We start from the raw sequence: 57,671 nt of genomic DNA, 5'->3' as shown, positions 1-57,671 counted from the left end.
GGTGCGAGTGCGAATCCACCCAACCGGGCAGGACGGCGCGGCCCTGGGCGTCGATCTTTTCGTCAGCCGCGGGGGCGTCCTTACTGGACCCCAACCACGCGATGCGCTCTCCTTCGATCACCATCGCCGCATCCTTGAGGACCCGATGCTCCAGGTCCTGGGTCATCAATTCGCCGATGTTGGTGATGAGGGTGGTGGTTGGATTGGTTGCGCTCATGACCCTATTGTTCAGCGCCGAATGGACCAACGTGCGGCCGCGAGCTGCTCCGCTGTCCGGGATTCCGGACTGTCGGGCGTGACGTCGCCGAGGATGAGTGCTGCGGCCAGCTCCGCGATGGCGGAGGATGTCTGGAAACCGTAGCCACCTTGTCCGGCGAGCCAGAAGAAGCCGGATGCTTCGGCGTCGAACCCCACCACAGGGATTCCGTCCGCGGCTTCTGTCCTGAGGCCCGTCCATGCGCGGTCCACAGAACGGATGCCCAGCGATGTTACAGCGTTGAGCTTGCCGATCAACGCCTCCACGTCACCGGGGTAGGGTTTCGCGTCCTCCGCGCCGCTGGGCACGGTTTCCGACGGCGATATCAGCACTTGGTTGCCCTCGGCGCGGAAGTAGAACGAATCGTCAGCTGCACAAACCATGGGTGTTTCCGGCGTCAACGGGTTCTGGACGTTTACGATCGCGGCGGTCCGCCGATAGGGTTGCAGGCCCAGCTTCTCCACGCCGCTGATGACAGCCAGTTCATCGGCCCACGCACCTGCCGCATTAACCACGACGCCGGACTGAAAGCCTTCGGTGCCCGCCCCCACTTGCCAGCCGCTCCCCAGACGCTGGGCCGAGTGAACTTTGGCCCCGGTGATAATGTCCACGCCCGCAGCTTCTGCGGTCCGGCGGTGATCGTCCAGCAACAACGGGGCGTTGCAGCCGAAGGAACCGTTGTCCAACCCTGCGGCTGTGAACGAATCCGGGTTGAGGGCCGGGCACAGCTGCATGGCTTCTTCGTGGGTGATGGTGTGCATGTTGCCGCTAGCCTCTGCACGCACGGTTTCCTCGTCGCCCACCAGCATGAAGCCGCGCGGAGTGAGAATTGGTTCTGCTGCCTCCGCGTCCCGTTCTGCCAGCATTTCGAGTGTGCGGATGGTCAGGTCCTGAACCACTGCCGGACCATAACTGGGGATCAGCTGCCGGGCCGAGCGCGAGGAAGTGTGGAAGGCCAGGGTTTGCTCCGCCTCTACAAGGGCCACAGTGCACTTGCCTGCCAGGGCTGCTGCCAAGGACAGTCCCCCGATGCCGCCGCCAACGATTACCACGTCATAATTCGAAGCCATAGCTCCATCCTGTCAGACCGTAGCCGGGCGCGGACATCTTGGCCCACGGCAATCCCGCCAACCCCACGCTCTTTCACATCCCGGCCCCTAAAACCCCACGCTCTCTCACATCCCGGCCCCTAAAACCCCACGCTCTCTCACTTGCCACAAGGAAGTGAGAGAGCGTCCGGCCCAGACCCTCGGGACGTGAGAGAGCGATCGGCTGGAACCCGCGGGACGTGAGAGAGGGTTCTAGGCGACCGCGGCGCGACTCTTGACGAACGCCTGAACGCAGGCTTCGACGTCGTCCGCGCTGTGCGCCGCGGAGAGCTGCACGCGGATCCGGGCCACGCCCTTGGGAACCACCGGGAAGCTGAAGGCAGTGACGAAGACGCCGTTGTTGAGCATCTCGTCAGCGACCCTGGCAGCTACAACGGCATCGCCGAACATGACGGGGATGATGGCGTGCTCGCCGTCGAGGAGCTCGAAGCCTTCCTCGCTCATGCGGCGCCGGAACAGCGCTGCGTTCTCGAACAAACGGGTCCGCAGCTCGCCGGATTCCTGCACGAGCTCGATCGCCTTGATGGTGGCCGCAACAATGGCCGGGGCAAGCGAGTTGGAGAACAGGTAGGGGCGGGCCTTCTGGCGAAGCATCGCCACGATCTCTCTGCGCCCGGAGACGTAACCACCCGAGGCGCCGCCGAGGGCCTTGCCGAAGGTGCCGGTGTAGATGTCCACGCGTTCAGAAACACCGGCGTGCTCCGGAGTGCCGGCGCCGGTGGGGCCCATGAAGCCGACGGCGTGGGAGTCGTCCACCATGACCAAGGCGTCGTGCTTCTCCGCGAGGTCGCAGATGGCTTCGAGCGGTGCGAGGTAGCCGTCCATGGAAAAGACACCATCGGTGACGATGATTTTCCGGCGGGACCCCTCAGCCTCAACCAGCTTGGCTTCAAGATCTGCCATGTCCTGGTTGGCGTAGCGGAAGCGCTTGGCCTTGCTGAGGCGTATGCCGTCGATGATGGAGGCGTGGTTCAGGGAGTCGGAGATGATGGCGTCTTCAGGGCCAAAGAGCGACTCAAACACGCCGCCGTTGGCATCGAAGCAGCTGGAGAACAGGATAGTGTCCTCGGTGCCCAGGAACTTGGAGACGCGGGTTTCGAGTTCCAGGTGCAGGTCCTGGGTTCCGCAGATGAACCGAACGGACGCCATACCAAAACCGCGCTCATCCATGGCGGACTTGGCTGCGGCGATGATCTCCGGGTGGTCGGCCAGGCCCAGGTAGTTGTTTGCGCAGAAGTTCAGGACCTTGTTGGCCGGCTGGCCAAGCTGGCCGGCTGCGATGTGGCTGGCCTGCGGGGAATCGATGTGGCGTTCGGTCTTGAAGAGGCCGGCGCTCCGGATCTCGTCGAGTTCGCCCTGGAGTTGGTCTTTGATGGCTGAATACATGGTGCTCCTCAGTACGTCTGAAAGTCGGGGGATCTCTTAGAGTTCAGTCCAGTCAAGGACCACTTTGCCGCCCGTACCGTTGCGGGCAATTTCGAAGCCCTTTTCCCAGTCCTTGGCGGACAGCTTGTCCGTCACGACGGCGGAAATGCTGCGGTGCAGCACGGGGTTGGAGGACAGCATGGCGCTCATGGCGTACCAGGTTTCGAACATCTCGCGACCGTAGATGCCCTTGAGCGTCAGCATGTGCGTGACTACCTTGCCCCAGTCGATGTCGATGGACTGGCTGGGAAGGCCCAGCATGGCGATCCGGCCACCGTGGTTCATGTTGTCGATCATCTCAGGCAGCGCGGTGGGGTGTCCCGACATTTCCAGACCGATGTCGAAACCTTCGCGCATGCCCAGTTCCTGCTGTGCTTCACGGACCCGCATCTTGGACACGTCCACGGCGAGGTCAACGCCCATCTGGCGCGCGAGCTCCAGGCGCGGAGCTGAGACGTCCGTGATGGCGATCTTTCGTGCACCTGCGTGGCGGGCGACAGCGATTGCCATCAGGCCGATAGGTCCGGCGCCCGTGATGAGCACATCCTCGCCGACCAGCGGGAAGCTGAGGGCAGTATGGACTGCGTTGCCGAAGGGATCGAAGATGGCGCCAAGTTCCGGGGTGACAGATTCGTCCTGGTGGACCCAGGCGTTGGTCTCCGGGATGACGACGTATTCGGCAAACGCACCATCGCGCTGCACGCCAACGGATACCGTGTGGATGCACATCTGACGGCGACCGGCACGGCAGTTGCGGCAGATTCCGCACACTACGTGACCTTCGCCGGAGACTCTGTCCCCAACTTTGACGTCGCGGACGTCCTCGCCGATTTCCACTACTTCGCCATAGAACTCGTGGCCGGCAATGAGGGGCGCTTCGATGATGCCCTGGGCCCAGGCGTCCCAGCTTTGAATGTGGAGGTCCGTGCCGCAGATGCCGGTGGTCATCACACGGATCTTGACGTCGCCGGAGCCCGCTTCAGGCTCGGGACGTTCGACCAGTTCGAACCCTTCGTGGGGTCCGGATTTGTAGAGAGCCTTCATGGGATTCCTCACTGCCAGGGCCGCTTCGCTGCTGCTGCATCCATTAGAGCGCCGCCGACGATTTAGCACAACTAGATTCTTCTCAATCAACGATTTAGGATTTGCTAATGGAAATCCATCAGCTGCAGATGCTCCGGGAACTCGGCGACCTGGGCAGCGTGAAGGCCGTTGCTGAAACACTCATGGTCACGCCGTCGGCCGTTTCCCAACAGCTCGCCCTGCTCCAGAAGTCCGTGGACGTGCCGTTGACGCGCAAAGAAGGCCGGGCGCTAGTTCTCACCGATGCGGGCCGCGTCCTCGCGGAGGCGGGTGCCGCCGTCGTGAACGCCATGGCAGATGCGCGGGCCGCTATTGGCGCTTATCACGATGCTCCTGACGCGCCAGTAAGCGTGAGTGCATTCCACAGCGCGGGTCAAGCGCTGTTCGCCCCGTTAGCGGCGCATTTGGCATCCGGGACGGCGTCCGACGGCGGGAAGTCGCCACGGCTTCGACTCTCCGATGAGGACGTGGCCCAGGAGGATTTCCCGGGGTTGGCTGCCCGATATGACCTGGTGTTGGCACACAGGATGGACAACAGCCCGTCCTGGCCGGAGGACAAGGTCGCAGTGATACCCCTGGCCGACGAGCCGCTGGATATCGCCCTCCCCGCGGATCACCCCTTGGCGGCCCGAAGCGAACTGAAACCGTCCGACGTCGTGGATGAACCCTGGGTGACCAGCCGCGACGGCTACTCCCCCGCAGACGTGCTGGCCGCCGTCGTCGCCGTGAGTGGGCGACCAGCCGAGGTACTGCACCGCATCAACGACTATTCCACCGTGGCGGCGCTGGTCTCGGCCGGCGGCGCGATCGGGCTGCTGCCTCGCTTCACCGCCCGCCGTGTTTTGGACGCCGGCGTGGTTTTGCGTCCGTTGTCCGGGGTGAACTCGGTCCGGAAAATCGACATCCTGGCCCGTCCGGAGACACTCAAACGGAAATCGGTCATGACGGTTTGCGAGTCACTTCAAACCGTCATGACCGAGCTTGTTGAGCTATCCCGCGCCGGCTTACCCAAGTAAGTCGCAGCAGAGCGCATTTTGACGGCTCAAAACGCGCTTAACTGCGACTCAGTTGGGTCAGTCGCGAACCAAGGCGGGCTGACCGGCGTCGAAGTACTCCACCAGTTCAACCGGGAGCTCCGGTACCTCACGTGCGGAGCCGTCGCCGCGCAGTGATTCAGCGGCAAGAATGCCCGCCACCACGGCTTGGCGAGCGGCAATCGGGCTGGTCCGGGTCCGGCCGCCCTCCGACGCGAAGCGGAGGAACTCCTCGATCAGGCGCGGGTCGGCGCCGCCGTGGCCGCCTTCGCAGTCCTCAATGGTGATGACCTCATCCGGCGCCGCGTAGCCCGAGGACCTGCTGGTCCACACGTTGATGGTCTCTCCGGGCCCATCGCCCAGGTTTTCGATCCGGCCCTTGGTACCGATGACGGTGTAGTTGCGCCAGTAGTCGGGCGTGAAATGGCACTGCTGGTATGAGGCGAGCACGCCGTTATCCAACACCATGTTCATCATGGAGATGTCCTCCACATCGATCACCTCCGCCAGGTCCTTCTGCTCGGTGGGCGGCCAGTTGTCCATGGAGAACCAATCCCCCATGCGCTTGCCGGCGTTGTTGCTCCGGTTCGCGACGTCGCCATAAACCGCAAGATCGCCGACGGCGGCAACGCGCTTGGTATATCCGCCCGCCAACCAGTGGATCACGTCGATGTCGTGGGCACCTTTTTGGAGCAGGAGCGAGGTGACGTTGGCGCGCTGGGAGTGCCAGTCCTTGAAGTAGTAGTCACCGCCGTGTCCTACGAAGTGTCGGCACCAGACAGCCTTGATCTCGCCGATCCTGCCCTCTTCAATGAGCTGGCGCATCTGTACCACAACCGGCATGTGGCGCATATTGTGGCCTACATAGAGGCGCGTGCCGGTTTGGTAGGCCGTGGTAAGGATCAAGTCCGCAGCCTCAACCGTGATGTCCAGCGGCTTCTCGCAGAAGGTGGGAATACCCGCCTGGAGAGTACGGACTGCGACGGCGGCGTGCTGGTTGTCGGGGGTCAGAACCAGGACTGCATCCAGGCCACTGGCCAGCAGTTCCTCGAGATCATCCGTGATCCGGGCGGTGGGGATGCGTTCGGCGGCGTCAGCCCGGCCGCGCTCACTCAGGTCACAGACAACGGTGACCGCCGAGCCCTGGCCCGGCTTGTGGGCGTGCTTCCACAGCCCTGACCGCAGGCCGAAACCCACAATGCCGACCTTCAAATCCTTTTCCATGGTGTGCAATTTCCTTCTGCTGTTCTTAGTAAAGCCTGGTTGCGGCACTGCGGTGCGGCGCCGATTCGCGCACGAACAAATGCCAGGGGAAGTCAAGGACGGCGGGTGCAGTCGGCTTGTCCGGGCTGGACTGGCCGGTTGCCCGCCGGAGGAGCAACCGCGCAAGTTTGTCGAAGAAATCCACGGGACCCACCGTGCTCAGGGAAGGCGACATGCGCTCGCCCTCCACGGTGTTACCCACGCCGATGATGTCCACGTCGGTGCCAACAGCGAGGCCGAGACGCTGGGCCGCATTGATGGCGCTGACTGCTGCATAATCCGTGGTGGCGTAGATGGCTGTGGGACGGTCCGGCATGCTGAGCAGCCGGGTTGCCGTGGCGTACGCCCCTGCGCTGGTGCCCTCGAACAAGCCCACATAATCCTCGCGTTCCGTGACGCCGGCATGCTCCAGCGCCTCGGAATACGCCCGGTACCGGGCGCCGCCGGACGTTCCGGCCGCCGTAGCGGGAGTCAGGCAAGCAATCCGGCGGTGGCCGTGGAGCAGGTGCTCCACGGCCATGCGGCACCCTGGCCCGGCAATGGAACGGATGACATCGAAGCCTTCCGCGTCCAGGTTCTCGTCAAAAACCACCAGGGTGGTTCCGTGCTCGGCGAGCTTCCGCAAGGCGTCCCGTTGCTCGTCACGGACAGCGTCCACAAACACGGCGTCGGCATTATGTGTACCGAGCACCTTCACCCAGTCCGCGTCACCCAGGATCATCGGCGTGATGCCCAACGGACCTGCCACCTTCTGCACGGACTCAATGACGGACAGGGACCAAGGATCGGACAGCATGGTCAGCGAGAGGATCACAGTGTTTGTCCGGCCTGTGCGGATGGCCCGGGCCGCCTGATTGGGGCGGTAGCCAAGCCGCTCCGCAGCGGCCTTGACCTTTTCCGCCGTCGGATCCGACACCCCTGGTCCCCCATCGCCACGGCGACCTGACAGGACATAGGAAACCGTGGCCGTAGAAACGCCCGCTAGTTCGGCCACCATGCGAATGGTGGGTCGGACTCCGGTGTTACTCGCTTTTGCCATGGTTCCCCCTGCTGGTGCTTGCCTTGTACGTTTGCGTTGCGTGGTTGTTGGTTTGAGGCTAGCTCCTGAAGACCGGCACGTTGGGGTCCAACGCGGCCTGGTACTCATCGCGCATCTTGTCGCCGCCCTCGCTCTTCCAGCGTTTGACCGCATCCTTGAGTTCGTCGATCTTGGCGCGGCCGGTGATGATGTCCACCACCTTGTCGCGCAACTGCTTGGTGATTTTTGCGCCCACCTTGGCGTTGGTGTCCGAGTAGGAACCGTTGGTGGGGTTGCGCCAGGCCAGTTCCAGGAGTTTCTCTTCCTGCTGGCTGACGTAGCGGGTGTCGTCGTCGAAGCCCGGGTTGAAGATGACGTTCTCCGGGCTGGACATGATGTTCAACGCCGAGACCAAACCAGGGGCGTTGGTGGTTCCGGTCTCGGTACGGGCCGGGTTGCCGGAGGCATCGATGGTGTAGTCCTGGCCGAGTTCACCGAAGTTCTTCTGCATGTATTCCACAGTGCCGAACGGGGCCGACAAGTAATTGATAAGCGCGAGCAATTCCCGGATTTTGCCCTCTTCGGCCTTCTTGAACGGCGTGAAGCCCACGGTTCCATAGCCCATGTCGTAGACGGGCTTGACCTTGCCGTCTGCGCTGAACGGAACCAGGATGTCGAACTGGGTGTCCTTGCTCAGCGCGCGGTAGCTGCGGATGTCGTGGGGACCGGAGACCACCTGGGCGGCAACACTACCGTTGGCCACACGCGAGCGGATATCCGTGGCCTTGGAGTCCGGGTAGAAGACGCCGGCTGCGAACATCTTGGCCGTGAACTCTACGCCGGCCATGTACTCGTCGGTTTCGTAGAGGTGGGTGAGGCTGCGGTCCTTGTTGACGGCCCAGCTGTTGGGGGCACCGAACCACTCTGTCACCATATGAAGGGCATTGATGTACGCCGGCTCCAAGGCATACTGCTGATCACCGGGCCGGGTCAGCTCCTTGGCCTTGTCCAGGAATTCGTCGGCGCTGGCTGCTTCGAAGCCACCCACCTTCGCCCACATATCGTGGTTTCCGAGATACACCTGCCCGAACGGGGTACTGGGGATGGGGGCTCCCCAGATCTTTCCGTTGACGACGGCGGTCTTCCAGGAATCGGGCTTAAGTGCGGCCAGGTTGGGGTACTCCAGGACGGCGTCACCGGAGAGGTACGGCGTCAGGTCCTGGAATTTGGCTTCCAACATTGGCCCGACATTGGGGATGCCCTGGTTCGGCGGAACCCACATCATGTCCGGAAGGTCGTTGCTTGCCAGGACCGTGGCGAACTTGGCGGGGTAGCCATCCCCGATGTCCTCAGCGATTTGGAGTTCAAGGTCGCCGCCGAGCTTGGCGTTGAGCCGCTGCCAGAAAGGGTTGTCCTTCAGTCCCGGGCTCATGGTGTCGAAGGTTTCGGTCAGGCCCGTCACCTTGCCCTTGAGCGGCGGCGTCTTCACAGACTGCACAGCGGTGGGCAGCTTGAAGTAGCCGGCCTGGAGGCCCTTGGCATTGCCTGCGATGTCCGGGGTGACGCCAGTGAATTCCTTGTACGTGGGCAATTTGACCGAAGCGGAGGCAGCGGCGCCTCCGTTACTTGCGGCTCCGCCGCCGCCGCAGGCGGACAAGCCGGCTGCGGTCACGGCCAGGCCTGCGAGGCCAAGGAAACCGCGGCGGCTGAATCCAGCCTGAGAGGTAGTGCTCGTCATGGCATAACCCTTTCTGGTTACTTGCTTAATTTCTGCGGATTTGGGTGTTTGGCTGTTGGCTGGCTTTGGCTATCCCTTGACGGCGCCGGTGATAACGCCCTTGGCAAAGTGCTTCTGGAGGAAGGGGTACACCATCAGGATGGGGACCAGCGCCACCACCACAACGGCCATCTGGATGGACTGGGGCGGGGGCGTGGTGGTGATTCCAAGCTGATCGGCCGCACCGCTCCCCTGGACAACAAAGTTGCGGAGCAGCAGTTGAATGGGCCATTTGCTGTGGTCGTTGATGTAAAGGAGGGCGTTGAAGAACGAGTTCCAGAAGCCCACCGCGTAGAACAGCCCGACGACGGCGATCACGGCTTTGGATAACGGCATCACGATGCGCCACAGGATTTGCCAGTCGTTGGCGCCGTCGATCCTGGCGCTTTCAATCAGCTCCCCGGGGATGTTCATGAAGAACGAGCGCATCACCACAAAGTTGAAGGCTCCAAAGATGCCAGGGAGGATCAGGGACCACAAAGAGTCCAGAAGACCGAGCTGGCGGATCATGAGGAACGACGGGATGAGACCCGGAGCAAAAAGGAGCGTGAACAGGACTGCGAGGACCACTGGCCGGCCAAACAGCACCGTGCGGCTGGTGGCGTAAGCCATGGTGATGGTGACGAACAACGCCAGGATGGTGCCTACGGCGGTGACCAGCACGCTAACACCTAGTGACTGCAGGACCATGGGGCCCTTGAAGATGGTTACGTAGGCCTCCAAGGTGGGACGTTCGGGCCAGAGGACGAACCCGCCGGCTTCGATCAGCTGCTCCGTGTCAGCCAAGGACGTGGATACCACCAACAGGATGGGTGTCAGGATGGACAGGCTAAAGACGATCAAGACCACGGCTTTGACCGTTTGGTACAGCGCGGAAGGCTTTTCCTTCCACACCGGGCGCTTGGGGTTGTAGCTCAGTTCCCGGGGTTTCTTGGTGAAAAGTGTTGTTGCCATGGGGTTCTCCTTGTGCGGCAGGCGCGCGGGTCAGCGTGGCTTTCAGCGCACTTGTTTTGCGAAGATGCCGTCTTCGCCGAAGCGATGGGCAAGTTTGTTGGCGCCGTAGATCAACAAGGCGCTGACTACGCCCTTGGCAAGGCCTGCTGCCGCGCCAGAGCTCCAGCCTCCTCCCACTACGCCCGTGTAGTAGGTGAAGGTATCCAGCACTTCCGCAGCTCCGGCTCCCACCGCGTCGCGTTGCAGGATGAACTGCTCGAAGCCGACTGAGAGGATGTCGCCGATGCGCAGAATCAGAAGCAGGACGATCACAGGACGCAGCCCGGGGAGGGTGATGTGCCACATCCTGCGCCAGCGCCCGGCCCCGTCTGCCGCGGCGGCTTCGTAGAGAGAGGCATCGATGCTGGCAAGGGCGGCCAGGAAGATGATCATGGCCCAGCCGGCATCCTTCCAGATCATCTGGACCACCACCATGACCGGGAAGGTCTCGGGATTGGTCATGAAGGGAATCGGATCCATTCCCCAGTCCCGGAGGAGGTTGTTGACGAATCCTGCGCCACCCAACATTTGTTGGAAGAACGCGATCACCAGAACCCAGGACAAGAAGTGTGGCAGGTAGGCGATGCTCTGGAAGATCCGCCGGACACGCGTGCTGATGAGTGAATCCACGATCAATGCCAGCACCAGTGGTACCGGGAAGAGGAAGACCAACTGCCAGGCGGCCAGGTACAGCGTGTTCCAGAAGGCGTGAACAAAATCCGGGTTACCGAACAGGTCCACAAAATTCTGCCAGCCAACCCACAAGCTGTCCCCGATGCCCAGATACGGCTGGTAGTCCTGGAATGCGATGACGTTGCCCAGGATGGGGATGTAGAAGAAGAGAAGCAGGAAGACCACACCGGGCAGCATCATGAGCAGCATCTGCTTGTCGCGTCGCAGGCGTGAACGGAAACTCTGCTGTGGGACCTGGCTTCTCTTCCGCTTCTTCGAACCGGATCCGGGGGCGTTGCTGCCAGGCGGCCCGGGGACTCGGCGAGCTTCGGGCAATGCCGGAGCCTGTTTCGTCGTCGAGTTCATACTGTCTCCTCAAGTGCTGAGCCCAAGCCACCAATGTGATTCAAGCCACGCTCGTTAACCGTTTAACAAACCATAAGTGACCAGCATCTCTTTTTGCAAGATCATGATCGAAACTGATCCCAGAAATCACTTTTCATCACGAAGGCGGCACAGAGAGGTGCCATGGAGTGCGCGTATTGCTTAAGGCCCGGGTCGGTTTGGACCACAAATGTGATGAGGGCTGGGTCTAGAGGTGCCCTTGCGCCCGTTCCCGCCACCCGCCCCCGAAATTACCTGCGCGCACGGCAGAAACGGGAGCGACACCGGCACACAGCGGTACTCCCAGCTACTTCGGGCCGTGCCCGCGCTTATGCCCGTGGCCCTTGACGCCCGCTGGCAGCTCGCCGGACACCACCTTCGTAGCCGTCACCGTTTCGCCGTTCTTGGTGCCACTCACCTTCACTGTGTCCCCTGCCTCGAGATCAGCAGCCGTCGCTGACGGCAATGACGGCCTGCCCTTGCCGTTCCGGAGCTCCGACACATTTTCTGGGACTTTTGCGATGCGGGTTTCTGCAGTGATTGCGTAGCGCTGGGTGAAGCCGTCTTCGCTCTTGACGGTCACCTCGGAGCCGCTCACCGATTCGATGGTTCCGGTCTGCGTGAGAACAGTACGGTAGCTCCCGTCCTGTTGCTTGACCACGTGCTCGCCGTGGATCGCCTGCCCACGGCCCTCCGTGGACTTGGCCGCTCCGGACCCGGACGGGCTGGGCGAGGCAGAAGGGCTCGACGGCGAAGGGCTGGGTTGGGTGCCCGCCCACACAGCCGCGGCACCGCCACCGGTCAGTGCGAGGGCAATCGCACCGGCCAGAAGGCCCCTACGAAAGCTTGGTTTGAGAGAGGCCATGCATCCATTGTGCACCCACAACAGGTGCGCCCACAGCAAAGTAGGCCGCAGTAATAACTACGGCCTACTTTGACGGGAAGGAGCTGGTACTTAGCCCTCGACGCCGAGCTTCTCCAGAATGAGTTCACGGACACGGCCCGCGTCAGCCTGGCCACGGGTGGCCTTCATGACGCCGCCAACAATTGCGCCAATGGCCTGGACCTTGCCGCCACGGATCTTCTCTGCGACATCCGGCTGTGCGGCAAGCGCGGCGTCGATGGCCTCCAGCAGGGGCCCGTCGTCGGATACAACCGCGAGGCCGCGCTTCTCAACGATTTCAGCCGGAGTGCCTTCGCCGGCGAGTACGCCGTCCAGGACCTGGGTTGCCATCTTGTTGTTGATCTTGCCGTCTTCAACCAGCTTGTTCAGCTCAACGATGACCTGCGGGGTGACACCGAGTTCGGAAGGATCGACGTCGGCAACCTTAGCGCGGCCAACAATCTCACCCATCCACCACTTACGGGCAACGTCAGCGGAGGCACCGGCTGCGATGGTCTCTTCGATGGAGTCCATGACGCCGGCGTTCACCACGTCGCGGAATTCCAGATCCGAGTAGCCCCAGGCTTCCTTGAGGCGCTTGCGGCGCTCGGCCGGCGGTTCGGGGAGGGTGGCGCGGAGTTCTTCCACCCACTCGCGGGAGGCGACGACGGGAACCAGGTCCGGCTCCGGGAAGTAGCGGTAGTCGTCAGCATCAGACTTGGGCCGGCCCGACGTCGTCGAACGCGTGTCCTCGTGCCAGTGACGCGTCTCCTGGATAACCGGCTCGCCGGAATCCAGAACGGCGGCATGCCGCTGGATTTCGTAACGAACAGCGTGCTCCACGGCGCGCAGGGAGTTCACGTTCTTGGTCTCCGAACGGATACCGAAGCGCTCACGTCCGTGTGGTCGCAGGGAAACGTTGGCATCGCAACGGACGTTGCCGCGTTCCATCTTGGCGTCGGAAACGCCCAGGTTCTTCACGATCTCGCGGACTGCTGCGACGTATGCCTTGGCCAGCTCGGGTGCACGGCTGCCGGCGCCCTCGATCGGCTTGGTGACGATTTCCACCAGGGGAACGCCGGAACGGTTGTAATCCACCAACGAGTAGTCGGCACCTTGGATACGGCCCGCCGCGCCACCCATGTGGGTCAACTTGCCGGCGTCTTCTTCCATGTGGGCGCGCTCGATCTCCACACGGAACACCGTGCCGTCCTCCAGCTCAATGTCGAGGTAACCGTCGTAGGCGATCGGCTCGTCGTACTGGGAGGTCTGGAAGTTCTTGGGGGTGTCCGGGTAGAAATAGTTCTTCCGGGCGAAGCGGCAGGTCTCGGCGATCTTGCAGTTCAGGGCAAGGCCGATCTTGATGGAGGACTCCACTGCGGTCTTGTTCACCACGGGCAAGACGCCGGGCATGCCCAGGTCAACCTCGTTGACGTTGGTGTTCGGTTCATCACCGAAGACGTTGGGAGCGGAGGAGAACATCTTGGTCTTGGTGTTGAGCTCCACGTGGACCTCGAACCCCAGAACGGGATCGTACTTCTCCATGGCCTCTTCGAAGCTCAGGGTTGCGTCGACGGACATTAGTTGGAACCTCCGGCGGTGTTGGATACTGCACCGAGCACAGCAGTTTTCAGCTCAGGCGCCTGCGAAAGCATCGGACCGCCCCATTTCTCTTCAAGCATGGATTCGAGTACCGCACCCACGCGGTACAGGCGGGCATCCTTGCGAGCAGGAGCCAGCAGCTGGATACCAACAGGCAGGCCGTCTTCGTCGGCCAGGCCACCCGGCAGAGACAGGCCCGGGATGCCGGCGAGGTTGGCCGGGATGGTAGCGACGTCGTTCAGGTACATCGCCAGCGGATCGTCCAGCTTCTCCCCCAGCTTGAACGCCGTGGTGGGCGCGGTCGGGGAAATCAGAACATCAGCCTTCGCGAAGGCGGCGTCGAAGTCACGCTGGATCAGCGTACGGACCTTCTGTGCCGAGCCGTAGTAAGCGTCGTAGTAGCCCGCGCTCAACGCGTAAGTGCCCAGGATGATGCGTCGCTTCACTTCGTCACCGAAGCCCGCGGCACGGGTAGCACCCATAACTCGCTCGATGGTCATGGGCCCGTCCTTGGGCAGGACGCGCAAGCCGAAGCGGACGCCGTCGAACTTTGCCAGGTTGCTGGACACCTCGGACGGCATGATCAGGTAGTAAGCGCCCAAGGCGTACTTCAGGTTGGGGCAGGAAACTTCAACGATTTCGGCGCCGGCATCCTTCAGCAGCTCAAGGGACTCGTTGAAACGGTTCTCGACGCCAGCCTGGTAGCCCTCGCCGTGAAGTTCCTTGACGATGCCAATCTTCATGCCCGCCACGTTGCCGACGCGGGCGGCTGCAACAAGATCGTTGAAAGGATCCGTCAGCGAGGTGGAGTCGAACGGATCGTGGCCGCCGATGACTTCCTGCAGCAGTGCGGAGTCCAACACCGTACGGGAGACAGGGCCGATCTGGTCCAGTGACGACGCCATGGCAATGGCACCGTAACGGGACACAGCACCGTAGGTGGGCTTCACGCCCACGGTTCCAGTGACGGCGCCGGGCTGGCGGATGGAGCCACCGGTGTCCGTGCCGAGGGCCAGCGGCGCTTCGAAAGCGGCGACGGCGGCAGCGGAGCCACCACCCGAACCACCAGGAATACGGTCCAAATCCCACGGGTTGCGGGTGGGGCCGTAGGCCGAGTGCTCCGTGGAGGAACCCATGGCGAACTCATCCAGGTTGGTTTTACCCAGGATCGGCATCTTGGCCGCGCGCAGCTTCTTCACCACGGTGGCGTCGTACGGGCTGTGCCAGCCCTCAAGGATCTTCGAACCAGCCGTCGTCGGTTGCCCGATGGTGACAATGAGGTCCTTCACCGCGATCGGCACACCGGCGAGGGCATGCAGCTCATCAGCAGCGGAACCGCCGGCGGCGCGGGCAGCATCGACCTCGGCCGCGACGGCCAAAGCCTCTTGGCCATTAACGTGCAGGAACGCGTTAACCTGACCGTCGACGTCGGCAATACGGTCAAGGTGCGCCTGCGTGACCTCGACGGCGGTAACCTCGCGGGCAGTCAACTTGGCAGCGAGATCGGCAGCGGAATGGCGGATGAGTTCGTTCTTCAGCTCAGTCATAATGATTAGTCCTCATCCAGGATTGCCGGGACCTTGAAACGGTTCTCGTAAGCATCCGGTGCGCCGGAAAGCGCCTGCTCAGCCGTAAACGTGTGACCCACAACGTCCTCCCGGAACACATTGGTCAACGGAATCGGGTGCGACGTCGCCGGGACGTCCTCCCCCGCAGCTTCGCTCACGCTCTTGACCGAATCCACGATGACAGCAAGCTCAACAGCCATCCTGTCCAGTTCTTCGGCACTCATTTCAATGTGAGCCAGACGCGCAAGATGCGCGACGTCGTCACGGTTGATCGCAGCCATGGATCTCCCCTGCAAAGTTCAAATGGTTTTCCGAACCAGTCTACTTGTCTTGGGTGTGCCGGTCGTCCTGACGCTACACCCGGGCGCCATCCTCCGCGCAAACCCAAAAAGACAGCGCAGCGGACCATGTCGCGCTTTGCTGTCTCGTTGGGGGGTGGGGCTAGCCGATGCCGATGGCTCCAGTCAGGACTCCCACTGCCAGCATGACCACCGAGATCACGGCCGTGCGCCAGAGGACCTTCTTGTGGTGGTCACCCAGATCGACCTTGGCGAGGGAGACCAGCAGGAGGATGGCCGGCACCAGGGGGCTTTGCAGGTGGAAAGGCTGCCCGGTGATGGAGGCACGGGCCATGTCCACTGCATCCACGCCATAGTGCGCGGCCGTTTCGGAGAGAACCGGCAGGACCCCGAAGTAGAAGGCGTCATTGCTCATGAAGAACGTCATGGGGATGCTGAGCAGGCCGGTGATGACCGCCATGAAGGGGCCCATTTCGGCGGGAATGATCTGGACGAGCCACTCGGACATTGCCTTGACCATGCCCGTGCCGTTGAGGACACCGGTAAGGACTGCGGCGGCCATGACCATGCTGACGACGGCGACGATGGACGGTGCGTGGGCGATCAGCTGGGCGCCCTGGTCCTTGACCTTGGGGAAGTTGACCAGCAAGGCGATCGCGGAGCCCACCATGAACACGAACGGCAGCGGGACAATGTTGGCCACCAGGACCACCATGACAGCGACGGTCAGGCCAAGGTTGAACCAGAACAGCTTGGGACGCAGCGTAGTGCGGTTGGGGTCCAGGGCGGTGTCTGCCATAGCGGTGTCGTGATCGTCCACCAGCGTGGCCGGGTCTTCAAGAACCGCGACGCCGGAACCTCCGCCGGTGCCCGGCTTGCCTGAAGTTGACGATGAGCCGTTGCGGCCAAAGCTGAAGCGGCCTGCGCCGAAGCCCGAACCTGAACCCGAACCCGCGGCGACGGAACCGCCGCGGCCTGTGCCGCCGTCGAACGCTTCCGAAGGATCGGCGACGTCGCCCCAGATCTCAGGAGCGGTGGTGCGGAGGCGGTTGCGTTCCTGCAGGCCGAGCAACCAGGCGAAGACCAGAACCACGATGAGGCCAACGATGAGTGACGGGACCATGGGAACGAAGACGTCGTTGACGTCAAGGTGAAGGGCGGTGGCGGCGCGAGCTGTGGGGCCGCCCCAGGGCAGGATGTTCATGGTGCCGTTGGCGAGGCCGGCCACGCAGGTGAGGACCACGGGGCTCATCTTGAGCCGCAGGTAGACGGGGAGCATGGCGGCCGTGGTCAGGATGAAGGTGGTGGATCCGTCGCCGTCCAAGGAGACTGCTGCTGCCAGGATGGCGGTGCCGAGGACCACTTTGGCGGGGTCGTTGCCCAGCTTGCGCAGGATGAACTTCACCAGGGGGTCGAACAGTCCGACGTCGATCATCAGGCCGAAGTAGATGATGGCGAACATGAGGAGCGCGGCCGTGGACGTCATGGACTTCATGGAGTCCATCACCATGTCGCCGATGCCGAGGCCCGCCCCGGCGAAGAGGCCGAAGACGGTGGGGACGATGATCAGCGCCAGTACTGGCGTCAATTTTTTGGTCATGATCAGGACCATGAATACCGCAATCATTGCGAATCCAAGCAAAACCAGCACGGCCGGCTCCTTACTACTGTGAATGGCGCCACGTCGGTGTGATGCGCACTACAGACAATATGGTGGCCTCCGTCACGGGCAGGGGTTTCGGGGAATTGTTGGGAATACTGCTCGTTGCGAACGTTTTGCGCATTATGCTCAGTGATTCAATGGTTCAGGAGGAAAGGAGCAAAGGTGACGCGCAATAGCCGGGTCAGCATGCGTTTCTCCACCCAAACCCTTCTCCTTCAGCTGGGGGTTGTGCTGTTGGTGGTCCTGCTCAGCGGGACTGTCCATGCGTGGCTGGTATACGAACGCATCGGCACCGAAGCTGAAAACCAAGCACTGACCCTCGCCAGGACGGTCGCCGCAGATCCCGATATCAGGTCCGGCGTGCAAACCATCAGCAAGGAAGACGGAACCCCTCCCCCTGATGTCCTCGCGTCCGGTCCCCTGCAGGCTGCGGCCGAGGCTGTGCGGTTGCGGACCGGGGCCTTGTTCGTGGTGATCACGGACGAAACCGGCCTGCGCCTGGCACACCCTGAGACGGCACGGCTGGGCGAACGCGTCAGCACAGACCCTTCAGTGGCACTGGGCGGGCAAGAAATCACTACCCGCAACACAGGAACGTTGGGGCCCTCGGCCGGTGCAAAGGTGCCGGTGTACGCGCCTGGAAGTTCTGAGACGATTGTGGGCGAAGTCAGCGTGGGCTACTCGGTTGAGTCGCTCAGCAACAGCCTTGCCCGGGACATCGTGCCCATCGCACTCACCGCTGGCGGCGCCCTGATTGCCGGCGTCCTGGCGTCCTTCCTGCTCCGGCGCAGGCTGCAACGGCTCACGCTCGGTTTGGAACCGGAGGAAATCAGCAGCTTGGTCCACGACCAAGTGGCAGTGCTCCAGGGCGTTGATGATGGCGTGATCGGGATATCCGCGGACGGACGCATCTCCGTATTCAATGCCGCCGCCGCCCGGCTCCTGGACATGCCCGATGCCACTGGCCAGGATTGGGCTTCCGCCACGGTTCCTCAACAGCTCAAAAAGCTCACCCAACCGGCAGCCCGGGACGCCGAAGCCGTCGAAATCGTGGCCGGCGCACGCGTTCTTGTGGCCAGCGCCCGCAAAGCCTGGCATCGGCAGGAGGACCTGGGGTGGGTGGTCATGCTGCGGGATCGTACGGAATTGCAGCAACTGACCCGCCAGCTCGACGCCGTGGGGACCATGTCCACGGCCCTCCGCGCCCAACGCCACGAGTTCGCCAACCAACTTCACACCATTGCCGGTTTCATGAGCATCGGCCAGCACGAAGCCGCCAAGGAGTACCTGGCCCGGATCTCAGCCACTGGTCCGCTGAAGTTCCCCGTAGAGCAGGCTGAACTGCTCCAGGACACGTATCTTCAGGCATTCGTTGGCGCGAAAAGCGTGGAGGCTTCGGAACGCGGAGTGGCCCTCCGCATCGGTCCCGAAACACTGGTCCGTGGGCACGTGGCCGATCCGCAAGACGTCACCACCGTGCTCGGCAACCTGATCGACAACGCGGTGAGTGCCGCCGTCGCCGGCTCTTCAGCGGAACGTTGGGTGGAAGTCGAACTCCTGGACGATGTCGCCGAAAACGGTGGGACCCTGCACCTCCTGGTGGGCGATTCCGGTGACGGTTTGGGGAGCCTGGAACCGGAGGAGGTTTTCGCCGAAGGATTTACGACGTCGGAACAACCGGTACGCTCGGGGGCTGGACAAGGTTTGGGGCTGGCGCTGGTGCGGCAGCTGGCGCGGCGGCGTGGCGGCGATGTCCGCGTCTTGGAGCCCGGCGGCCACGGCGGTCCGGGGGCGGTGTTCATGGCAACCATCCCCGGCGTCATGGATTCCGCGGAGCATGCGGGCACAGCGGCCGACTCAACGTTGAGGAAGGACAGCAATGGCTGAGGATTTACGGGTATTGATCGTGGACGATGATTTCCACGTGGCAAGGCTCCATGCCGCCTATGTGGATTCTGTGGCCGGATTCATGGCCTTGGCGCCGGCAGGATCTGTTTCACAGGCCCTGCAAGCGATCCACAGCCTCCGCCCGGACCTGGTGCTGCTGGACGTGTATCTGCCGGACGGCTCTGGTTTGGACCTGTTGGGGCAGTTGGACGTCGATGCCATCATGCTGACTGCTGCCTCTGATGCGCAGTCCATCAAGGTTGCCCTGCGCCGCGGCGCGCTGGGATACATGCTCAAGCCCTTCACCGCGGAGTCCCTGTCCCAACAGCTCAGGTCCTATGCCAGGTACCGGCGGATTCTGGGCCAACAGCCCGCCGTGGACCAGATCGCCATTGAACGCGCCAAACGGTCTTTGATCCCCGGCGACGTCGCACCGGCCGCGAAACCCCGTTCGGCAACCGAGGCGGCCGTCCTGGAATCGTTGCTTCCCGGCGAGCAGTATTCAGCTGCCGAGGTGGCAGAACGGGTTGGCGTTTCCCGGGCCACGGCGCAAAGGTACCTGTCCTCGCTGGCGGACGATGGCGCCGTCGAGATCCAACTGCGCTACGGAAGCACAGGCCGCCCGGAACACCGCTACGGCGTCCCCGGCTAACCCAAGTAGGTCGCATTTGTGCGCGTTTTGAGGGCTCAAAACGCGCACAAATGCGACTCAGTTGGGTGCGCTAGGCGGACTTTTGCGCCACGAGCTCGATTTCCACCAGCATTTCGGGATCAAGGAACGGCAGCACGTGCACCAAGGCGAGCGTGGGGCGGATCTCACCGAAGACCTCACCGTGGGCGCGGCCGGCGTCCTCCCACTTGCTGATGTCCGTCAGGTACAACTTGGACTGCACAACGTCCTCGTAGGAGAAGCCGGCGTCTTCCAGGACAGCACCGAGCTTCTCAAGGATGTACTTGGTCTGGGAGTAGAAGTCATTTCCCACAATTCCCTCCGGCCCGGAAGCTGCCGTGGCGGAGATGAAAAGAGTGTTGTCCACCTGGACTGCACGGGAGTAGCCAAGAGTCTGTTCCCAGACCGAGCCCGTGCCGAATGTCTTGCGCATGCCGCGCCTTTCCTGTCGTTTCGCCCGGTCCGGTGACCGGCGTTTACGAAGGAAACTTTATGACTGCGGGAGGTCCAGCCGGTAAACGAACAGCTTTATGTCGGTGCCGGGGACAAACCAGTCACGGTGCGGGGCACGGTCAAAGCCTGTCCTCGCATAAAGGGCGTTGGCGCTTTCCCATGTGGCGCCGGTGGTCAAGGATACGGCTTTAATTCCGTCCATGGCCTTGGCTTGGTCGACGACGGCCTGCACCAAGGCGCGGCCCGCCCCTGAGCGCTGGACTGCCGGATCCACTACGAGGGTACGGAGCTCCAGTTCGTCCTCGAGGCCGATGTCCGAAAAGCCTCCGCCTGCCGGTGCCGCAGTTACCGAGCCGATGACCTCGCCGTTGCGCTCAGCCACCAGGATCTCTGCGTGTTCCGCGCGTCCTGCCACGTCCTGGAGCTTCTGCAGGTACGGGTGATCAGCGTCGCCGTAGTACCCCGCGGTGACGTAGGACTCCTGCGTAATGCGGGCAACGGCGTCGTAGTCTTCGGGCAGGGCGGGACGGACGGTAATCGGCGAAAGCACCTACCAATGGTAGTGGTGCTTCACGTGCCAAAGGCACCAAAAGCCCCTTTCCGTGATGGAACTATCAGTCATGGTGTGAAGGCACGACGCCGGATGGCCGGGTTGCGATGCGCCAGCCACTGGCCGTCGGGCTGCTTTTGTGTTGCCTCCCGTGGCGTCGAATTGAGCTGCGTTGCGCGCGGTGAACCCCGGTTTCGTGCTGTTGCGCAGACATGTCGGGCTGCTGGCGGAGGTCTTTGTACGCGTGCTTAAGTTGCCACACCGCCAGCCAAACGTCCCGATCCCAAGGAGCAACCATGACCCCGCCAGACCGCCAACTCCACCTGAACGCGTTCCTGATGAGCACCGGACATCACGAAGCATCATGGCGTCTACCTGAAAGCGATCCCCTTGCCCCTACCAAGGTGGAGCATTATCAGCACCTCGCCCGCACAGCCGAGCGAGGAAAGCTGGACTCCATCTTCTTCGCAGACTCCCCTGTCCTGTTCGGTGAAGTGGGCCGGCGCCCTGCCGGAAAGTTGGAGCCTACGGTGCTGCTGACGGCCCTCGCCGCAGCGACCCAAAAGATAGGCCTGATCGCCACCGCATCCACTACTTACAACGACCCCTTCAATCTTGCCCGCCGCTTCGCGTCCGTTGATTGGGTCAGCGGAGGCCGTGCAGGCTGGAACGTCGTGACCACCGCCGGGCCAGATGCCGCGCGGAACTTCGGCGTTGACGACCAGCCGGCACACGCTGTCCGGTATGAACGGGCTGCCGAATTCATTGACGTTGCCCAAAAGCTGTGGGATAGCTGGGAAGACGACGCCATCCTGGCTGACAAGGCGGAGGGCGTGTGGGGTGACGACACCAAGATCCGCACGGTGGACCACGAAGGGAAGCATTTCCGGGTCCGTGGTCCGCTGAACGTTCCCCGATCCCCACAGGGCCATCCACTGATTGTGCAGGCTGGATCATCCGAGAATGGCAAAAACCTGGCCGCACAGTACGCAGAAGCCGTCTTCACGGCACACCAGACCCTGGCCGACGCGCAGGCTTTCTACGCAGACCTGAAGTCGCGCACCGCAGCCGTGGGTCGTGATCCGGAGGGCATCAAGATCCTGCCCGGGATCGTCCCTGTGATCGGCTCCACCGAGGCTGAAGCCCTCAAACTGGAGCGTGAACTGGATCAGCTCATCAAACCCGAGTATGCCCGTGAGCAACTGGCCAAGACTCTCCGTTTGTCCCCCGAGGACCTTCCCTTGGACCGCCAACTGCCTGCCGACCTGCCCTCAGAGGACGAGATCGAAGGAGCCAAGAGCCGCTACACGCTGATTGTGGAGCTGGCCAGGCGTGAACAGCTCACGGTCCGACAGTTGATCGGACGACTGGGTGGCGGGCGAGGTCACCGGACCTTCTCCGGGACACCGGAGCAGGTTGCCGATGCCATTCAGGACTGGTTCTTCGCAGGGGCAGCGGACGGCTTCAACATCATGCCGCCGGTGCTTCCTTCCGGCTTGGAGATCTTCGTGGACCATGTGGTGCCGATCCTTCAGCAGCGCGGCCTGTTCCGCACCGAATACACAGCGTCCACCCTGCGTGGGCACTACGGACTGGCTCGTCCTGAGAACCGCTACGCCGGTTCGGCGGAACAGCAGCTCACGTCCATCGGATCGGCGTTCTGAGCCTGCAACTTTAAGTGATCATCGCCCGTCTGATCATCGCTTGCCGCTTCAACGCTTCGGCCAGCTCCACAGCGGACCTTCCAGCGCGCCCAAGCCCTTGATCCTGGTTTCGCCCAGGTCCTTGTAGAGCTCATGCTCATGGGCTGCACCGCTATCACGCAGTGCCTTGAGCAAGGCATCGGAGTGGGTCACCACAATCATCTGGCTGTTGGCACTGGCCTGGACAATCAGTCCGGCCAGTGCCGGCATCAGGTCCACATGGAGGCTGGTCTCGGGCTCGTTCAGGACCATGAGCTCTGGTGGCCGTGGCGTCAGTAATGCCGCGGTGAGCAGGAGGAAGCGCAGGGTACCGTCCGAGAGTTCAGCAGCTTTCATGGGGCGCAGCATGCCGGGCTGACGGAGTTCCACGCTGAACCGACCATCGCTAACGGCGATTTCCAAGCGGCTTCCGGGAAAAGCATGATCGACGGCGGCATCCAGCTGCCGCTCGAAACCCACCTCCCGCAGTGTCTGCAGTGCGGCCGCGAGATCCTTGCCGCTGTGATGAAGCACGGGGGTTCGCGTTCCCAGCTGCGCCTGACGAGCGGGGGCCTCGGCGTCTGTGCGGAAATGGTCGTAGAACCGCCATGAGCGGACCGAGTCCCGAACCCGCAGAACTTCCGGTGCCCGGTCCTGGTCCGAGACCTCCGTCAGCATGCTCTGGAAAGTGTCCAACCTCCGTGATAGCTCAGTCCAATCGCCGTCCGGTCCGCGCAGCTTGGCGAGGCTCCCCTTGCGGTCCACCAACAACGATCCCGGCCGCGCCACGGGGCCGGAGAAAATCTGTTCCCGTTTGACTTCAGGATCCAGACTGAACGCTGAGGGGCGCGAACGGCCGGTCTCCTGGTCAAAACCGGCCCCGCTGGATGCCGGCATGCCAAGATCCACCAAGTAACCGAAGTCATCACCGGAGTAGCCCAATTTCAGGTTCACGGACTCCCGGCGGACTGTTCCCTGGACGGGGACTTCACCACGCCGCATGGCCTCGCTGATTGACTCAGGCCCGGCCCAGAGCGTCGAGGCCAACCCGCCATCCCGGGCCAAGGAGCCCACCACGTTTCCGGAATCTCCGCCGGCACACTCGGCCAACAGCCGAAGCGCCCGGTAGAGGGAGGACTTTCCACTGCCGTTGGCCCCTGTCACGATGTCCAGGCCATGCAGCTCCATGGCGAGGTCCCGGATGGAACGGTAGTTGGTGATGGCCAGTGTGCTGATCACTGGCGGTCACAAAGGGAACTTGCCGGATAGTTCAAGGGCCCCGGCGCACATCCATGATGCCAAGCGGTCTTCCGCGCTGGGGCCACCATCAAGTGGGCTTTCCAATCGCGGCCGCCGAACCCAGCAACCTGCTTCTTCCGCAATGAGGGCCCCGGCAGCGAAGTCGTGCTCGTTGAGGCCGCGTTCCCCGTAGGCATCAAAGGTACCGTCGGCCACGAGGCAGAGGTCCAAGGCTGCCGACCCGAGACGCCGGACATCGGCAAAACCATCCATGAGCACGGCGAGGCCTTCCGATTGGCTGGCCCGTGTGGCGGGGTCGTAACTGAAGCCTGTGGCCAAAATGAGCCCTGTGCGCCCGGGGACAGGACCGGCAAGAGGCGTCGCCTCTCCCCCGGCCTCCATCCAGGCGCCGAGCCCGCGGGCTGCGAAGTAGATGCGGCCCAGCGCCGGCGCGTGAACGACGCCGGCCTGCCAGACGCCGTCGGAATCCGCCACCGCTACGGAGGTGGCGTAGTAGACGATGTTGCGGATGAAGTTGGTGGTCCCGTCCAAGGGATCAATGGACCAGCGGTACCCGGAGGGTTGCTCCGGCCGGGTAGTGCCATGTTCCTCCCCTGTGATGGTGTCGTGCGGCCGGTCGGCAATAATCGCCTCGCGCACCGCGTTCTCCGCCGCGACATCGAAGGCCGTGACCCAGTCCCCGGCTTCACCCTTGTTAGTGGTCTCCAAACCGTCACCACCCGTACCGGTGGCCGACCGCTGCGCTAGCACAGCAGCTCCGGCTGCCGCAGCACGTTTGGCCACAGCAAGCAGCTCCTTGGTGTCCGTCATTCTGAAGCCGCTTCCGCTGCTGCTTCATCCGCAGGGGTTGCTTCCGATTCAGTTTCCGCCTGTGCCGGACCCTTGGCCAGGAGCTCGCGGAAGCCGTCCTCGTCCAGAACCGGGACGCCGAGTTGCTCGGCCTTGTCCAGCTTGGTGCCGGCGCTTTCACCGGCCACCAAATAGCTGGTGTTCTTGGAGACAGATCCGGAGGCCTTGCCGCCACGGATGATGATGGCTTCCTTGGCTTCGTCGCGGCTGAAGTTGGGCAGCGTACCGGTGACCACCACAGTCAGCCCTTCAAGGGTCCGCGGCATCGAGGTGTCGCGTTCGTCCTCCATCCGCACCCCGGCAGCGGCCCAGCTGTCCACGATCTCGTTGTGCCAGTCAACGGCGAACCATTCCTTGAGCGCCACAGCAATGGTGGGGCCCACGCCATCAACGTGAGCCATTTGCTCTTCCGTGGCATTGCGGATGGCGTCCATGCTCCCGAAAGCGGTGGCCAGTGCACGCGAGGCTGTTGGTCCAACGTGCCGGATGGACAGCGCCACCAGCACTCGCCACAGCGGCTGCTTCTTCGCCTTCTCCAGCTCCACGAACAGCTTTTCCGTGGTTGCCGTTGGTTTGGACGGAGACTTGGCCGTTCCCTTGGTATAGAAGTACGGGACGAGCTCGTAGTCGCCCGTGCCCACACCCTTGGAGCGCTTTTCCCTACGGATCAGGACATCCGCCAGATCTTCCCGCGTCAGGCTGAACAGGCGGGCCTCACTGGTGAGCGGCGGCGTCTCCGGCTCTGCGGGTTGGGTCAGTGCCACAGCCGCTTCCCAGCCAAGTGCTTCGATGTCGAACGCCCCACGACCCGCGAGGTGGAAGACCCGCTCCCGCAGCTGAGAGGGGCAGGACTTGGCGTTGGGGCAACGGATATCCACGTCGCCTTCCTTCGACGGCGCCAGCGGCGTCCCACAGGACGGACATTCGGTGGGCATCACAAATTCGCGCACCGGTGGATCCTGCTTGTCACGCAGCGCCAGCACGGGTCCAACGATCTCCGGAATGACGTCTCCTGCCTTGCGGAGAATCACGATGTCGCCGATCATGACGCCCTTGGCCTTAACCACGTCCTGATTGTGCAAGGTGGCCATGCCAACTGTGGAACCGGCAACTTTCACCGGCTCCATCAGGCCAAAGGGAGTTACCCGCCCGGTGCGGCCCACATTGACTGCAATGTCCAGAAGCTTGGTGTGGACCTCTTCTGGCGGGTACTTGTAGGCAGCAGCCCATCTGGGAACCCGGGAGGTGTAACCAAGTGCCCGCTGGGTGGCGAAGTCGTCAATCTTGACCACGATGCCATCGATCTCGTGCAGGAGCTTGTGCCGGCGCTCACCGTAGTCGGCAATGTATTTCAGGACGTCCTCGAACGTATCCAGCACTTTGAGGTACGGGCTGACAGGCAGCCCCCACTCCTCGAGGAGCTTGTAGGTGTCGGATTGGCTCTTGGCCTCCAACCCTTCGCGGGCTCCGATGCCGTGGACGAACATGCTGAGGGGGCGCTTGGCGGTCTCTGCGGGGTCCTTTTGGCGAAGTGAACCAGCGGCAGCGTTACGGGGGTTCGCAAGCGGTGCCTTACCGGCCGCGACCAGCGTTTCGTTGAACGCCACAAACGCTTTGGACGGGATAAACACCTCGCCACGGATTTCCACTTCCGAGGGGTATCCCGAACCACTGAGCTGCCGTGGGATCTCCTTGATGGTGAGGACGTTATGCGTGATGTCTTCGCCCGTGGTGCCGTCGCCGCGCGTTGCGGCGCGGACCAGTTTGCCGTCCCGGTACAGCAGATTTACGGCAAGGCCATCGATCTTCAGCTCAGTCAGCCACGCGATGGGCGGGACGGAATCGCCTAGCTTGGCAACGGAAGCTTCGGCCTTCCGGACCCACGCCTCCAGCTCGTCCAAGGAGAAGACGTCGTCAAGGCTGTACATCCGCTGCAGGTGCTCCACTGCCGCGAAAGCAGACGACACTTCGCCGCCAACCTCCTGCGTGGGCGAGTCATTGGAGACAAGCTCCGGATGAAGTGCTTCCAGTTCCTCCAACCGGCGGTAGAGTTCATCGAACTCGGCGTCGGAAACCGTGGGCGCGGCTTCCTGGTAGTAGGCGTAACGGTACTTACGGACGAGGTCCGCTAATTCCTCGTACTCATCGCGCAGGGTCTCCGATGGCGGAGTCCCCTCCTCTGCGACGATCGCCGCGGCGGCTTGCTGGCTTGTGGTCTCTACCGGATCCGGATTCTCTGGTGTGCTCACAGGTCTATCTTGCCGTAACCCTCAGAGATTAAAGAGCCGCTAGTGCAACGAGAGCCGGTTCTTCCTCCAAGGGGCAAACGCGAGCCTTCCCAAGGCAACCAAAACGACAGCACCCAGAAGCCCGAACAGACCAGCGTGTCGGGACCCGAAACAGAGCTCGATGCCAGCGCGGCCGTCTGCGTCTCCTTGACCTTATCCATGGGCATGTTCCACGTGGAGGACCTGCTCAGGCTTGCGCTTGCTGAGCCCGGGCTCCCAGACGACGATACTGGCGGCGTTGCTGGCGCAGAGACCGTCCCGGCGCTTGCGGTGGGAACGGAGGAGTTCGACGCCGGGGCGCTCACCTGGGGTGCCACCGGTGACGATCTGGGTCACCCGCCGGCGGGGTGGACCTTGCACGGGCGGCTGCTCGGCTTGAACCGGAGGCGCTTGTCGCACAGCGCAGCCTGGGCGGCGGCTACGGGCGCGAGCAGCAAGCATCAGCCCGCCGTGGCTCACGGACAGTGCAACGCGGCCGTTATGGCAGTTGGCAATGCAGCACGAACAACGCAGTGCCGCATGATTAACCTCAGCTGGGCGTTTGGGGCGTGAGCCGTCTCAATCGCGGTATTTCCGGGACTCTCCTACCGTGGGCGGCATCGTGCACGTCTCCGTAGCATGCGGACACGAGGATTGTGCCGCCACTGTCACCGAATCAGTCAACGGACAAAACCAACCCAATGCCATCGAACGCCAGAAAGCGTTCTGCACGAATCTCTCGATTGGGAGCCATGAAAGTTCCCCCGGGTTCGAGCTCTGACACAGCCCCGTAGCGATCCAGGGACACCCCGTCGAATGATTCTAGTTCTCCATGAACTACAGCCTGTACAACTCGGTGAAGTCCGCCCAGCTCCCGTGTGTCGACACTGAACGGCCATTGTTCGAGGACCTCATCTATGGCGTGCCAGTCGAACCGTCCTAAATCCTCCGGCCGGACGTCATCAATCGACGTTCGTGTCCCGACGATGAAGTCCTGAGCTGTGTGCGCAAGTGCTCGATTCAATTCGCCGACCTTGACCTCAGTCTGCGAGTAGTAGATGGAAGGTTTCCACTCCCCTTCAGACCTCGTTATGACCCGGCGGGAAGCACATGGCGTCAGCATGAGAAGGTTCCGCCGACCTATGGGAAACCACAGAGCTAAAACGTCCGGATCCTCGCTGACCAGGTCGAACCCATATCCCACATCCGGGAGGACAATGTCTTCGTCAAACTCGAAAACAACCCATTCACTCGCTAGTGCCCTCGCAGCGAAGCGCTCCATTTCCATCAAGCGGTTGATGGCGATGTTCGTGTCGTCTAGGGCAAGCTCGGCGAGTTCGGGAATCTCCGCGAACAGACCCGAGGTGGAGTTGGCCAACCGTCTCGTTACGCGTGACTTGTAGCCGCGGTCGCGAGCAAATGAAGCTGCAACGAAAGGCACCAACGTATCGATCCACTCCGCCGCGGTGACTGATCGATCGATCAGTCGATCCAAGACCCCCGGCAGGTCGCCCTCATAGGAACTCCAGACATCGTCAACAGCGCGTACGCCGCGGGTGGGGAACATGCCACTATCGACGTCATAAAGGCCGTTGCTGTATCCCACAGCTTCGGCTCGAACTTCTGCCCGACTGCCATTGCTGCGAAGCGACCACACTTTTCTCTTACGTGCTGGCCCGACGGCGTCCTGCGAGAACCGCGCCATCAGGCTCGCTGGTATGAAGTGATCTTTTGCCATGTGTTTTCCCCAATATTGCAACAGTTATTACGCGCGTATCCATGACGCCCACGACGCAAGGTAGCATCCTAGCTACGGTTTTCCGGCGGCATGGCGATCTGGAGCTTGCGTACCTTTCCACGACCCACAATGTAGCCGCGGCCCGGGATGAAGTCCTTACTGATCCGGCCAAGGGAAGTGTTGAGGAGGGTGTCGCCTTCCACGTCCCCGGGGTTGAGCAGGAGCCCGCGACGCCCGGATTTGAACGGCTGGGCCAGGGACCAGGCCTGGGACCAGGTGGACGTTTCCGACTCGCCGACCACCCACTGGTCAGCCTTGATCGCGGCGGTCACCAGGCGACCCACGCCAGATTCCGCCAACGTGTCCGTGAACTCTGTCAGGCCCTCGATGAAGATGGCCATGGTGCCAGGGTTGTCCGCGGCTTTGTCGATCAGGTCATCCACCACATCCGAGACTTCGTCCGGACCCACCAGCGACCTGCTCCAGATGTTCAGTGACGCCACGGCGGAGCGCCGGGACCCAATGTAGATGAGGTCAGTTCGCGGGTTCGAGCGCCGCAGGGCGTAGGCCAAGGTGACCAGTGCCACCGTACGTCCGGCACCTGGAGGCCCGGCCAACAGAAGGGATCCCTTGGCAGCGATGGCCGCCGAACCCAGCGTTTCGTCGTCGACACCAATGACGGGGTTGTCCGAAGCTCCGTTGGGCAGGATGTCCAGGTCCACCAATTCCGGGAGCCGCTGGATCTGAGGCGCCTGCTCCAGGCCCTGGCGCAACATCGCCTGGCTGAGCTTGGCCACTTCGCGGGCTTGGAGCGCGAGGTTCGAGTTGCCGCCCAGTACAGCGAGCTGAACTTCAAGCCCGTCCAACAAGCCACGTCCCGGAGGTGAGGCTGCGTTGAGGACATCCTTGGGAACATCAAGGGTCATGTAGTCATCTTCGGAACTAAGACGCAGGACCAGCCGCTTCTGGATTGAAGCAAGGAGCGACGCCGGTACGGAGTTTGTACGGTCACCGCTGACTACCAGGTGGATGCCCAAGGGGCGTCCGTCCGTTGCCAGTGTCAGGAAGATGTCCCACAGCGCTGACAAGTTGCTGTACTCGTAGGACTCACGGAAGGAAGACATGCCGTCCACCAGGATGAAGATGCGCTTTTCTTCGGGCCGGTTGGCCAGCTGCCGGTATTCGACGATGGTGGAGGCCCGGACCTCGGCAAACCGTGCTGCGCGATCATCCGCCACTTCCTTGAGCCAACGCAGCAGTCGCCCAACGCGCTCCACGTCATCCCCGTTGATGATTTCACCAACATGGGGAAGGCCATCAAGCATTTTGAGCCCTGAAGAACCACAGTCCACGCCGTAGACGTGCACGGGACCACCACGCGGCGTGACAGCCGCTGCGATGGCAATCCCGCGCAGCGCCGCCGACTTGCCGGATCCACCCGTGCCGTAGACGGCCATGTTGCCATCCTTATCCGGCTCGTAGAACACAGTGGGCTGGTCCTGGTGGGCGGGGTCGTCTGCCACACCCAGCAGGAGCCGTTCGTCGGTCCTCGGGTTGGGAAGCTTGGAGAAATCGTAGGTGGTGGCGAGTTCGTTGAGCCAAGGCTTCCGGGGAGGTTCGATGGACAGGACGTCGGCTGCCCGGATGATGTTTCCGGTCATCCTCGCAATGTCATTGGGCCCGGCAGGTTCCTCTTCCACCTGTGACACCAGGGGCGGTTCCCAGGTGGGTCCGGATCCGAACGCCATCTCCACAATGTCAATCCTGGGACGCTGCGGCTTTTCGGTGGTCCAGCCACCTGCATAGCCGGTTTGGAAGCCCTGGATTCGGCCTGGACCGGTCTTCGCAGCACCACGGCCCGGAATGGACGGATCAAAGTAGGCCGCGGTGGGAACGCCCAGGATGTCCGTGGCGTCCACTTCGTCGGCCATGCGCAAGGCGACGCGAAGGTTGGTATTGGCACGCAGATTGTCCTTGATGACACCGGCGGGCCGTTGGGTGGCCAGGATCAGGTGCAGACCCAAGGAGCGGCCACGGGCGGCGACATCCACCACGCCATCAACGAACTCGGGAACCTCGGTTGCCAGAGCGGCGAATTCGTCCACGATGATGATGAGGTAAGGGGGCGCCTCAGGATCGGCTTCGCGTTGCAGGGCCAAAAGGTCCTTGGCCTTCTTACGGTTCAAAAGCCGCTCGCGGTAATGAAGCTCAGCGCGCAGCGAGGTCAGTGCACGGCGCACCAGGTGCGGAGACAAGTCAGTCACCAACCCAACAGTGTGGGGCAAGTGCAGGCAGTCGGCAAAGGCAGCGCCGCCCTTGTAGTCCACGAACAGGAAGCTGACACGGTCCGGGCTGTACGCGGCCGCCATGCCCATCACCCAGGACTGCAGGAACTCGGACTTACCGGCACCCGTGGTTCCGCCCACCAGTGCGTGCGGACCCTCGTTCTTGAGGTCCAGGTAGAACGGTTCCACACCTTTGGAACCAACCAGCGCACGGAGGCTGCCGTTGTCCTTACGGTTAGGCACCGCCGTGGCGTGGACGGAGTTGTTCTCCTGCCAGCGCTCGGCCACGGCCTGCGGGTTGTCCATCAGTTCTTTGCCGATCAACGTGGCGTAGGAAACGGCGCGCGGAAGGTCGGAGTCGTCGTCGAGCGGGTTTCCAACATCCACCAGCGGCGACATCATGCGCGCCAGTTGGGTGGCGAGTTCGGCATCGAGGCTTTCGCAACTCACCGGGTACGTGTGGCGGCCCAAGCGGACCTGTCCGGTGGTGGTGCCATGATCGCCGTCGACCGAGAGGAAATCACGGCAGGCGGCCGGGAGGGACTGCACGTTGGCGGCCACCCACATGATGTGCACCCCGTAGTCGGGGCCGCGTTCCACCAAGCGTGTGAGGCGTCCGCGGTCCACCGGGGCGTCGTCCTCAACGATCACCAGGACGGCAGGAACAACCGGTCCCGGAATGTCCTCGTGTTCATTCTTGAGTCCGGGACGGGGGTGCGGTCCAGGCTCCTTGGCCATGGACTCGCGCTCTTCCACGAGGCTTTCGAGCTTGGACAACAAGGCGGCGCCAGCGCCGGGGCCGGCAGCCAGATGATCGCCGGAGATGGGGCTGTGGCCCGAACCAACGTGCGGGAGCCACTGCAACCAGTCCCAACGCTCACGTGAACGTGCGGAGGTCAGTGACGTGAGGACAACTTCGGCCGGCGAGTGGAGCCCCACCAGCTGCAGCACCATGCCGCGGGCCACGTCATCCACCACGCTGCGGTCCCCTGCCACGCCAAAGGAGCCCGAGGTGCGCAGCTGCGAGACGATCGGAACCCCTTCTATGACGCGGACCTGCTGCAGGCACTCCTGGATTTCCCGCATGTACTGCGGTTCCGTTTCGTTGGCGCTTGGTTCATCGAACTGGATGCGCGACGGCGCCGAGCCCAACCCAAAGCGAACCCCCAGGAAGTGCTGGTGTTCGGGCCTGTGGGTCCAGAGCAGGGGCCCAAGTTTGTAAATGGCGTCAACCGTATCGCTCACGGACGGCGCTTCCTGGAGCCTGACAGCGCGCTCAATGTTCTGCTGCTTGTCAATGTCCTCGCGGAAAGCCAGCATCGCGGCCTTGAACTGTTTGTGGCCTTCCTTGGCCTGCCGCTTGCTCTGCATCTTGTGGTCCACATAGTGCCCCACGATGAACAGCGGCATCATGGCCATGAAGAGCACGGACAGCAGGTTCTGGGTGACGGCGAAGAGCACGCCGCCCATCAGTAGCGGAGCCACCAGCATGATGTACGGGAAAGGCTGGTGCTCCGGGCGCTTGGGGCCGGCCGGCGGTACCCGCTTGGGCGACTCGAACCTGGGCAGTACCCGCGGCGATCGGTTGAAATCCACCAGGGGCGACGACGGACCACCACCATGGTTCCGTGACAGGGCAACGACGCCCACGGATGTGTCGCCCAACGTGACGGTGTCCGAGGACTCGAGCGTCGCGCGGGTCACCGGCAGCCCGTCCATGAGGAGTCCGTTGGCGGAGTTCGTATCCACGATTTCCACGGTTTCGCCCACCGTAATACGGGCATGGCGCTTGGAGGTCAGCGGGTCCGACAACCGGATGTCGGCGTCCCGGTCCCGGCCGATGTAGCTGGTGCCGAAAGGCAGCGAAAATTCGCGTCCGACGTCGGGCCCTGACATCACGCGCAACGTCGCCGCTGCGGGTCCCCGGCTATTGCCGTTGGCGTGGCCGTTGGACGCGAACTGCTCGCTGACCTGCGCGAGGGAGACCTTGGACCCGGGACGCAACCCGGACTCCAGCAGGTTGTCCGTAGGCCGCAGCACGTGCCCGGAAAGCCCACCGCCGACGAACGCCTCGTCCACGCTGATGGACAGGTTCGACGGCGGCTCGGTTCCCTTTCGTGCGGGGTCGGCCGCCCACAGCTCGGTGGCAATGTCAGCCACGGTGGCACGGCCATCCACCGTTACGGCGAGGTCCTTTGCTTCCGCAGGGTCACGCCGCAAGGTCAGACGGAACTTCATCCTTCGTCGACTCCACTCATTTTTTCAAGAAGATGCAGGTCAGCCGGGGTCACCAAATGCGAGGTCACGGCGTGTTCCACCAAGCGCGCCCGGCGGTTGGTGGCAAGTTTTCCAACTCCGCCGCGCAGGCCAACGACGCCTACCCGGTCCAGTTTGTCGCAGACGTTGTCCAGTTTGCGGTTGAAACGGGTCAGTGCCCAGCCCAGTCGCTTCGCGGCCTCGGCAGATGAGGGAATGGCACTAAAACCGGTACCGTCCCGCCGCAACATGGGCTCGGCCAAGGCAACAATGAGCGCCTTTTGCGAATCAGTGAAGACCACGGGCCCGATGGTGGTGTCCCCCGCCTGGTCATCGTCGCGGGCTTCATGCCGGAAAGACGGCGTCTTCAAGTGCACCGCAAACTCATAGGTTGTAGGTCCGGCAGTGAAAATCACGTTGGTGTGGCTGAACACCAGAGGGATCCGTGCGCCGGGCGCCAACCAGGCCTGCATACCGCCGGAACCGTCAGCCACAGTGGCGGACAACATGCTGCCCACGTTGCTGAGCCACCACATGCCGTCGTAACGGGCAATCTGCAGGAAGCGTCGGTGCAGGTACGGGTTGTCATCAACTTCCAAGTCACCTTCGCGTCCAATGTCGAAGATGTCCTCGTCGGATGGTTCGTACCATTCACCACAGAAATCTATTGCTAGATCCCCCATGATCTGTGCCTCCTAGGTCGGCGGTAAGTAATTCGCATGTGCCGCTACTCCTCCAGGCAGGCGATGGAATCCGGCCCGCCCGGTGACGCGGATCCGTCAGCGCGAACAATGATGGCCTGCACGCAGATGGGTGGTTCATCAAACGCGGAGAGGAACGCTTTCCCAATAGTGGTGTTCTCGTAGACGCCTTCAGATTTGGCCGACTTGATACGCCACTTGAACGTGTCCCCGGCCATCGGCTGCGGGTTGGTCCAGGAAAAGATGATGATATTCCGGTCCTTGGTATCGCGCGCTGCAGCCAACCCCGCAACCTCAGGAACGCTGCCGTCACTCAAAGCGTCGGCCGGCGGCTTGCTGGACGACTCCGTCGGCGCCACCTTGGGCTGAGCTTGAGCACCCAGGATCACGCCAACCACAATGGCCACCACCAGCACCGCCGCACCCGTTGCCGCAAGCCAAAGGTTTCGTTTGCTGTGATCTGCCGGCGGAGCGTCGTCCTGTGCTACCGCAGAGGTACCCGTGGCAGATCGGCTGACCGTTGCACCAAGATCATCCTGTGGTTGCGAGGGCTGCCAGCCACGAAGGACCGTGGACTCTGCCGTGTCAGGCTCGGCGGGCGCATACTGCGCGCCGGGCGGCGTGTATCCGGGCGCCGGAGCATGAAACTGGGGCGGGGCGGAGGGCCCGGCCTGCGACTGGACAGGTTGCGAAGGGTTGGTGAGTTGAGAAGCGTCGGGGGTTTGCGGATCGCCGGCTGGCCGGGTAAACGGCGGTGCCGGCCGCTGGGTACCGCCCGGAACCGTGGACGGGAAGGTTCGTGCCGGGAACGTGGGTGCCGAGCCCGTCGTGGCTGTTCCAGAGGCGTCGGGGTCGATCGAGGCGATGCTCCGGACGCGGGTTTCCTCGAAGTTGTCGTCCGGATGCTGATCGTCACCGTGCCCGGGTTCTTCCAGCACCTCAAAAGGCGTCACGGACAGGTTCAGTTCAGCCTGGATCCGCTGAAGTGCCAATGCGAAAGCGTGCGCTGAGGAATACCGCGATTCCGGCGACTTCGCCATGGACGTGGCCAGCACAAGCTCCAGGGACTCCGGAACGTCGGCACGGCCCAGCCTGGGCAGCGGCGCGTTGGTGATGCGGGAGATCAGTTCCCGCTGGGAGTTGTCCTGTCCCGGAAGGACAAAGGGAGAGCGACCCGCCAGGAGCGTGTACAGCGTTGCGCCCAGGGCCCAGATATCCACGGGAACACCGTCCACGGCGCCGCCGCGGAACTGCTCGGGCGGAGACCACGGGATGGACATTCCGGCGTCGTCCTCGGTGTCTGCCCCGATGGTGCCTGAAATGCCGAAGTCCGTCAGGGCAGGCCTGTTGTAATCGGTGACCAGGATGTTGGCCGGCTTGATGTCACGGTGCACAATGCCGGCCCGGTGGGCGGTTTCGACGGCGGACGCCACCTGGATGCCGACGGCCAGAACCTCGTCCACGCTGAATCGCTGGCGACGGTATCGGACGTCCAAGCTTGGCCTAGAGCAGTACTCCATGGCCAGGTACGAGTGGCCGTTTTCGGTGATCTCGGCTTCGAAGATCGTCACGATGTAAGGATGCGATGACAACTGGGCCATGAGGTTCGCTTCGGACTCGAAGCGGCGACGTGCCCCTTCGGTCTTCAGATCGGACAACAGCACCTTGACCGCTACTTTTCGGCGCGGACGATCCTGCTCATAAAGGTAAACATCCGAGAAGCCACCAGAACCGAGCAGGCTGATGTACTTGAAACCCGGAATGGGTGGAGGCGGCGCAGGGGGCCTCTTGGAACTCAAAGAATCTCCTCGAAACGCAATGAAATGTTGTCTCCCAGCTCGGCAATATCGCCGTCCAGCAGGATCGCCATTTCGTTTTGGGCAAGCCGGCGTGGTGCCTGGCCTTCCCGAATGAGCACTGTTCCGTTGGTTGCCTTCAGGTCGCACAGCATGACGTGCCAACCTTCCAACCGGACTTCCACGTGGGAGCGGGAGATGTCCCCTCCCGGGCTGTCCACTTGGATCAGCCGGGGCATGGTGCCCCCTTGAACACGGGAGACCGACGGCTGCCGGCCAATGATGAGCGACTGGTCCAGGTCAATCAGCTCACCGGTGGAAAGCCGCATCCTGCCCAGACGGGGTCGCGGCACATGCACAGCGTCTCCTGTAACCGGAACCCCGCAGACCGAGCACTGCGGATACGTCGGCGGGTTGGCGTGCCCCTGGGAGCACATGCGTGCCAAAACGCTGGGCCCTACGACGGCTGGGGTCTCAGGGCCACCCACAGCAGCCTTTGCGCCCCCGTCAGCAGCAGCGGGAAGGCTGCTTTTCATGATGGTCTGGCCATCATGATCCGAATCCTCATCCACGGGGCTGCCTTGGGGAGCCGATAGCCAAGCCGCCGGTACCTGCGGTGAAGGAACGGGAGCCGGCCTCGGCGGCGCAACTTGCTGGTCACTACCAGACTCGGGGGTGGAGGAACCGCTGCGGAGCCACGGAACCGAGTCAATCAGACCCGTCGACGGCGCTGCTGCAGACACATCTTCCGTCTGAATATGCGGGGCAGAAGCGGGCGGGGCGGAAACGGGCGCGGCCGAAGGAGGTGCCGGCGTCGGAGGTGTTTGGTCTTCCGGTGCGGGCGAAGCAGGCGAGTCGTGGTCTTCAGAGCCGTCGTCCGAACGGACAGCAGCATCCTCGATGTTCCGCATCACGGTTTTGTCCCACAGATGGTCGTAACTGGTGGTGTTTTCCAGCGAAGGAACCATGGGATCGGTGGTACTCGTGTGGACAGGGACGCCGGCTACTTCCGAATCCAGTCCGGAGGCCGGTTCTTCGGGCTCTGCAGGTTCTTCAGGCACAACGGATTCTTCAGGCACAGCGGATTCTTCAGGCTCTGCGGGTTCTTCGGACTTCTTAGGTGCTTCAGGCACAGCCGGGTCCTCGTTAGCGTGGGCCTCTTCGGTTACCGGATCCACGGGCGCTGCCGGGGGCACTTCCGGTTCCTCAGGAGCAGCCAGAGGGGCGATGCCATGAACCTCAGCGACCCCTGGTCCCTCGGCAACGGCATCTTCCGCAGTGGTGGAAGAACCCGTGGAGTTGATCATGTGGCCGGGCGCGATGGTCAGGCCGAGGTCTGCCTCCGTGTAACCGATCATGGTCTCGTCGGATACCGTAGCGGGCCGTACTTCCGGCTCGCTCTCAGTGTGGCCGGCTGCTTCGGCCGAGGCGTCGAGCGATGCAAGAAGGACCACGCCTTCTCCCAAGGGGAGACTGTTGAGTGGCGAGCTGTTCACCGGGAGGCTTCCACCCGCCGTCGGAATTCCCGCGGGCACGGCAGTGCCGTCTCCGATTCTGGCGCTGTAGGCCGTGGCATCCGCGATCCGGCGTTCGGTCCACGTGGTGACGTCTCGCCCCGTGAGGCGTTCCTCGCCACCGCCCAGCTGCAACCCTCCGCCCAACTGCACCACCAGTTCAAGATCTCCCCGGAGGAACACACGGAGGGCGTCTTTTGAATCAATGATCCCGAAGGGCGGGATACGGCTGAGGGAAACGCCAAAGGCCTCCGTCACCTCATGGAGGACTTCGTGGGCCTCCGGTGCGGATGCCAGCAACTCCCAAACAGTATCGATCAGCGCGTGCGGAGTGTCGGGGCCAAGCAGCACCACGGTTCCGTTCCGCACAACGCCAAACCACTCACCCTGCTGGTAGCGGGTCAGCGAAAGGTGGTTACTGCTTCCCATCAACGCCTTCCTCCTGGTCAGCCCCGGCAGCCTCGTCCGTGCCATTCACCCAAGCCCGGGGAAGGGTGTCTTCTTCAACCTCGGAAGCTACCTCAGGACGGGGCGCAGTAATGGCAATTCCGGCATCGTTCAAGACGTTTTTGGCGTCCACCACAATGACGGTGACGTTGTCCCTGCCACCGCTTCTCAGGGCGGCCTGAATCAGAGCGTCCACGGCATCCTGCGGATGGGCGACGGTGCTGAGGACTCGGAACATGTGGTCATCGCCCAGTTCGCCGTTGAGGCCATCCGAGCAGATCATGATCCGGTCTCCTTCCTGAATAGGAAGAAGCCAGAAATCGGCCTCGGTCTCATCGCCGGTTCCCAAGGCGCGGGTAACAACGTGGCGGCGGGGGTGAACTGTTGCCTGCTCAGCGGTGATATCCCCCGAATCCACCAGCTCCTGGACCTCGGAATGGTCAACACTTACCTGCGTGAATTCCCCTTGGCTGAGGCGGTACGTCCTGGAATCGCCAATGTTCATCACCAGCCAGTAAGGCAAGCCCATCTGTTCCACCACCACCACACCGGACAGCGTGGTGCCTGCGCGGGCACCCGTCGCGTCGCGGATGGCGGCGTCCGCCTTCAACAGGCAGGACTGAAGATCGGCTGCAGTTGCGGTGCGCACACCGGTGGACAATTCAGGGGCACTGCCCAAGGCCCGGACACACATGCCGCTGGCGATTTCTCCCGCCTCGTGCCCGCCCATGCCGTCGGCAACGGCAAACACCGGGTCTGAGGCGATGAACGAGTCCTCGTTCAGTTCACGCCGCAGCCCGCGGTCCGTGCCGTACCCGTAGCTGAGGCGAAACGCAGACCCGCCTGCAGCGGGACCCGCTTCGGCGTTGACGGGGGTAGCCGGCTGTGAGTTCATGCTTGTCCTAGGTGGAAGGAACGGTCCCCAAAGTGAACGGTGGAACCGGGACGGACAAAACTTGCTTCGCCCGGGTTGAGCCTGGTCTGCAAACCATCCGGGGTGGTGACAGCACTGCCGTTGGTGGAATTGCGGTCTGTGACCCAGACACCATCGCCATCTACGCGGAGATGCAGATGGGTTTTGGAAATGGACCGGCCAGGATCCGTCACGGGCAGCAGTTGCTCCACCGATTCCCCGGCCTGTGGTGCCGGATTACGTCCGAGGAGTACTGACCCGCCCAGTTGGATGTCCTGGCCGTCGTCTACCCGGATCCGCAGGACGGCCTGGGCACGGGCAGCCCCCGGGCGCATCTGCGTGAGCTCCACGTCGTCGTCCGGGTGAGCGGTGACGGCAAGAGTGTCTTGGGGCGTGATCGTCACTGCCTGCGGCGCAGGGACTTGCGGCGCGGAGGCTTGCGGCGCGGGCGTTTGCGGTGCGGGCGCTTGCGGCGCTGCTGTTGCTGTCTGCGGTGCCGGTGGGAAAGGCATCGACGGCGGGCGCCATTGGTTCGGATCATGGGACGGCTGCACGGCCGGCGCCACAGGAGTGGTGTGCATGGGGGATGCCTGTGCTGGAGTGGCCGGGGCGGTGTGTGCCGAGGCAGCCGGGGCCGGGCCTGACGGCACCGGGGAAGCTACGGGTTGTACCGGCGGGAGATCCATGGGGGCGAAACTGTACGGACCTTGAATGCCTCCGGTGGTCACCGGATTGCGACCCGCATTGACATCAAAGACCAACGACTTTGCCGCTTTGTCCTGCCAGCCCCGCAGCTTGCCTTCCTTATCCCAGGCATTGGAGATGACCACAAGGACGGCCCACACAACACCAAGGAACATCAGCGGCAAGGCGATCCAGAGGACCAGGCCGATCAATCCGAGCGCCGACAAGATGACGGCAACAATGGACCCCAGAAGCAGGAGGCCGCCAGTGAGAATTCCACGAACAAAAACAACACCAGCGCCCGGCGCATAGCCATCAGAATCCGCACTGCGGATGCCCATGAGCTGGTTGCCAATGGTGTTCCCGGACCTCGCCTCAAGACCAAGAATGACGAAGGTGTACACCACGGTCACGCCCAGGCCGATGCTCCCCAGGAGAACCAGCAGGCCCGTGTCATAGACAATGAAGCCGTTCCTGCGGGTCTGCGTGATGCCGGCAATACCAAGAGCGAAGGTGGTGGCAAGCACGGCGAAGGGTCCCAGCCAGTCCAGCACAGCGGCTCCCAAGCGTTTCCCGGCAGAGGCGGGCGCCAATTCGAGCTTGGTGGTCATTGTGGTCCCTCCCCCTGGCCCAGGCATACGGTCCGGCATGGTTTTTTGGCCGTGCTGCATCGGCGACGCCGGAGCCGACACTACCGAGATACTACCGGGATCGGAGAAACCCTGCCGGTTGGCGAACTCCAACGCCGCCTTCTGGGCATGGTTGATGTTGCCTTCCTTGCGGGCGCCACGGTTATTCAGTGGTGAACCGCATTGCGTGCAAAACGTCGCGCCCGGACGGACCCCGTGCCGGCAAGCCGGGCAAAGTTCTGTCTCATTACTCATCGGTGGTGTCCTTCTTGAACGGCAACGTGAAGCGGCGCTTCGCAGGCTCGGTGGTGCTCTGTTGCCGGCGACGAAGGGCCGCGCGGCCATCCGACAGCAACGAGCGCGGCGAGAACCGTGCCTGCTGCCGTTTCCAGAAACCAACGCTTCCCGTGATGTCCGTCAGAGATGTATCAACGATCTCCCAGTACTCCTTGACTTGGTCCTCACTGGGCTGGCCCGCGCCGAACACAGCTGCGTCGGCCCTGTGGGCAAGCAGGGTGGTGGTAGTTCCGGTAGTGGGAAAGGCCTCAGCAATGACCGTGGCCGATTCGCGCCTGGTGGACTTGGTGTCAATCGAGGCACCCATATCGGTGACCAGGCTCAGCACTTCGTTCCATCCGGCGCCAACCCGCTGGGCGGGGTGGCCATCACGGAAACGCGCCTTCCGGCGTCGTGATTTCAGCAGGAGAATCAGCAGCAGCGGCAAGGCGAGGATCCCCAACGGAATCAGTGCCACACCAATGGCCGCGAGCAGCGGGCCCCAGAAGAGCCACGGGTTGTTCTTCTTCTCGTCAGCATCCAGGGCGTCCGGGGTGGAATCCGGCGGCAGGTCCGCGGGTTCCTGCGGCGGGGGCGGCGGCTGCAGCACCTGCGGCTTGGGCTTGGACTTGTTTTCCGGGTCCGGCGGGATGGGCACATTGTCCTTGGGCGGGGTGGGATCGAAGGCAACCCATCCCACGCGGTCGAACGCCACTTCAACCCAGGCGTGGACGTCCTTACCCGTGATCTTGATGTCGCCGGCACCATTCTCGGGGCTCTTGGGGTCCGGATAGAACCCCATGACCACACGGGACGGAATGCCAAGATGGCGGAGCATGAGGGACATGGACACGGCGTATTGTTCGTCGTCGCCCAGCATTTGCTTGGCGGAGAGCATGTTGCGGACGCGCGCTGCGCTGTGGCCGGGGAGGCTGGGGAGCTGCCCCTCGGCTACCAGTCCGTTGCTGAAAGCACCGCTCTTCTGGAAGTGGGCCTCGATCTGCCGGACGCGGTCAATGGCCGTCGGCGCATCCGCCGAAAGCTGGTTGGCTTGAGACGCCACGATCGGCGGCACTTCCTCCGCCTCGGGCAGCGTGAGCTTCGCGAAGTCGTACTGCGTGAGCTGTCCGTGCTCCAGCGTCCCGGGGTCCGAGACCTGCACGGTGTAGTTCTCGCCCTTGGACAGACCCTTGGTGGTCACAGCAGTGTCCGTGCCGGCGTTGAAGTAGAGCCCCGAAGCTGCGCCGGACGTGTCTGCGAAACTCATCCCCGTGGTGTGCCGGCCTCCAGGCACAAAGTAGCCCTGATAGTCCTCCACGGTGATGTCCAGCGTGTAGTTGGTGCCCTGCACCGGGCTCCCGGAGTCTGCCAGCGTGTTCAGCGAACGGGCGTCGCCTACCTTGCTGAAGTTGCCGGAACTGTTGGGGTCCATGGTGTAGTTCAGGCCGTTGAAGGCGTCCAGCGCCGCCAGCCGGACGCGGGCGTCTTTGGGCAGCCCCTTGACCGTGAACAGCGTCTTGTCCTTCTCATCCTTGACGAAGCTGCGGAAGCTCGCCAAGGGGGTGATGTAATCCCGGGGATCGAAAGGCGGGACGATCGTGTTGCGGAGGACCTTGCGGTCATCACTGGCTGTGACCAGCGGCGAGGCGATTGCAGTAACACCCACCGCAACGGCGATCACTGCTGCAGCAGTCCCCAGCCGGCGGAGCTGCCCTCGGCGGGCCGTAGCGGCGTCGGAATCCGGCCTGTTGGCCGAAACCGCTTTGGTGCTGTTCCGGCGGAGTACATCGCGGCGGAACGTCGCCCACACAATGGACACAATAGTCAGGGAGACGCCACGCTCCACGTTGAGGAAACCCGCACTGGTGCTGAAGGCAATGCCCGTAACAAAGAGAACCAGCACGGGAAGCAACGGCCAGTAGGGGCTCTTCAGACGCCACGTGAGCAGACCGGCAGCCAGCGCAGTGACCAAGGAACTCAGGAACGGCACAATGAGCATGCCGTTCGCTGTCCCTACAGGCACGCCAACAGTCAGCATGTCCTTCCAGGCGAAGACAACGCCCAGCAGGAGCGTGCGCAACGAGTCGAGGCTGGGAAGGAATCCGAAAACTGCCGAGTCCGGCACTGCCAGGGCCGACCCGAAAACCATGTACGCACCGAACGCCACCGCTGTGGTGATCAGCAGCCCCAAACGGAGGTGCGCGTTGAGGACGGCGATACCCAACCCCAGCAGCACGCCGCCCAGGCCTGCGATGAGGTAATGGGGGTCTCCCCCAAAGCTCAAAGCGAAACCGAGCACGCCAAGGAGCAGCAGCACCAGCAGCGCCCCGCAGTCAATGGCAAAATGCCACAGAGGCCTGCCGTCGCTGAAGATGGATGCGCCCGTGGCGCGCGCCGCGGACCGGGACCCCTGGGCAGCGCGGGAGCCCTTCGCTTCCTTCGCGCGGGGACGGAGATTGGGCGCGGTGCTCATGCTGCCGCCTTTCGAAGAACAATGGCCAAGTCGTCCAGGTCGCCCACCGTCAGGACCGTCAGGTCCGCGATATTAGCCCTCGACGGCGCCGCGCCGGGTTGAACCCGCACCGCCAGGCTCCGCACGCCGGGAGGAACGGAGGCAGCGCAGGTGCGCAGCTGGGTTGCCGTCACGTGGCTGCCTACCACAAAGAACACCACTGAGGCATTCGGGACGGCGTCAGACAGGTTCCGTGCGAGGTCGACGGCGGTCTTCCGCATGGGTGCCCCGACAACCCGGGTCATGTCGTCCAGCATGTTACGGCCCGTCTCGCAGCGGAGCGGCCCCTTCTGGGTCAGGACGTCCAGGTCACGTTGTTCACTGATCGCTTGGCGTCCGATGGATGCCGCCACGGAGATGGCCATTTCGAACTCCGCCTCGGAATCATACTCATCGGTGTTGATGGACAAAGAAATGGCAAGGTGCGCGCGCCGGGTTTCCTCGAACTGGCGGACCATGAGCTTATTGGTCCGGGCTGTGGTCTTCCAGTGGATGTGGCGCCGATCGTCACCAGGGACATAGTCGCGCAAAGCATGGAAAGAAACATCCGCACTGGACAGTTCCGTGGTGGGCATGCCCTCAAGGTCACGGATAAAACCTGCTGCCGAGCTGCCCAGGGAGACCGTGCGAGGGTGCACGAACAGGTCCACCGGCTCAGTCCACATGACGCGACGGCGCAGCAAGTGAAGGGGGTCAGCGCGCACAGAGCGGACCGGACCCACCACAATCACCGCACGGCGGGCCGTTGGAATGGTGAAAAGATCCTCATGAACCTGGGCAGGCTTCATTCGGGGCAAATGGAAAACGGCAGTATTTGAACCCACCGGGAGCTCCAAAGCCGCGGGCAACAACGGCCTGGTGGAAACGTTAGATACCGCAATACTGCCCACAGCGTCATCCCCCACAGCCACCCGGGTGCGGGCGAGGTCGAGGACCACGCCATACGCCGAACGGCCCACAATGAAGCCGATGGCCAGAAGGAACAACAGGAAAGCCACCATCGAGGCAGACTTGGCCTCCTGCCACCCCCACGCCTGCCCTGCCCACCAGAGCGCGATTGAGGCAGCCAACACCACCCAGCCGAGCAGGCTCACCACTGCAAGGACAGGCCAAACGAACCTCAGCCACACAGCACGGATCCTGTCCCACGCCGGTGACAGGAAATCGCCGGCGGTTCCAGCGGCTTCCGACCATACGGCTGCGGGGTGGAGCTTGCTGGTGGTGCCGCGTTTACCTGGCTTGCCGGGGCGCTTGCCCGGTTCGTTGCCAGTGCCGCGCAGGGAGCGCAACTTATCGCCAAGTGCAGATGCGGTGCGCTTGAACGAATCAGCAGCCCTGTTCAGGGGTGTGCTGGAGGACATGTGGGTGCCTTTGTTTGAGCTAGGGTGCGGTGGAGAAACGCATGGTACCGGGTTGATGCCCGGTACCGGGTTTATGCGCTGGCGCGTTGCTGCGGGGCGGCGACGTCGGCGAGGACGCGGTTAAGGACCACCTCGGGCGTTGCCCCGGAGAATTCAGCTTCCGGGTCCATCACCAAACGGTGGGTCCACACCACGGGAGCGAGTTCCTTGATGTCATCCGGCAGCACAAAGTTGCGGCCCTGGCTGGCTGCCCACACCTTCGCGGCACGAACCATGGCCAATGCCCCACGGACCGAAACACCAAGACGGGTTTCGCCGGCATTACGGGTTTCTTCGCAGAGACGCGAAATGTACTCCAGCACAGCGGTATCCACGTGGGTTGTGGCTGCCAGGTCCGCCATATCAGCCACAGCCTGGGTGGTGATCAACGGTGTGAGGTCCTTCGAACGATCCTTCAGGTTGGCCCCGCCCAGCAGCCGAACCGTGGAAGCGTGATCCGGGTAGCCGATGGAGGTCTTAATGAGGAAGCGGTCGAGCTGGGCCTCGGGCAGACGGTAGGTACCCGCCTGCTCGATGGGGTTCTGGGTAGCCAGAACCATGAACGGGCGGCCAGCCTCGTAGGTGGTGCCATCCACGGTGACCCGGGATTCCTCCATGACCTCCAGCAATGCGGACTGCGTCTTGGGGGAAGCACGGTTGATTTCGTCAGCCAGGACGATGTTGTTGAACACCGGACCCTTATGGAACTCGAACTTCTGGGTCTTCTGATCGTAAATGGTCACACCCGTCACGTCAGACGGCAGAAGGTCAGGCGTGAACTGGATGCGGTTGTGCGAACCCTGGACCGTCGCGGCCAAGGCACGCGCCAGTGAAGTCTTACCCGTGCCCGGTGCGTCTTCAAACAACACGTGGCCTTCGGCCATCATGGCGGTGAAGGTCAGCCGGATGACGTGTTCCTTGCCCAACACGGCCTTGCCCACGTTGGCAACGAGCTTCTCGAACGTCTCTGCAAACCAGGCGGCCTGCTCGTTTGTCATGGTCATCGGTAGATCCTGTTCCTTGGGTATGGAGGTGTTGGGTTGTAGATGTTGCTTCGGCTGTCCGGCTGACCGGCCAGGAGTCAGCAGGGTGGCGGCACACCATTGCGGACGTCCACGGTGGTTGACTTCACGAACCAGCCGCTCTTCGGCGAGCCGTTGAGCTTGTACCAGGGCGTGCCATTGTTGTAGATGTCATCCCTGCAGGTGACATCAATCCAGCCCCAAGACCGCTCCACCCAGCCGACTCCACACGTGGGGCCACTCGGGTTGTACGAGTCCGGCCTGCCTGGTTGGCCGGGACAAGTGCTGTTGTGGGCCTGGATCTGCGATGGCGCGGGTGGTGGCGGTGGCGGCGTGGGGTCGTCGCCACTTGTCGCGTTGACCTGGCCACTCGGGGCGCCAGCCACTATCGTGAAGGCCCGGACGTTGAGTTTCCTCGTCTTGTCCCACCCGCCACCTGCGGCGTCAAAGCTCGTTGCCTTGCCCACGCTGGTCCAGCCGCCGCCGTCGAGATTGACCTCGTAGTGGTCCAGAGCGCGGCCATTCATGTTCGGTGGGTTCCAGTTCCAGTGCACCTGGCCGTCGCCCTTGGCTGACTTACCGCCAGAGACGTTCGGCGCGTTCGGGGGAGCATACGGATTGCCCGTGCCGATTGCCTTAGCATCGCCGGCCACGCCGTTCTTCACCGATGTGGCGATGATGTTGACCACCACGTCCGTTCCGTTCGGCTGCCCACCGATGGTTCCGCCGCCGCGGGCAATCGCGCCCGAGCCGTAGGCGGTCTGCCAGCGATACGTGATTTCGTTGTCCTGTGAACCGTTCCGCTCTGCGGCGGTAAGCGGAGTAAAGGCGACCTGCAGCTGCCCGCTCGCTCCCGTTGCAGTCACAGAGCCACTTCCCACCATCCCGGGCTTACCGGCAGCACGGATGGGGGCCGACTGTTGGCTGACTCCACTGACGCCGGCTTTGTTTGTAGCCGAGACTGTGAACGTGTAGTCCGCTTCCGAGTTGGCCACGGTAACGTTCTGCGAAGTCGCGGCCACGGATTGGGTAGCCACTACGGCCCCGCCCATGTACGTGGTCAACGTGTAGGCGGACACGGCGTCGCCATTGTTGTTCGGCGCGGCCCAACTGACCTGGAGCTGGCTTTGGCTACCTACCGACCCGGCGCCCGAAACCGACGGAGCCGCAGGAGTTGCCGGCACACCGGCAGGAACCTCGGCTGCGGAGTACGTACTCCATTCCGAGGGCTCCTTGGCGTCATTTCTTGCCAGGACGCGTACCTTATAGGCCACCCCATTGGTCAGACCGGTCCACACGTGACTGTTGCCTGTGAGGTTCTGGATCTGCGGATTCTGGCCGGCAGGAGCAGGAGAGATCTCAAGATCGTAGGACTTGATGGGCGAACCCTTGCTCGCAGGAGGAACCCACGCCACGGAGAGTTGCTTGTCGCCAAACTTCAGCGTCGGTGCCACAGGGGTGTCCGGCTTAACGTCCGGACGGACCTCGGCGGATACCGGAGAGCGTTCGGATTCATCAATCGCATTCGTGGCGGTGACGGCGAAGTGGTACTTCACGTTGTTGGTCAGCCCTGTCAACGTACACGTGTTCGCGGGGCAGTCCTGCGTGAAGCCGTTCTCCCCGTACACCGTGTACTTGGTGATGGGTGAGCCACGATCAGGCGGCGCGTTCCACGTCAGGAGCGCGGTCTGGTCCCCCACGCTTTGAGCCAAGGGCGTGGTGGGCGCGGCCGGCTTGTCCTTGACGGTCAACCGGATGCGGGCAGTGGCGTAACGGGAAATCTCGCCGGTCTTATCCTGCACCGTGTAGGCCACCACCATGGTGCCGGTGAAGCCGCCTGCAGGGGTGACAGTGACACTGTCTCCCCCAACGTCAGCCGTTCCCTGGCCCGTTTCGGTGACGGCCGAGACGATCTTCAGCGCAGTATCCGGGAACGGATTGGAGTCATTTGCCAACACGTTGACGGTCACTGGCTTTCCGGATTGGGCATCCGGCTCATCGTCGTCGTTGGCCACGGGTTTGGGCCTGTTGGACGCCGATAAGGACAGCTTGTAGGTGGCCACGGCCTCGAGCCCGCGGCGGTCCTTTGCCTTCACCTGGACGGTGCCTGTCTGCCCGATCTGCACGGAATCGTCCGCGGAGACCTTGAGCGTCTTGCCATCCACGTTCACCTTGAAGCCGCCCTGGGCGTCGCCCACCAGCTCGTAGTTCATGTTCTGCACGTCATCCGAGTCCGGATCCGACGTCAGCTTCTCCAGGTCCAGGCTGGCAGAGTCTCCCTTGGGAACTTCCACGTCACTGCCGAGCAGCACCGGCGGATTGTTCTTGTTGGGGTCGGGCAGCACCTTGGTTCGGATGCTGAGCGTCGATTTCAAACCATTGGGGTCGTCCGGGCCTGTCCCATCGGTAACTTCGAAGCTGATGGAACCTGGGCCTACGTACTCGGCGCCGGCGGTGTACTTCAGCGCGGTACCACCGTTGGCTATGGGATCGCTGCCGTCGGCTCCGATGAGCTTGATGCGGTCGGTTTGGGTCAGGCGCGGCGACTTTCCTTCGCGGACCTTCACCCACTCCGCGAGGTTCACCGTGACGGACTGACCTGAGACAAGTTCCACCACCTCGTCCTTAGCGAGCGTGGGCACCTGCTGGCCAATCCCGGGAACCCAGATGATGGCTGTGGACTTCTGGCCATCCACGTCCTCCACCGTGTAGGGCACCAGTTGCGGCTGCTCGGTCAGGTCAACAATGACGTTGCCTTCGGGTCCGGGGCGTGCTGTGTCCAAGCCTGTTGCGACCTTGAGGTTCTCCCCCACGCCGTCCGGGTCCTCATCGTTCTTCAGGACAGGAACGTCCACAGCTGTCTTGCCGAGCGTCTGGGCCGAGGTCACGCGGTCGTCGCGGGCAATCGGTGCCTGCAACGGCAGGTCATTCTGGACCACCACACGAATACTGGCTTGGCCCACCGCATCGCGGTCATCGGCCACTGAGTAGCGGACGTTGACGGTGCCCTCCGCTGCCGGAGCTGTTACCAGGATCCGGCCACTGGTCTGGCTGACCTTGGCGTCAAGTCCGGCGTCGGCTTCAATGCTGTCCGTCAGGATACGGATGAGGTCGCCGTCGGGGTCGGTGTCATTGGCCGTCGCGTCGATGGCGATCTGGCGCCCGGGACGAACCTTGACCTCGTCATCCACGGGTGCGGGTTTCTGGTTGTCTTCGCCACGTGGCGCAACGCCAACCGTCACGGTTCCCGTGTTCACCGCGCCTTGGCGGTCGATCACCTTGTACCTGAACGTATCCGTACCCGCACCGTCACCGGCGGCGACGAAATCGATGAAGCTGCTTCCCGCCGTCGCGGTTCCCATAGTGGGAGTGCTGTCGATGCCGGTGAGCTGCACCGAGTCGCCATCTGGGTCGATGCCGTCCAGCGGGACCGGAATGCGGACGCTGCCGCCCGCTACCACGCGTGCCGTGAGGTTCTGCGGCTGCGGGCGCGAGTTCTGCGTGCCCTCCAGCGGAAGGATGTGGATGGTCACCGCAGCGGCGCTCTTCTGCCCTTGCGGATCCACGGCGTTGTAGATGGCACGCACGGTTTTTGGAGTGGGGCCGGCGATAAAGCGAAGGGTCTTCTCGGAAATGAACGCTTTACCGTCCTCTTCCGGAATGCTCTGCGCCAGTACCGGGTCCACGGACAGTTCCTCACCCTGCGGGTGGGTGTCATTGTCCAAGACCGGGATGGTCACGACGTCGTTCACGCGCACGTTGACTTCGTCAGGTTTTGGCTGGGGAGCCTCGACGACGGCGGGAGCCGGCACCGGGACCACACCCACTGTCCCGGTGGCCGAGGCACGGCCGTTGGACATGGTGTAGCTGAAAACGAACGGTTCTTTGGCACCGAGGACATCCGTGACGCGAAGGACGCTGTGGTCGATCACGCTGACGGATGCCGACGAGCCGTCGGGCACGGTGACGGACTGGAGGACCAGCACGCCACCGGAAGGATCGGAATCGTTGGCCAGCGGATCAACCAGGACGCTTCCACCCACAGGGAGCAGGGCAACGTCATGAACGGCAACCGGCGCGCCGGGATCCTTACCGGACTCCACGTCCACGCGGATCAGTCCCTGGCTGCTCTGGGGGCCGTTGCTGGCAATGTACGTCAGGTAGATCGGGCCAGGCGTGGTGCTCCGGAAGGTAAAGGTGCCGCCGTCGGTCACCGGGCCCAGCTCAGCCGGGCCGGCGGCCTCAACGTGGGCCACACGAAGTGCGCCACCGTTGGGGTCCACATCGTTTTTCAACGGCGCGATCACCAGGTCCTGGCCAACCACAGCCGTGACGTGGTCCGCATTGACTACAGGCGCCAGGGCACCCGGTGGCTGCACGTTGACCACGATGCGGCCGGTGGTGGTGGCCCGGCCGTCCCACACGGTGATGGTGACGTTCTTCTTGCCCGGCGCTGCACCCGAATCCTGGTACGTCAGGAGGCCATCGCGGCGAACCTTCACCTGGTCCTGGTCGTTGTCCGACTTCGCATCCAGCAGGACGAGGTCATCGCCGTCAGGGTCCATCCAGTCAGTCAGAATGTTCTGGCTGACGGACTTGCCCTGCTCCACCAACATGGTGGTGGGTTCGCCTCGCTTGAAAATCGGCGGTTTGTTCTCTTCAGGAGCTACTACCCGCAGGGTGACCTTGCCGCCGGCGGACAAGTCACGGCCATCGGCAGCGTTGTAGTCAAAGACTTCAGTTCCCGGCTTGGCGTCGGCCGGGACCTTGATCTGGAAAGCAGAGCCTCCGTAGATGTTCTCCAACGCACCCATCTTTGGCCCATTGGCGCCTACCGAGGCGGTGAGGACATCGCCGTCGGGGTCTGAGTCGTTATCCAGCACGCTCAGAATTGAGGTCCGCCCGGGGCGGACACCGAACTCGTCAGGTTTTGTCTCAGGCGGACGGTTGGGCTTGGTGCGGTCCGGGAGGACGTTGATGGTGTTGTTGTCCGCAGACTCCTGGTCCTGGTCATCGGACTGGTTCTTGGGCGGGACGACGTCGTCCCAGTTGTTCACCAGCTGCATATTCTGGTTGACCAGCCACACGCTGCCTGAGTTGACGTCATTGAGGACCACAAGGTCCCGGTTCACCCGGAAAACGTAGCTGGGCGAGGCGCTTGCTTTGGGGACGTCATTCTTCTTGTCGTCGGCATCGTTGTCGCAGTCCCGGACATACTTGTTGGCGCCCGACCATGCCGAGTGAACACACTTACTGACCTGAACGGGCGCAGCGGGGACGCCTTCGCCGTCAGCACTGACAGTTGCCGCCGCGGACCCGTCAAGGGGCTGTTTCAGCAGGGCCTTCTGCGTGGCAATGGCAACGTAATTGCTCTCTTCGCTGTTCTGCTGCAGCTTTGCTTCCCGGGCATCGGCCAGTTGGAGCTTCCGGCCTCCTGGCAGGAAGAGGTTTCCGGAGGCGGCGTCCAAAACCACCGGCTTGTCACCCACCACGGCCAGTTGGAGATCGCCGGCACCCTTGAGCTCGTCCACCTTGGTAACCTGCGAGTCGGTTCGTTCACCGTTCGCATCCACAGTAGTGACGGTGATTTCACCCTTGCCAGGGTCCGCCGTGTAGATCCTGTTGTCGGATCCCACTGCCGAAACCACGCCCGGGGAGCCCGTCAAGACTGGCTCGGTTCCTTCTTCATCGAAGCCGTTAACCGTGGACGGAGACAACGCCCAGACTTTTCCGCGGGCGGGATCGGTCACCGAGAGCACGGTGGAGCCGTAGCTGACTTGCGACGACGACGGCAGCTGCTTGTCGCCGCCCAGCTTCAGGTTCGCGGCAGAGACCTGGTTGATGGTGGAGCCGGACTCATCGTCCACAAAGACGTTGCCGTCATGCTGCAGCACGTCAAAGGTAGTAGTTGCGGGTGTCACAGCACCATCAAGAACGCGGGACGGGTAGTTCAACCGGCCCACGGCGTTCTTGGTTTTGCTCACCACCCACACGCCGCCGTCGTTCAAGTCCACCTCGGTGGTCTTGAAGCCCGGGTACAGAATTGCCCCGGTGATCAGCAAAGCGCCCGCTGCGGTAACAGCAGTACCCGCTATTAGCTTTTTGTTTTGACGCCTTTTCAGCCCCAGCTTGCCGAAGAAAGTTCTCACAGCCCCAGAATTCCCTTTGTGTCCAGCCGCTCCCCAGTGGCTTCCGGGCCAACCGGCAGATGCCGGCAGCCGTACATTCCGCAGTTCCCCCGTACGGCGGCGGAATTTTCAGTCCCTAAGACTATCCCACGCGCCCTGCGGTCAACCAAGGAAACCCGAGATCGGGCTATCCATTGGCTTTGACAGCGTACTGTCTCCCTGGCCCGGGGCGCGATGGGGACTACTGCCCGACGCCCCGGCTTCACATGCCTCAACATTGCGGGATTTGGTGCGGTCCGGGGTCACCCAGGGTGGTGTTGCCCTGGGCGATGAAGCGGCCAGCATTGGGGCCGCTAGTCAGCTTGTACCACGCCGCGTAGTTCAAGTAGGGCGTGCTGCGGTTGATGTAGCAGTTGACCGTGAATCCGCCGTTGAACTCGTACTGCCATGGCGGACCATTGACCTTTCCGTCACAGCGGTGCCCTGGAGTATTTGGATCCCACGATGTTTGGCCGGAGGGCGCGGTATCCGTGCAAGTACGGTAGCTGCCGGGAGGCAGCGTGGCATCCCATGACGTCTTCTGCGGGCCGCTCTGTGCACTCGCAGAAGCCACGCCACCGCCTGTGCCCACGGAGTTGAACGTCTGGACCTCAATGGTGCGCGTCTGGTTATAGCCACCGGTGTTGACCACGCGGCTGCCGGACGCGGATTCGTTGATCCACCCGGTATCAGTTCCACCGCCGGTGATCCTGATCTTGGTCACTGCGACGTCGTTGCTGTTGGTGGACGGCGAGGACCAGTTCAGCGTCAGCGTGGTCTGGTTTTGCCCACCGTTGGCGCCCGAAGCAGATGGTGTACCGGGGGAACCGTACGGGGTGGTGGTTGCCGGTGCACTGGCATTGGAACTCGGCGCCACTGAGGACACTGCGGTGACTGTGATGGAGGTTGCCTGCCCGTTGGCAAAACCGCTGACCGTCTGGCCAGGCGTGATGGGTCCGGACTGGCCGGTACTGGCCAGGTAGCGGTAGCTGACCTCGTTTTGAGTAGAACCGTTGCGTTGTGTCTGGTCCAGGACCGAGAAGTTGATGGTGACGGCCTTGCCCGCTCCCCCGGTGTTGGCCGGGGTGGCAGAGACGTTCTCTACGGCCCCCAGCTTGCCGGTGGCGCGACGCGGCGCCGAAGGTGCGCTGACGCCGCCCTTCCCAGCCTTATTTTCTGCTTGAACGGTGAAGGTGTAGCCTGCTTCGTTGTTCTGGGCAGTGAAGGTTGCTGATCGGACATTTCCCGGGACGGTCTGCGTCTGCGGAACGCCGTTTCCGCCGCTCATAGTGACGTAGTAAGTCTTGATGGGGTCACCGTTGATATCCGGCTCAGCCCAATCCGCACGAATCTGGTTGTTGGTTCCCACGGACTGCACCACTGCGGTGGTGGGAGCCGCCGGGGCTGCCGGAAGACCAGCAGGGTTGTCCTCCAGGGAGTACATGCCCCAGTCCGATGGACCGAGCTCATTGACGGCCTGGGCACGGACCTTGTACTTCACGCCATTCGTCAGTCCCGGCCAGGTGTAACTCAGGCCGGTGACATCGTTCTTCACGGCAATGCCGTTGGCCGGCGGCGGAGAAATCTCCAAGTTGTAGTGCTTCACCGGAGAGCCCTCGGTCTTGGCCGGGGTCCAGGTGATGGCCATGTTCTTGTCACCGGCTTTGACTGTGGGGGCGTCCGGCGGCGACGGCTTCTCATCCGGCCGGATCTCGTTGGAGGCGATGGACGCCGGTGAGTCCCCTACCTCGTTGGTGGCGGACACGGTGAAGACGTACTTCACGTTGTTCGTCAGCCCGGACAACGTGCAGGTTGTAGTGGGACACACCTGTTCAAAACCGGCGGCCTTGACCGTGTACTTGGTGATGGCTGCGCCATTGTCCGACGGCGGCGCCCACTTGAGCACAGCGGTGCGGCTGCGGACGTCGGTCGCTACCGGTGCCGATGGAGCGTCTGGTTTGTCCCGGACCGTGATCCGTACGCGTCCCACTGCCTGCCGTGAGGGGTCCTTGGTCTTGTCCAGCACTGTGTACCGAACCACCATGACGCCCTTGAAGCCATCAGCAGGAGTGACCGTGATCGATTCCCCTGAGACCGTCGGCTGGCCGGCGGCGGAACCAGTCTCCACTGCGGCGCCTTCGATCGTCAGAGGCGAGTCATTGAAGGGGTTGAAGTCGTTGGCCAACACATTGATGGTTTCCGAGCGTCCGGCATTGGCTTTCTCAACGGAGTCGTCGTTGGCTACGGGCTTGGGCCGGTTCGAGGACACCACTGTGGCCGTTACCGTTGCCCGGACAGCATCAGACCTGCCGTCTGTGACCTTCAAGGGGAAGGTGCCCACAGCACCGGGAGTGACGGAGAGGTCCGGGGTGACTTTGAGGACCGTTCCCTCCACTTTGGTTTGGAAACCCGCGGGCTGCTGTCCGTCCAGCTCGAATTTCAGGTTTCCCTGGTCCCTCTCGTCCACGTCCTTGGCAAGGTTGGCCAACTCCAGCTCGGTGGTTTCACCCTTGGGAGCCTCGATGGAAGCACCGCTGAAGGTCGGGACGTGGTTGGCGTTGGGGTCCGGGATCACCTTGGTGATGATGGTCAATGTGGACTTCAAGCCTTGGGAGTCGTCCGGACCTGACCCGTCGGTCACCTCGAAGGTGATGGATCCCGGACCGACGTAGTCTGTCTGCGCTGCATATCTTAAGGCATTTCCGTCGCCGGCAATAACGTTGTTGGGATCGGCTCCCTGGACGCGGATCTTGTCTGCAACCGTAAGCCGTGGTTGGCGGCCTTCCCGCACGCGGACATACTCCTGGAGCGAGACCGTGACTTCCTTGCCGGACATGACCTCCACGGGCTCGGTTTTAGCCAAGGTGGGGTACTGCAGGCCTTGGCCTGGGATCCACATCACGGCCGTGGCTGATTGCCCGTCCATGTCTGTCACGGTGTACGGGATCAGCTGGTCCTGGGGGGCGAGTGTCACCACAACGTTCCCGGCCGCCCCCACCCGGGCGTTCGGATTCGCGTCAGGCAAGGTGATGGTCAGGTCTTCGGCGACGCCGTCCGGATCAGAGTCATTCTTCAACACCGGGACGTCAACGGCGGTCTTGCCCAGCGTCTCAGCCAGCGTGATGCGGTCGTCCACGGCAATCGGAACGTGGAGGGCCGCCGTCGGGCTTGTTTGCACCCTGACCACGGCGCTGGCTTCAGCCTTTTTGTCGTCCTGAATCCGGTAGCTGATGCTTTCATTTCCAGTGACGCCCGGCGCAGTCAGGAGGATCTTTCCGGAGGACGCTTCAACCTGCAGTTCCGGGTTGGCTTCGAAGGAATTCACCAATGCAATGGGGTCGCCATCAGGGTCCGAGTCGTTCTTTAGGGCATCCACCGCAATCCGACGCCCTGGACGGACCTCAATGGCGTCATCCACCGCGATCGGCTTTTGGTTATTCGCTTCTGCCGGCGCAATACCCACAATGACGGTGCCGGTGTTTTCCGCTCCGATCCGGTCCCGCACGCGATAACTGAACGTGTCAGTGCCTGCGGAGGTGGCGGCAGCGGTGAACTCCATGTAACCGTCCCGGACTACGGCGGTCCCGAGCGCGGGCGCTTTGTCCACCCCGATGAGTTGGACGGAGTCGCCGTCGGCGTCAATGCCATCCAATGGCACCGGGATTTTGACGGTCATGCCAGCTACCACCCGGGCCGTGAGGTTCCGCGGCTCAGGGCGGGTATTGGTGGCGTCGTCCCGGGCCCGGATACGGATAGTGACTTGCTGGGAGTCAGTTTGGCCGGACGCGTTGCTGACCTTGTAGATGGCATAAACGGTTTTGGGAATCTCCCCTGCGATAAAGCGCAGAGTATTGCCCGCAACGAACATCCTGCCGTCAGCGGCATCGGGCTGTTGCGCCAGCTCCGGGTCGAGCGTCAGCTCTCCGCCGTTAGGGTCCGAATCGTTGTCCAGGACAGGTATGGTCACCACGTCTCCGACACGCACCGACACTTCGTCCGGCTTGGCCTGCGGGGCCTGCAGCTTGCTGGGCGCAGGTACTACCTGTACTGAGATGTCTCCGGTGGCCGAGGCTTTGCCGTTGGAAATGGTGTATTTCAGCGACAGTTGGCCGGTGGCGCGAACGTCCGTGACCTTGACCACCGAATGGTCCAAAACCGCCACCGTGACCGGAAGGCCATCCTCCGCGGTGACGGACTGGACTACCAGGACGCCTCCGGCCGGGTCCGAGTCATTGCCGAGCACGTCCACCACGGTGCTGCCGCCACTGGGCAGCAGAGCAATGTCGCGGACGGCAACGGGAGCGCCGTCGTTGTTGCCGGACACGACGTCTACGCGCACCAGCTGCTGCGCACTCGCCGGGCCGTTGGTGACCATGTAGGTGACGTAGTGGGGGCCGGTGGACGTCGAGTTGAAAGTAAACGTTTGCTGGTCTGGACCTATCACGGCCGTGGACTGCTCATCCGGCTGGGCCTGTGCCAGCCGAAGCGTGCCGCCTTGCGGATCAGTGTCGTTCTTGAGCGGTGCGATCACCGTGTCCTGGCCTGCCACTGCAACCACGTGATCGGCGTTCGCAATGGGCGGCAAGGCCCCGGGTGCGCGAACGTCCACACTGATACGCCCCTCAGCACTGAGGGTGCCGTCGGAGACCGAAACGGCGATTGTCTTCTTTCCCGGCCCGGCTCCGGAATCCTGGAACGTCAATAGCCCGTCTGGCCTGATGCGGACTTGATCGGCGGGATCGCTGCTGACGGCAGCCACAGCGAAGATGTCGTCACCGTCGGGGTCAATCCAGTCATTGAGGATGTACTGGTTGGCGATCTTCCCCGTCTGCACCACCAAGGCATTGTTCCTGTTGGGCTTCTGCTGGGGTGCGTTGTTCTCTCCGGGCGGGACAATCCGGAGGTCGACGTTGGCCGCTGCGGTTCCACCGCGGCCATCATCCACGGAGTACTTGAACGTCTCCGCCCCGGTCTGATCCGCGGGGACAGAAATTTGGAAGCCCGTCCCGCCATAAACAGGAGCCAACGCACCCGATCTAACGGTTTGGTCGGCCGCAACCGTCAGGACATCACCGTCAGTGTCGGCGTCGTTGTCCAGAACCGGCAGGAGGGTCGTCTTGCCGGCGCGCACTCCAAAGGAGTCCGGCTTCGCCACCGGCGGCGTGTTCGGTTTGCTTCGGTCCGGGAGGACAGTCTGCTGGACTTCGTCCGCAGAGTCCTTGTCGGCGTCGTCCGATGTCTGTTGGGGCGGAATGACGTCGTCCCAGTTGTTGACCAACTGCATGTTCTGGTTGACCATCCAGACATTGCCGGAGTTGACGTCGTTCAGAACCACGAGATCGCGGTTGACCCGGAAGACGTACGACGGCGACGCACTCGCCTTGGGAACATCGGCGCGGCGGTTATCAGCCTCGTTGCTGCATTCGCGGACGTACTTGTTGGCACCGGACCACGCCGCGTAGGTGCATGTTCCCAGCTGAACGGGCGCTGCAGGAATGCCTTCCCCGTCGGCTCGGACAGTCTTGGCTGTTCCCCCATCCAATGGTTGAAGGAGGAGCGCTTTGGTAGTGGCGATAGCTACGAAGTCCGCAGCCGGTCCTGGTTGTTGCAGCTTGGCGTCGCGGGCGTCGTCAAGATGCACGGTTGAGCCGCCCGGAAGAACGATGTTTCCCGAGGCTTCATTGAGGACCACTGCTTTGTCGCCCACAGCCGTCAACTGCAGGTCCCCTGCGCCCTTGAGCGCCTCGTCCGTGCGGACCTGCGAACCCACTGATTTGCCGTTTGCGTCAACCTTGGTCGCGGTGACGCTGCCGGACTCGGGATCCACGGTGTGGATGGTGTCGTCCACGCCTACAACAGAAACAATTCCGGGCGATTGCTCGAACAGTGGTTCGGACTCATCACTGAACCCACCCACGGATCCGGCGGACAATGCCCAGACCTTGCCCTTGGAAGGATCGGTAACGGCCAGTACTTTGTGGCCGAAGCTCACATCCGCTGATCCGGGCAGCTTTTGGTCCCCGCCCAAACGCATGTTCGCGGCGCTGACAGGGTTGATCGTGGCGCCCTCGGGGTCATCAATGAAAACGTCGCCGGCCTGCTGGAGGACGTCGAAATCCTTACTCGCCGGAGTCACTGCCCCGTCCAGGGACTTCGAGGGGTAGTTGAGCCTTCCGGCGGCATTCTTGGACTTGCTGACCACCCAAACGCCGCCGTCATTGAGGTCCACTTCGGTGGTCTTGAACCCCGGGTAGAGGATGGCACCGGTCACCAGGACCGCGGCTGCAACTGAAAATGCAGTTGCCGCCATGACCTTCCGCCGGCGATTCCTGGCACGGCGGTTTCCGGACCCGTCAGGCAGAGCCATCCACATTCCCCCACAATTTAGGCAGCACTAGGCGGCCGACGCCGCACCCCACGGCCATTCACGACACACAAACAACGCTAAGACTACCGGGTTAATCCAACGTTTTGCTAAGTCGTGACGCAGTTCTCCTCAACCGCAGACACCCTCCACGCTCTCTCACATAACATCCCTAAACGCCGATCGCTCTCTCACTGCGGTCGTCAAGTTTTTGAGACAGGTCTCGTTGTTGTTTTTGGTTAGGAGGCCAGGGGTTGCTGGGCGCGGGTTTGGTAGTTGGTGTGGGCTTTGGCTGGTGGTATGCCGCCGGCTCGGCGGTT

The 57,671-nt window shown here is 62.9% G+C and carries 36 protein-coding genes (1 of these 36 running past the window's edge); 5 read left to right on the top strand and 31 right to left on the bottom strand.

The window, feature by feature from the left end; translation table 11 throughout:
• From hutI to tdh, 4 genes are all read right to left on the bottom strand, one after another.
• Nucleotides 1–217: the 5' portion of an imidazolonepropionase gene (gene hutI / locus HAV21_RS21135; protein ID WP_166843052.1), read on the bottom strand. The gene continues 1,013 nt to the left of window position 1, outside the view; the window shows 217 of its 1,230 coding nt (coding positions 1–217); it begins with the start codon at nt 215–217; the stop codon falls past the left edge of the window.
• A gap of 11 nt (nt 218–228) precedes the next feature.
• A complete protein-coding gene (locus tag HAV21_RS21130) occupies nt 229–1,326 on the bottom strand; it encodes an FAD-dependent oxidoreductase (RefSeq protein ID WP_166843051.1) in 1,098 nt (365 codons plus the stop codon).
• A gap of 231 nt (nt 1,327–1,557) precedes the next feature.
• Nucleotides 1,558–2,751 carry a glycine C-acetyltransferase gene (locus HAV21_RS21125; protein ID WP_166843050.1) on the bottom strand — a complete coding sequence of 398 codons (1,194 nt, stop codon included), beginning with the start codon at nt 2,749–2,751 and terminating at the stop codon, nt 1,558–1,560.
• Nucleotides 2,752–2,787: 36 nt separating this feature from the next.
• The gene (gene tdh / locus HAV21_RS21120; protein ID WP_142939752.1) at nt 2,788–3,834 is read right to left on the bottom strand and encodes an L-threonine 3-dehydrogenase; all 1,047 of its coding nucleotides are present in this window, start codon (nt 3,832–3,834) and stop codon (nt 2,788–2,790) included.
• 107 nt (nt 3,835–3,941) lie between these two features.
• Between tdh and HAV21_RS21115 the strand changes: the two genes are divergently transcribed.
• Nucleotides 3,942–4,889, top strand: coding sequence for a LysR family transcriptional regulator (locus tag HAV21_RS21115; protein ID WP_142939753.1), 948 nt, complete (start codon nt 3,942–3,944; stop codon nt 4,887–4,889).
• Between the two features lie 57 nt (nt 4,890–4,946).
• Here HAV21_RS21115 and HAV21_RS21110 read toward each other — a convergent pair whose 3' ends face one another.
• The 10 genes from HAV21_RS21110 to HAV21_RS21065 form a co-directional block, all read right to left on the bottom strand.
• Nucleotides 4,947–6,140 carry a Gfo/Idh/MocA family oxidoreductase gene (locus tag HAV21_RS21110; protein WP_166843049.1) on the bottom strand — a complete coding sequence of 398 codons (1,194 nt, stop codon included), beginning with the start codon at nt 6,138–6,140 and terminating at the stop codon, nt 4,947–4,949.
• 16 nt (nt 6,141–6,156) lie between these two features.
• A complete protein-coding gene (locus tag HAV21_RS21105; RefSeq protein WP_166843048.1) occupies nt 6,157–7,209 on the bottom strand; it encodes a LacI family DNA-binding transcriptional regulator in 1,053 nt (350 codons plus the stop codon).
• Between the two features lie 58 nt (nt 7,210–7,267).
• Nucleotides 7,268–8,926, bottom strand: a complete 1,659-nt coding sequence (locus HAV21_RS21100; RefSeq protein WP_142939756.1) for a sugar ABC transporter substrate-binding protein — start codon at nt 8,924–8,926, stop codon at nt 7,268–7,270.
• Between the two features lie 69 nt (nt 8,927–8,995).
• Nucleotides 8,996–9,919: a carbohydrate ABC transporter permease gene (locus HAV21_RS21095; protein WP_166843047.1), complete on the bottom strand. Its 924-nt coding sequence runs from the start codon at nt 9,917–9,919 to the stop codon at nt 8,996–8,998.
• A gap of 42 nt (nt 9,920–9,961) precedes the next feature.
• The gene (locus HAV21_RS21090) at nt 9,962–10,996 is read right to left on the bottom strand and encodes an ABC transporter permease subunit (RefSeq protein WP_166843046.1); all 1,035 of its coding nucleotides are present in this window, start codon (nt 10,994–10,996) and stop codon (nt 9,962–9,964) included.
• Nucleotides 10,997–11,321: 325 nt separating this feature from the next.
• On the bottom strand, nt 11,322–11,879 hold the full coding sequence (locus HAV21_RS21085) for a DUF5666 domain-containing protein (protein ID WP_166843045.1): 558 nt from the start codon (nt 11,877–11,879) through the stop codon (nt 11,322–11,324).
• Nucleotides 11,880–11,969: 90 nt separating this feature from the next.
• The gene (gene gatB / locus HAV21_RS21080) at nt 11,970–13,478 is read right to left on the bottom strand and encodes an Asp-tRNA(Asn)/Glu-tRNA(Gln) amidotransferase subunit GatB (RefSeq protein ID WP_091323187.1); all 1,509 of its coding nucleotides are present in this window, start codon (nt 13,476–13,478) and stop codon (nt 11,970–11,972) included.
• Nucleotides 13,478–15,046 carry an Asp-tRNA(Asn)/Glu-tRNA(Gln) amidotransferase subunit GatA gene (gatA, locus tag HAV21_RS21075; protein ID WP_166843044.1) on the bottom strand — a complete coding sequence of 523 codons (1,569 nt, stop codon included), beginning with the start codon at nt 15,044–15,046 and terminating at the stop codon, nt 13,478–13,480. The genes gatB and gatA overlap by 1 nt, the downstream gene beginning before the upstream one ends.
• 5 nt (nt 15,047–15,051) lie before the next feature.
• Nucleotides 15,052–15,348, bottom strand: a complete 297-nt coding sequence (gatC, locus tag HAV21_RS21070) for an Asp-tRNA(Asn)/Glu-tRNA(Gln) amidotransferase subunit GatC (RefSeq protein ID WP_017199363.1) — start codon at nt 15,346–15,348, stop codon at nt 15,052–15,054.
• Between the two features lie 160 nt (nt 15,349–15,508).
• Complete coding sequence (locus HAV21_RS21065) at nt 15,509–17,017, bottom strand: CitMHS family transporter (RefSeq protein WP_166843043.1); 1,509 nt, start codon at nt 17,015–17,017, stop codon at nt 15,509–15,511.
• Between the two features lie 198 nt (nt 17,018–17,215).
• Here HAV21_RS21065 and HAV21_RS21060 point away from each other — a divergent pair, with 198 nt between their 5' ends.
• Both HAV21_RS21060 and HAV21_RS21055 read left to right on the top strand, forming a co-directional pair.
• Nucleotides 17,216–18,916, top strand: coding sequence for an ATP-binding protein (locus HAV21_RS21060; RefSeq protein ID WP_166843087.1), 1,701 nt, complete (start codon nt 17,216–17,218; stop codon nt 18,914–18,916).
• Nucleotides 18,909–19,568 (top strand): response regulator, encoded by a 660-nt coding sequence (locus tag HAV21_RS21055; protein ID WP_166843042.1) that lies wholly within the window; start codon nt 18,909–18,911, stop codon nt 19,566–19,568. Before HAV21_RS21060 ends, HAV21_RS21055 begins: the two co-directional genes overlap by 8 nt.
• A 70-nt stretch (nt 19,569–19,638) precedes the next feature.
• Here the strand turns inward: HAV21_RS21055 and HAV21_RS21050 are convergent, their stop codons facing one another.
• Together HAV21_RS21050 and HAV21_RS21045 are read right to left on the bottom strand one after the other, a co-directional pair.
• Entirely contained in the window at nt 19,639–20,019 is a 381-nt protein-coding gene (locus tag HAV21_RS21050; RefSeq protein ID WP_024820219.1) for a RidA family protein, read from the bottom strand.
• Between the two features lie 57 nt (nt 20,020–20,076).
• Entirely contained in the window at nt 20,077–20,589 is a 513-nt protein-coding gene (locus HAV21_RS21045; RefSeq protein WP_142939765.1) for a GNAT family N-acetyltransferase, read from the bottom strand.
• A 296-nt stretch (nt 20,590–20,885) separates the two neighbouring features.
• Here HAV21_RS21045 and HAV21_RS21040 point away from each other — a divergent pair, with 296 nt between their 5' ends.
• A complete protein-coding gene (locus tag HAV21_RS21040) occupies nt 20,886–22,253 on the top strand; it encodes an LLM class flavin-dependent oxidoreductase (protein ID WP_166843041.1) in 1,368 nt (455 codons plus the stop codon).
• A gap of 48 nt (nt 22,254–22,301) precedes the next feature.
• Here HAV21_RS21040 and HAV21_RS21035 read toward each other — a convergent pair whose 3' ends face one another.
• Genes HAV21_RS21035 through ligA form a run of 3 tightly spaced genes read right to left on the bottom strand, consistent with a single transcriptional unit; the run spans nt 22,302 to nt 26,629 of the window.
• Complete coding sequence (locus HAV21_RS21035; protein WP_166843040.1) at nt 22,302–23,510, bottom strand: AAA family ATPase; 1,209 nt, start codon at nt 23,508–23,510, stop codon at nt 22,302–22,304.
• A 6-nt stretch (nt 23,511–23,516) separates the two neighbouring features.
• Entirely contained in the window at nt 23,517–24,341 is an 825-nt protein-coding gene (locus tag HAV21_RS21030) for an inositol monophosphatase family protein (protein WP_166843039.1), read from the bottom strand.
• Nucleotides 24,338–26,629 carry an NAD-dependent DNA ligase LigA gene (gene ligA, locus HAV21_RS21025; protein WP_166843038.1) on the bottom strand — a complete coding sequence of 764 codons (2,292 nt, stop codon included), beginning with the start codon at nt 26,627–26,629 and terminating at the stop codon, nt 24,338–24,340. Before ligA ends, HAV21_RS21030 begins: the two co-directional genes overlap by 4 nt.
• A 135-nt stretch (nt 26,630–26,764) precedes the next feature.
• Between ligA and HAV21_RS21020 the strand changes: the two genes are divergently transcribed.
• Nucleotides 26,765–27,220: a hypothetical protein gene (locus tag HAV21_RS21020; protein WP_208097318.1), complete on the top strand. Its 456-nt coding sequence runs from the start codon at nt 26,765–26,767 to the stop codon at nt 27,218–27,220.
• Nucleotides 27,221–27,323: 103 nt separating this feature from the next.
• Here the strand turns inward: HAV21_RS21020 and HAV21_RS21015 are convergent, their stop codons facing one another.
• The 12 genes from HAV21_RS21015 to HAV21_RS20960 form a co-directional block, all read right to left on the bottom strand.
• Complete coding sequence (locus HAV21_RS21015; RefSeq protein ID WP_166843036.1) at nt 27,324–28,385, bottom strand: DUF4238 domain-containing protein; 1,062 nt, start codon at nt 28,383–28,385, stop codon at nt 27,324–27,326.
• Between the two features lie 68 nt (nt 28,386–28,453).
• A complete protein-coding gene (locus tag HAV21_RS21010) occupies nt 28,454–32,908 on the bottom strand; it encodes an FtsK/SpoIIIE domain-containing protein (protein WP_166843035.1) in 4,455 nt (1,484 codons plus the stop codon).
• Nucleotides 32,905–33,609, bottom strand: coding sequence for a hypothetical protein (locus HAV21_RS21005; RefSeq protein ID WP_166843034.1), 705 nt, complete (start codon nt 33,607–33,609; stop codon nt 32,905–32,907). The genes HAV21_RS21010 and HAV21_RS21005 overlap by 4 nt, the downstream gene beginning before the upstream one ends.
• Nucleotides 33,610–33,653: 44 nt before the next feature.
• Nucleotides 33,654–35,426, bottom strand: coding sequence for a serine/threonine-protein kinase (locus tag HAV21_RS21000; RefSeq protein ID WP_166843033.1), 1,773 nt, complete (start codon nt 35,424–35,426; stop codon nt 33,654–33,656).
• On the bottom strand, nt 35,423–37,366 hold the full coding sequence (locus tag HAV21_RS20995; RefSeq protein ID WP_166843032.1) for an FHA domain-containing protein: 1,944 nt from the start codon (nt 37,364–37,366) through the stop codon (nt 35,423–35,425). Before HAV21_RS20995 ends, HAV21_RS21000 begins: the two co-directional genes overlap by 4 nt.
• A complete protein-coding gene (locus HAV21_RS20990; RefSeq protein ID WP_166843031.1) occupies nt 37,353–38,279 on the bottom strand; it encodes a protein phosphatase 2C domain-containing protein in 927 nt (308 codons plus the stop codon). Before HAV21_RS20990 ends, HAV21_RS20995 begins: the two co-directional genes overlap by 14 nt.
• Nucleotides 38,276–39,865, bottom strand: coding sequence for an RDD family protein (locus HAV21_RS20985; protein WP_166843030.1), 1,590 nt, complete (start codon nt 39,863–39,865; stop codon nt 38,276–38,278). The genes HAV21_RS20990 and HAV21_RS20985 overlap by 4 nt, the downstream gene beginning before the upstream one ends.
• Complete coding sequence (locus HAV21_RS20980) at nt 39,858–42,359, bottom strand: transglutaminase domain-containing protein (protein ID WP_166843029.1); 2,502 nt, start codon at nt 42,357–42,359, stop codon at nt 39,858–39,860. Before HAV21_RS20980 ends, HAV21_RS20985 begins: the two co-directional genes overlap by 8 nt.
• Nucleotides 42,356–43,759: a DUF58 domain-containing protein gene (locus HAV21_RS20975; protein WP_166843028.1), complete on the bottom strand. Its 1,404-nt coding sequence runs from the start codon at nt 43,757–43,759 to the stop codon at nt 42,356–42,358. Before HAV21_RS20975 ends, HAV21_RS20980 begins: the two co-directional genes overlap by 4 nt.
• A gap of 71 nt (nt 43,760–43,830) precedes the next feature.
• Nucleotides 43,831–44,802: a MoxR family ATPase gene (locus HAV21_RS20970; RefSeq protein ID WP_142939779.1), complete on the bottom strand. Its 972-nt coding sequence runs from the start codon at nt 44,800–44,802 to the stop codon at nt 43,831–43,833.
• Between the two features lie 77 nt (nt 44,803–44,879).
• Nucleotides 44,880–50,969, bottom strand: coding sequence for an Ig-like domain-containing protein (locus tag HAV21_RS20965; RefSeq protein WP_166843027.1), 6,090 nt, complete (start codon nt 50,967–50,969; stop codon nt 44,880–44,882).
• A gap of 250 nt (nt 50,970–51,219) precedes the next feature.
• On the bottom strand, nt 51,220–57,354 hold the full coding sequence (locus tag HAV21_RS20960; RefSeq protein WP_166843026.1) for an Ig-like domain-containing protein: 6,135 nt from the start codon (nt 57,352–57,354) through the stop codon (nt 51,220–51,222).
• Between the last annotated feature and the right edge of the window lie 317 nt (nt 57,355–57,671).

Origin of the sequence: Paenarthrobacter sp. MSM-2-10-13 (genome assembly GCF_011605365.1) — a bacterium.
Taxonomy (GTDB): domain Bacteria; phylum Actinomycetota; class Actinomycetes; order Actinomycetales; family Micrococcaceae; genus Arthrobacter.
This window is presented reverse-complemented; position numbering and strand designations above follow the sequence as displayed.

Excerpts from the sequence above, each read along its gene's own strand:
- HAV21_RS21005 (WP_166843034.1), bottom strand. The coding sequence starts at position 33,609 with ATGGGGGATCTAGCAATAGATTTCTGTGGTGAATGGTACGAACCATCC.
- HAV21_RS21090 (WP_166843046.1), bottom strand. The coding sequence starts at position 10,996 with ATGAACTCGACGACGAAACAGGCTCCGGCATTGCCCGAAGCTCGCCGA.
- HAV21_RS20995 (WP_166843032.1), bottom strand. The coding sequence starts at position 37,366 with ATGGGAAGCAGTAACCACCTTTCGCTGACCCGCTACCAGCAGGGTGAG.
- HAV21_RS21115 (WP_142939753.1), top strand. The coding sequence starts at position 3,942 with ATGGAAATCCATCAGCTGCAGATGCTCCGGGAACTCGGCGACCTGGGC.
- HAV21_RS20980 (WP_166843029.1), bottom strand. The coding sequence starts at position 42,359 with ATGAGCACCGCGCCCAATCTCCGTCCCCGCGCGAAGGAAGCGAAGGGC.
- HAV21_RS21055 (WP_166843042.1), top strand. The coding sequence starts at position 18,909 with ATGGCTGAGGATTTACGGGTATTGATCGTGGACGATGATTTCCACGTG.
- tdh (WP_142939752.1), bottom strand. The coding sequence starts at position 3,834 with ATGAAGGCTCTCTACAAATCCGGACCCCACGAAGGGTTCGAACTGGTC.
- gatB (WP_091323187.1), bottom strand. The coding sequence starts at position 13,478 with ATGTCCGTCGACGCAACCCTGAGCTTCGAAGAGGCCATGGAGAAGTAC.
- HAV21_RS20985 (WP_166843030.1), bottom strand. The coding sequence starts at position 39,865 with ATGAGTAATGAGACAGAACTTTGCCCGGCTTGCCGGCACGGGGTCCGT.
- HAV21_RS21130 (WP_166843051.1), bottom strand. The coding sequence starts at position 1,326 with ATGGCTTCGAATTATGACGTGGTAATCGTTGGCGGCGGCATCGGGGGA.
- HAV21_RS21010 (WP_166843035.1), bottom strand. The coding sequence starts at position 32,908 with ATGAAGTTCCGTCTGACCTTGCGGCGTGACCCTGCGGAAGCAAAGGAC.
- HAV21_RS20970 (WP_142939779.1), bottom strand. The coding sequence starts at position 44,802 with ATGACCATGACAAACGAGCAGGCCGCCTGGTTTGCAGAGACGTTCGAG.
- HAV21_RS20975 (WP_166843028.1), bottom strand. The coding sequence starts at position 43,759 with ATGTCCTCCAGCACACCCCTGAACAGGGCTGCTGATTCGTTCAAGCGC.
- gatC (WP_017199363.1), bottom strand. The coding sequence starts at position 15,348 with ATGGCTGCGATCAACCGTGACGACGTCGCGCATCTTGCGCGTCTGGCT.
- HAV21_RS20960 (WP_166843026.1), bottom strand. The coding sequence starts at position 57,354 with ATGGCTCTGCCTGACGGGTCCGGAAACCGCCGTGCCAGGAATCGCCGG.
- HAV21_RS21100 (WP_142939756.1), bottom strand. The coding sequence starts at position 8,926 with ATGACGAGCACTACCTCTCAGGCTGGATTCAGCCGCCGCGGTTTCCTT.
- HAV21_RS21095 (WP_166843047.1), bottom strand. The coding sequence starts at position 9,919 with ATGGCAACAACACTTTTCACCAAGAAACCCCGGGAACTGAGCTACAAC.
- HAV21_RS21050 (WP_024820219.1), bottom strand. The coding sequence starts at position 20,019 with ATGCGCAAGACATTCGGCACGGGCTCGGTCTGGGAACAGACTCTTGGC.
- HAV21_RS21085 (WP_166843045.1), bottom strand. The coding sequence starts at position 11,879 with ATGGCCTCTCTCAAACCAAGCTTTCGTAGGGGCCTTCTGGCCGGTGCG.
- HAV21_RS21105 (WP_166843048.1), bottom strand. The coding sequence starts at position 7,209 with ATGGCAAAAGCGAGTAACACCGGAGTCCGACCCACCATTCGCATGGTG.
- gatA (WP_166843044.1), bottom strand. The coding sequence starts at position 15,046 with ATGACTGAGCTGAAGAACGAACTCATCCGCCATTCCGCTGCCGATCTC.
- HAV21_RS21030 (WP_166843039.1), bottom strand. The coding sequence starts at position 24,341 with ATGACGGACACCAAGGAGCTGCTTGCTGTGGCCAAACGTGCTGCGGCA.
- HAV21_RS20990 (WP_166843031.1), bottom strand. The coding sequence starts at position 38,279 with ATGAACTCACAGCCGGCTACCCCCGTCAACGCCGAAGCGGGTCCCGCT.
- HAV21_RS21015 (WP_166843036.1), bottom strand. The coding sequence starts at position 28,385 with ATGGCAAAAGATCACTTCATACCAGCGAGCCTGATGGCGCGGTTCTCG.
- HAV21_RS21125 (WP_166843050.1), bottom strand. The coding sequence starts at position 2,751 with ATGTATTCAGCCATCAAAGACCAACTCCAGGGCGAACTCGACGAGATC.
- HAV21_RS21040 (WP_166843041.1), top strand. The coding sequence starts at position 20,886 with ATGACCCCGCCAGACCGCCAACTCCACCTGAACGCGTTCCTGATGAGC.
- HAV21_RS21060 (WP_166843087.1), top strand. The coding sequence starts at position 17,216 with ATGCGTTTCTCCACCCAAACCCTTCTCCTTCAGCTGGGGGTTGTGCTG.